Consider the following 57,639-nt stretch of genomic DNA (forward strand, 5'->3'; position numbering starts at 1 on the left):
TACTTGAATGTACCTGGTGCACCGGCTGATGATACTTGTTGAACGGCAGCTGTCGTTGTTGGTGCCAATGAATCCGGACGAACCTTTACCCCTTCTTTCGCTGGTGAAAGTATTTGAGCGGCGATTTTTCTTGCGGAAGTTTCACTTAATCGACAAGCAAATGCTTCAATAACCATTGGTAAATTCATACCTGCAACAATTGCCCACTGATCTTTGTGTTCTTCATACAAACTATTCGCTTGATTAAAAGGGGTCCCACCCCATAAATCAACTAAGAATAAGACTTCATCTTGGTTTTCAAAACCCGCAACAGCTTGAGTCATTTTTGCTTTTACGTCATCAGGACCTTCACTAGGCATTAACGTAACTGCGGTAACATCTTTTTGTTCGCCAAAAATCATCGTTGCTGATTGTAGTATTCCTTTGGCAAATTCGCCATGGCTAGCTAAGATAATTCCTACCATTCTTTTCCCTCCTATACATTTTTGTTTGCAACATTCTTTTCTTTCTCTAACAAGTCCATCAAGTTCACTTTGCGATCTGCTGGTACTTTACGCAATTCCAATTCAATTCCTCGATGGTTTAAATAATAAAAGGCCTGTCTGTCTTTTTCATCAATTGACACAAAGTTTGTCACCATGTGCTTGCCTGCTTGAAATCGCATCCCACCAATGTTCACAGAATGAATAAACATCCCTCCTTGTACCAAACGAACGACATCTTGCGGATTCGTAAATAAGAGCATAATCTGTTGTTGCATGAATAAATAATGCGTACAAACCCTTAAGAGCTGTTCAATCGAAACAACATTCGTCCGGATACCCGGCGGTGCTGCTTCATTAAGCAATACTTTTCGAAATGGATCTCTTGCTACTTCATCACCGACTACAATGATTCGCTCGATTCCAGTTGCTTTCGTCCAAGCTGTTGCCACCTGACCATGAATCAACCGGTCGTCGATGCGTGCCAAACGGATCGTCATGACTTGTTCCCTCCATTTCGTTTTTCTGACGAATGTCGCCACACTCCTTTCACCTTTATCATAAGCAATTTCTATGCCAACTTTTCATACACTAAAGAAGAGCGATATGACGCTTTTTTTTTAAAGAAATAAAAAAGCAATACACTAATTTTAGTGTATTGCTTAGTGTATAACCCCCTCTAACTTATACACTACCCCTATCTTCTCGACGGTAACGTATCATTTCACTTAAATAATATTCTTCAGCAATCGGAATGGTCAATTGAAATAAAGCCCCTAGTTGCTGCATAAATTCGTGAAGTGCTGGATATCCCTCCCAAGCCATCGCTTCAGCTTTTTCACTCTCACTGACATTTAGTGGCTGTCTAAGCAAAATACGTTCCAACATACTACTGCAATGGATTGAGACGTTTGTTTGAAATGAATAATCTGTATCTGGCAAAGAAAATTGTTTGATCATCTCCGCAGACATCTTCCATAATGCATCAATCACCTTATCAGGATTAAAAAAGGTGACGGTTTCAGAAATAAATTGTTTACATGCTTGTTTTCGTACAGACTCATTAGTAGTTTCATAGGAAAAATCTTGCTGAATCGCATCTTCTTCTTGTTCAAAGAAAAGATATTCTATTAGTTCATCGATGTCGGAATTGATAAAATGCTCTAATGAAATAAATGGTGTCCCGATATTCGGATTCACAACGCCAGTAGACGCCACGACATCATATTCTTTTAAGAGCTTTGGCAATTCATTCGTTAGATTAACAATCGACAGTGTTTCTACGACGACATCGTGAATATAGTGCTGGTTTAAAGCCTCTACAATAATTTCTTTTACTTGCTTAGCCGTCCCTTCACCAGAGGCACAGATTGCTAAAATAGCTTTAACTTTTATTTCTTTCGGTACCACAACACTTTTTTCTCCTAATTGACCGTAGCCTCTGAACTCTTTTAACGATTCGTAGATATTTTCCAAATCATTTCCAGGGACTGAAGCTTTTCTGGCTGCCTCTAATACACTTGGTGTAGTGACCATATCAAGCGACCGAATGGTGATACCTGTTTCTCGTTGGATACGGTCTTGGAATGTCGCAAGCGAACCCATATCGACTAATAATAAGACCCCACTGCGCTGGTTCACCTTTTGCACGGCTTGAACAACTTTTTCATACGCTATTTTGGGCGACATGTCTAGCGGCATATCTACGGCGGCAATGTGGTCTACCTCTAATAATTTTTTGACGACCTCGACCATGCTTGTCGCCGTACTGTCCCCATGCGCAGCAACTACGACCCCTATTTGGCCATGTATCGTAGCATTCTTTAATGAAATTAAGAGTACCGCCAAATAGTCCTCCTCTACTTGCGGAATATCCAACCGGAAGTATTCAGATAAATAGAGGCGAATTTCTCGCGCCATGGCCAATTCTTCCGGATAAGTAGCCACCATTTCACGAATATTGTCGTTGGAATATCTTAAGTCACCCAACTGTATTTTTTTCATAAATGAACTAATATGGAGACTCATTGCATATAAAAAGTTCTGTTGGAAAACGTCGCCAATTTTTTCAACCACCATTGTATAAATCTTATTGGTTACATCAATTACTTTTGCATCGACAAATTCACTTAACTTATTCTCTGATTGAAAGGAAAAACCATGATTTTTGTAAAACGACTTCAAATGAATATTAATGTCGGTCGAAATAAAATGGTGAATCGCCTCTTGGTCGACACCCTCCGCTTTTAATAACGCAGCTTTATCCCCGATAATATCGTACAAATTATAAGGTAATTCATACGAATCCGTCTGAATACTGCTTTTAGAATCACCCGGATGTACCACCATCTTAGGATTAAGTAGTTTAGCAAGTGACACTTGGGTCTGACGTTTGTTGGCAATTTGAACTAGTCCACTGCGCACCCCTTCTGGTATATCCTCAAGTGTGATATCAATTTGATCATGATACATGTGATTTAAAAATCCTCGAGCGCAAACCAGTTGGACATTTGATTTTAGTTGACCGATATTGCCAAAGGTAACGCCACCAATCAATGCTTTGACGACATCTTCAGTTAACGAAATGGTTCGTTCAATTCGGTTGGCTTCTTGCGCGACCATTACTTGGACTAAATCAATCTTTTCTGCGTCGGGTCGCTCTTCAAATGATGGAAGCTGAATTGTGATCGGAATCCTTCGCAAAAATGTCCCCAACAGTGCTGAAGTTGGATTTTCTGTCGTTGCGCCAATAATTCGCACATTCGCCTGACGATTTTTGCCACTTTCTCCGAGACGACTATATTTGCCATGATCCATAAAATAAAAAATCATTTCTTGTCCTTCTGGGGGCAAGCGATGGATTTCATCTAAAAAGAGCATACTTTGATCTGCTTCTTCGATAATCCCTGGCTTATCATGATCCGCCCCAGTAAAGGCACCCTTAGCATAGCCAAACAAATGACTCATCAATAATTCCGGATTATGAGCATAGTCTGCACAATTAAAAACAGTTAATTCTTTCGTTGCGCCGATGACTTCATTTTGACGGGCAAACTGAAACATCGCGTGAGCAAAAAAAGTCTTACCTGAACCAGTCGGACCAGTTATCAGACAATTTAAGCCTTTAGGTGGATACAAAATGGCCGCTTTTGCTTGTTCACCGGCATTTTTCATAGAACCATTAATCCCTATCACACTGGCAAACACATCTTGCTTAGAATGAAGCAAATGGTTTGTTGGTTTTTTGGGAGGATCTTCTTTGTAACTTTTTACGTATTTTTCTTGCTGAAAAAGGCGACCGACTTGAGCGTCAGAAGAAATATGCTGTGAATCTAGTAAGTGATACGTTACAGGACGGCCATCCGATTTTTTTAACTTTCCTTGCCGAACTAATTCATTTAAATCCTTACTGACATTGGAACGCTGCATAGCCAGTTTTTCTGCCAATTCTTTCGTTGTCCAACCGATTCCACCTTTTTTGTTTTCTCTGTCAGCAACCATAATTTGATAGATTGATTCCATACGATTTGACAATTTTTCTCACGCTCCTCTTTCTCACCGCGCTGACTAGCTATTCATACATACCATAAACAAAACTACTAAGTAACACAATTAAAACAACGACCGTTATGCCCACATAGAGCCAATCTTTTTCTTTGGCGAATGACCAGATAGATACAATGACACGTAGGACTGGTGTCAGAATCAATAAAAACAAGCCGGTATAAATAATTGCTTGTGCTTGCAAACCAAGCAACTGATTTAAATAAAAAGAAAACGACAATAATTGTTTAGCTTGTATGTCTGGTTGATTTGGGAAAAGAAGTGATAAGACAAAACCAAAAATAAGGACACAAGCTGAACCATATGTACCAATGGCCAGTATCTTCCCAATGAGTGCTTCAACTCGCGCTAACTCTGCCTCTTCTGAACTCAATTAAGCCACCCCATTCCTTTCACAACCATTTGGACACCCAAATACAATAAGACTGGCACAAACAACATTCGTAGTGTCCGGGCTTTAAGTCTAGGCATAACTCTTGTCCCAACACTAGCTCCTACTAACACCCCAATGGCAATTGGCCCAGCAATTAACGGCTGAATTGATCCATTAAACAAGTAAATCGTCGCACTTGCTGCAGCTGTTACCCCCATCATTAGATTACTTGTCGCACTTGAGGGCTTTAAGGGCATTTTCATAATCGTATCCATGGCTAGCACTTTAAAGGCACCACTACCAATACCTAATAACCCACTAGCAATCCCGGCACCAAACATCATAGAAAACCCGCCAGTCAAATGAGTCAGCTCATAAGAGATTTCTCGCTGCTCCTGTTTGTCGTAATAACGTCCATTTAAGTTTAACCGAGCGACTGTTTTACTCACTGGACCTTGATAGAGATGGTCTTTTTTTATAAAGAGAATTTTCTTCGCCATATTGTACGCTGAAAATAGCAACAATGCCCCAAAAAAGACATATAAAATCTGTGGGGCAAAGATGCCTGTCAATAACGCGCCGACAATGGCTCCGATAGTCGTCGCGATTTCTAAAAACATAGCTACTCTAAGATTCAATAAATCATCTTTAAGATACGCAATACTAGCACCTGAACTTGTAGCAATAACCGAAATGACACTTGCACCAATTGCATATTTGATATCTAAGCCAAAAGCTAACGTCAGCATAGGGGTAATAATAATGCCTCCCCCTAGTCCCAATAATGCTCCTAAAAAGCCGGCGACTATGCCACATGCCACATATAACAAACTCATTTCCTACCCTCCAACAAATTCATTTGGTATAAATGGATTTGGACTTCCCTGTATGGGTTGCAATTCTTTTTGCATCCATAATACATCTAACCATTCACCATTTTTATACCCTAAATTAGGAAAATATGCGACTTCACGATAGGCGAATTTTCCATGAAAACCGACACTTTCGGCATTACCAGCAGTGATACAAGCAAGCAAAACATAGACATTTTGCTTTTTGAGCTGTTCTTCAAGTGCATGATACAATACACTACCCCCACCTCGACCTTTCAATGATTGATCCATATAAATACTTGTCTCCACAGTCCAATCATACGCTGTCCGACCTTTATAGGTACTCGCATAGGCATAACCTACTATCTCACCTTCACTTGATTCGCAAACCAAATAAGGATATCTCTGCTGAATCGTTTTGACGCGTTGGGTAAATTCGTCTATAGACGGCACATCGTATTCAAATGTGATTGCGGTCTTCTCCACATAAGGTGTATAGATTCGAAGTAACTCCGCCACATCTGTCAGTTCAGCACTTCTTACAATCCATTGCTTATCTGCCATTCATTCTTCACTTCTCTTCTCCATAAAATACAGTCAAATGATTTTCTAATACTTCTACTTTAATTGGTAAATTCTCACCTGGATCGCCGTCGATATTGGTTTCCAATTCTCCATCTGAAAGCAAGGCAATTTCTCCTTTTTTAAATGTTTTGTACGTCACATTTTCAGAAGAAATTTCGACGCCTTTGATTAGCTCAGGTACACTTTTCACCATATCCAAAAAGGATTGATCATTCAAATACATCAGGTGCAAGTTGCCATCATCGACGTCTGCTTTTGGCAATAATGTTTCAAAGCCACCGATTGAATTCGTCAATCCAATTAATAGCAAGCTGCTTTTGACTTGCTCTGCTTCATCATCTAACACTAAATCAAATTCATAGCGATCGCTTTGCAACAAATACTTCACACCTGAAACGAAATAAGCCAATTTTCCCATCTTCGTTTTATCTTCTGAATCAACATCATTGATAGCCTCTGGAATTGTTCCAACCGCAATCACGTTCATAAAATAGGCATCGTTCACTTTACCAATGTCCAATTTTTTTAAACGATCCAATGACAATTGTTCGATGGCTTCTTTTGCATCCATTGAAAAGTTTAGCGCTCGTCCTAAATCATTCACAGTCCCTAATGGTACGAACCCGAAAAGAGGGCGGTGTTCTTTTTCTGCCAACCCATTAATGACTTCGTTGACCGTTCCATCGCCACCCATCGCAAACACTGCGTCATACGCTTGATCTGCTGCTAAGCTAGCAAATTCTTTTGCATCGCCTTCTTTTTCTGTTTCTTTTACCTCGACCTCTTCAAACATCGTCTTTAATTTTGCTTCAATCTGCTTACGGTACTCACCCGCTTGTTCTCCACCTGAGCTAGGATTGATAATAACCATTGCTTTCTTTTTCATAAGTTTTTCCTCCCTCATTAGTTAATCAAGAGCTTTTTTAAAATGATTTGATCCTTGACTGGCAACTGATTTTCAAAAATTGGCTGTTCGTAGTGCCTTAAGAAATAACTCGGTACAATTTCAATGCAACGAAACCCTAGCTTTTGATACAAGTATAATTGTTTCAAACTAGTCGTACTCGTTTTTATCACGATACTCTGTTTTGCTTGTTGTCTAGCAAATTGTTCAGCAAAGGAGAGTAAAAAAGATCCATATCCTTGATTTTCATAAGAAGGCTTGATAACAAGATTTACTATTTCTACTGAATCGGGCTGCTGATTTCCCAAAACAATCGCGCCTACAAGCTCATCGGCTACCGCTAAGACAAAATAGCTTACCTCACCATAATTGGCAATCTGCAAAGGATCAGGATCGGTCAATAATAACAGCTCCATTACCTCTTTGTTTGGTTGTTCAACGGGGTAAATGGTCTTGCTTGAATTTTTTTTAATCAAATATTGTTCCTTCGTGACACCATACATCACTTGATTGACAATGCCTTGGTTGTTTTTACTCCGTTGGGGGTGAACTCCTTCAAACTTCATACCCGCTTTAGCCATCACCATACCCGAAAATTGATTTTCTTCGTCATGAGTGGCCTCCACACGATTGGTATCCGTAGAATCAAATAAAAAGGAGATACCCGCGGTCAACGCTTCTGTCATATAGCCATGGTGCCACCAGTTCTTCCCTAAAACATAGCCAATTTCTTTGACTTTTACCTGCTCATCGCACGCAATGACATCCAGGCGACCAATCATCTTTTGGGACTGTTTCTCAACAATCGCCCAATGAAATAACCCATCTATCTGGTTTTCAGCAATCATCAGTCGCAAATGTTCCTCGACCGTCTCTATAGACCGATGTGGTGGCCAAGTGAGATACTTTGTCGCTTCCTCATCGCTTGCCCAGTGATCAAACATCTCTTTGGCATCTGATTGCTCAAATTTCCGTAAAAGTAAACGATCTGTTTCAATTTTTTGATCCATATACTCCCCACCTTTTTCTTTAGTATACCAAATAGATCATGAGATAGAAAAACAACTAGTAGCCGATCTCCAGAATTAATTGAGTGTCAACTACTAGTTGTTTTTTATTTTTGCTGTACTTTTGAAACCTGTTCAACAAACTCTTCTAACGTGAGATTGTTTTTAACCATGTACTCGGCATTCTCTTTACCGACATAACGAATATGCCACGGTTCATAATCAATTTTAGTAATTGCCATTTTCCCTTCAGGATAACGAATGATAAAACCATACTGCGCTACGTTTGCCGCTAACCACTTGCCACCGTCAGTTTGTCCAAAATTCGAATGCAATAACTCTGGTGAATAGTTCGTGTACCAACTTTGATCCACTACATCTAAAGCCAGGCCGGTGTGATGTTCACTGTACCCAGGTTCGGTCATTGTTTGTTTGGCATCGGCAAGCGCTTCGTCATACGTCATCCCACTCGCCATTTTTTGTTGAATCGCAGCATTTAATATCTTTTCTTGATAGGCGACTGAACGATACGCCGAAACGATCACTAAAGGATAGCCTGCCGCTTGGGCCGCTGCCTCTAACTCTTCAAAAGCTGGCACAATATTTTTGTTCATTTGAAATGCGCCAACTGTTGCTAATGTCGTAGCTTCATCAATGCTTGTCGTTAGCTTATGATCTGGACCGACTAACAGTATCTCCCACGACTGTAAATCAACATTTTTTAAAAATTTTTGCTCAGCTGTCTCGGTTTGCGAAGTTGTTGTGCTACTTATAGTAGATTGGGACGTGGCTTTTTCCGTTGTCCGCCCCATCCTTGCGACCCACATAATCCCAATAACAACGACCAAAAGAATCGTTGCTAGGGTAATTTTTTCTAGTTTTTTCTTTTTTTGTCAGTTTCTTTCTTTGTTGATTTCTACCCATTGATCTGACCACCTATTTTTTGTTCATCTTTAAAGGTTGCTAACCAAAAATCGCTGCCTGCTATTTTTTCTGGTAGTTGCTTGGTTACACGTTCAATAAATTGATTCGTCACATCCACACTTCTTAACCAGTGAATGCCATGAAAATCAATAGTTTGCTCTCTCTCAGATGGATTCACGAATAAGACCGTCCATTCATCTTCATAAATACGCAAGCAACCAAATAGTTCTCCTTGATAGAAAAAATTGGTATCGCCCCTTTGTAACGAACGATGTGCCTTTCTATAATTGATCCACCGTTGACAAAATTGCACAACTCGTTGGTTTTCATTATGCCAAGGAAAGAATGCTCGATTGTCCGGATCTGCCTCACCTTTCATCTGCCTCTCATCGCCATAATACAAACAAGGAACACCTGGAAGGACAAATAATAAGCTTAACGCTAATAAAAATTTGTGTTCATTTTCGTAAAGCTCAGAATAGATACGCTTGGTATCATGTGTTCCGACATTTGTTAACGACTGCAAAACAAACTGAAGCGGATAATTTTCAAGCAGACGAGTTAGTTTTAGGCATATCTGATCGACTGAAGAGCGATGCAACAATAAATCTAATACTGCTTCACGAAACGGATAATTCATAACGCCTTGCAGATTATCGCCAAAGACATAGTTTCTACGATTTCCATACGAGATCTTATTTGAGGCATCTTCCCAGACTTCCCCAATCAAAATTTTGTGTTCGTACTTAGCCAATGTGGCTCGGATGCCTTCAATGAACACGTCCGGTAGCTCATCTGCCACGTCTAAGCGCCATCCATCAACTCCCATCGACGTCCAATAGTCAATCACATTAGTTTCGCCAGCATAAATCATTTCTTGAAAAGACTGACACTCTTTATTGACTTCAGGCAAATCTTTAATCCCCCACCAAGATTGATAATCGGAAGGATAATCAGTGAAGGTAAACCATGGATAGTACTCACTCGCTTGAGTACGACTAGCACCTACATTATTCCCATAGCGTCCATCTTGATTGAAATATCTACTATTTTTCCCCACATGACTAAACACCCCGTCCAAAATCACTCGGATATTATTTTGATGTAGTGCTTGGATAAGCGACACGAAATCTTCCTTCGTGCCAAGCAATGAATCAATTTCAAAATAGTCGTTTGTGTCGTAGCGATGATTGCTATCAGCCAAAAAAATAGGATTTAAATAGACAATCGTGACACCTAAGTCTAGCAAGTAGGGAATTTTTTCTTCGATTCCTTTTAATGTTCCCCCGAAAAAATCCCACCGAACGACATCTCCCGCTTGATTTTTAATATACATCGGACTGTCTGATTGATTGCCGTAAATAAAGGTCTTCTTTCGATCAACTAGCAATTGATGATTCGCGAGATGACTGTGAAAGCGGTCTGGAAAAATTTGATAAGCCACGCCATCTACATACCAAGGAACATACTCCTCTTCGTCATAGCAAGTCAACTGAAATTCTTTTAGCTGATGCAATTGATCGACAGACTTGCCGATACCATCGGAATTGTCCTCTTCACCATAATAAACGGTCGTAAGCGATTGATCAAATGATTCTTGAATCATAAATGAGTAAAAATACAACCCTTTCTCCGTTAATGAGAAGCGGCACTCATACCAATGAGTGTCAATTTTTGCCATGGGAAGTTGCAAGATTTCCGAACCTTCTTTGCGATAACGACAATATACATATGGCTCAACACTAGAGGCCACATAAATTCGGATAGTCACTTCATGATGGGTAGCAATCGCACCAAATGGCTGTTTGTAATAATCCCCCCAAGGATTAAAGCGTATATGGGACATACTTCTCATCCTTTGCTTTGCGACTCTTTGGCTTCGCTTCGATTTGCCAAATATCTTCTGCATACTTCATCACCGTATAGTCAGCTGAAAAGCGACCAGCATTGGCGACATTGATTAAACTCATTTTTAACCAACGTTCTTGGTTCTGGTAGGCTTTTTCTATTTCTTTTTGCGCGTTAACATAGGCTTCGTAATCTCGCAATACAAAAAATTCATCGTTGTATGTCAAAAGAGAATCAAAAATTTCTTTCCCTTCTTGGTAAATATTGGCAATCGTGCCATCCACAAAAGAATCCACGACTCGTTTTAGTTTAGGTAAGGCTTCGTAGTAACTATACGCATGGTAGTTTGCTTGCTCATAATAGTCATAGACCTGTGATTCAGTCAGACCAAAAATAACAATATTTTCGTCTCCTACTGCATCTCTAATTTCGATATTCGCCCCATCAAGAGTAGCTATCGTAATCGCGCCATTTAACATTAATTTCATATTGCTCGTACCCGATGCTTCCTTAGATGCTAATGAAATTTGCTCACTTACATCGGCCGCGGGTATAATGACTTCCGCCAAACTCACACTGTAATCTTCTAAAAAGACAATGCTTAATTTATCAGATACTTCCGGATCTTCTTGAATCATTTTCCCTACTTCATTAATGACCTTAATAATCGATTTCGCATAATGGTAACTAGGAGCCGCCTTCGCACCAAAGATAAAGACGCGCGGCTGAATATCTGTAAACCCTTCTTCTTTGATTTCAAAATAAAGAGTGAGAATATGAAGTAAGTTTAATAATTGCCGCTTGTAGGCATGCAATCGTTTGATTTGAACATCAAAAATAGCATGTTCATTGATTCTAACCCCTGTCTCTTGCAAGATAAAGGCTGCCAACCGTTCTTTATTGGCTTGCTTTGCTTGTTGCAGTTGCTTATGCACAGCTTTATCCTCACTATAATTCATTAAGAGATGCAAGTCATTGGCCTCATAGCGCCATGTTTGACCAATTGTTTTATCAAGGACAGTTGAGAGAGAGGGATTAGCTAGTTGTAACCAACGACGCTCTGCAATGCCGTTTGTTTTATTGTTAAAGCGATCTGGATAAAGTCGGTAAAAGTCATGCAACACGACAGTTTTTAATAAATCAGAATGCAACTTGGCAACACCGTTTGTACTATGACTTCCGATAATTGCCAAATGTGCCATGTGAACCAAACCGTCAGAAATAATTCTGGTCCGCTGAATCAATTCCCAATCAACAACACCCGTCATTTCTTCTACGAAACGACGATCAATTTCTTCGATTATTTGATAAATACGAGGTTGCATGGATTGCAACATTTCCACAGACCACTTTTCTAGAGCTTCTGACATAATCGTATGGTTCGTGTAACTCATTACTTTGACAGTTAAATTCCACGCACGCTCCCAGCTCATTTTTTCCTCATCTAATAACAGACGCATGAACTCTGCCACACACATGGCAGGGTGCGTATCATTAATATGAATTGCAACAAATTCATCCAAATTTTGCATTTTTTGCTGCTTCGTTTTGAAATGGCGTAAAATACTTTGTACACCTGCAGAAACAAAGAAATATTCTTGCATCAAGCGTAAACGACGACCTTCTTCGTTGGAATCATCTGGATATAAGACAGAAGTCAAATCTTGGATAGCTCTTCGTTGCTCGATACTACGATAAAGGCTCTCTTCCGAAAGTGGAATCTCAGCATCCCACAGCCTTAACGTATTGACTGTTCCATTACGGAAACCAACCATTCCCGTATCATAAGGAACCGCACGAACAATCGTTGGATCCTCATGAACGGGAACGATGGTGCCATCATCAAGCTTATTTAGGCGGACATAGCCATTAAAATAGACATCCACCGACTTACTTTCACGACGAACTTCCCATAAATTCCCTCGTGCTAGCCATTCATTTGGTAGTTCCACTTGGTATCCATCGATAAATTTTTGTTTAAATAAACCATATTTGTAGCGGATGCCATTGCCATTACCCGGCAGTCCTTCAGAAGCAATCGAGTCCATAAAACATGATGCTAATCTTCCTAAACCACCATTTCCTAGCGCCATGTCTGGTTCTTGCGCTACGACATCGTCTAATTGAATCCCTAAATCAGCAAGAGCAGCTTGAACCGTGTCCAGCCACCCCATATTTAATAAATTACTTTTCATCATTCTTCCAGGTAAAAATTCAATCGAAAAATAATAAACCTGTTTTTGTTGCTCATGATCGTAGTTACTCCATGTATGGCGCCAATCTTTTGCGTAACTAGAGCGAATGAGCGTGCCAAGTGTCGTGTAGATTTCAAAAAGTGAGGCATCCTCAACGGAAATCGCAAATTTTTCCGTTAACAAATCCAAAAATTTCTTTTTAAAAGCCGTTTTATTCATCGTTGTCACACCCATCTTTTGATTTTAAAATATGAGCAAAGCTGGTCACAATGGATTCCCCTTGAGGCCAGCTTTACTCACTTTCAATTTGTAAAACGATTGTCGTTATAGTTTTTCATATAAATCCACATAATGTTTGGATGCCGTTTCCCAACTAAAATCTTTTGTCATTGCTCGAGTGACTAATGTTTGCCAAACTTCTGGTACGGCTTTAAAAATATGAAGTGCTAGATTCAAGCTTTCATTCATATGGTAGGAATCAAATGCTGAAAAACCAAAGCCATCCCCTTCATGTGTGACAGGATTAAATGGAAAAATCGTGTCTTTCAATCCACCTATTTCGTGTACAACAGGCAAGGTACCATAACGCATCGCCATCATTTGTGATAAGCCACAAGGTTCAAATGCAGATGGCATTAAGAAAATATCCGCTCCTGCATAGATTTTTTGGGCCAAATCAATATCAAACATGATACAAGAGCGAATCTTATCTGGAAATTCTGCTTCAAAATAGCGGAACCCTTGTTCAAAATCTGGATCACCTGTGCCGAGTACGATGATTTGCACTTGATTTTGTAAAATCTCCGCTAAACGCTCCAATACTAAATGAAATCCTTTTTGATACGTCAAGCGGCTGACAATCCCAATGAGTGGAATATCAGCAGAAATCGGTAAGCCAAGCTGCTTTTGCAACTGTGTTTTGTTCTCTACTTTACCACTTATATCCGATGCGTCAAATGCCGCGTATAGATGCGAATCAGTCGCCGGATTAAGCGAGTCATAATCAATGCCATTTAGGATGCCACTCACCTTGCTGGATTCTTGCCGCAAAATGCCATCTAGCCCTTTACCAAAGGCTTCTGTCTGGATTTCATTGGCATAGCTTGGTGATACAGTATTGACCCAGTCAGCAAAAACAATCGCCGACTTCAACCAATTCACTTGCCCATTTTGTTCGATTTTGCCATTGTCAAAATCTTCCAATCCCATCGAAAATAATTCACCCAGTGTCTCTTGATCGTAGTTACCTTGAAATTCAATATTATGGATTGTTAAAAGAGTTTTAATTGATTGGTATGCTTGAATCCATTGATATTTGGTCTTTAACAAATAGGGAATAAAGGCTGTATGATAATCATTGACATGCATCAAATCTGGAATAAAGTTAATTTTCTCCAAGGATTCGATGATGGCTTGTTGGAAGAACGCAAATCGTTCTCCATCATCAAAGTAACCATAGACATTTGGACGATTAAAGTAGTATTCATTATCAATGAAGTAATAGCGTACACCTTCAAATTCTAAGGTTTTAATCCCACAATATTGCTTTCTCCAACCAACGGATACCGTAAATGAAGTGACATCTTGTACTTGCTGTTTGTATTGTTCTGGTATTGAAGCCATATATGGCAAAAAGACAACAACTTGATGACCAGCTTTTTGAATATATTTTGGCAATGAACCCGCAACGTCTCCTAGTCCACCCGTTTTAAAAAACGGCGCGCATTCTGCCGAGGCAAATCCAATTTTCATTCCACATCACCCACTAATTTGTCTTCTGTCACGATAGTTCCTTTCTTTATGACGATTGGTTGAGCAGGTGTCCCCACAATCCGCACGCCTTCTTGAACCGTGACATTTTTATCTAGTATAGCATACCGGACTTCAGCATCTTTACTGACATGTCCATTCGCCATGACAATTGCTCCTTCAACTATAGCACCGGAATCAACAGTTGAGCGGCGCGAAACCAAACTTTTATGAACCGTACCTCGAATCGTACTACCGGTGGCAAATTGACTCGAATGCACATCTGATTCTTTCGAGAAATAGGTAGGTACTTCATTTTTAGCTTTGGTAATGATGTGTTGACTCGAGTAAAGTAATGCATTGAATTTTCTAGGATCCAGCATATCCATATTCGCATCATAAAAACTTTTCGTTGTATGGATATTGCTTAGATAGCCAGTATACTCATACGTCCCCACAGTTGTTTCGGTTGTTTCATTGGCAGTTTCCCAAAGAAGTTTTTCTAGACTAGTCGTTTCTCTGAGTTGTTGCGCTTTTTCTAGCAACTCAATCAACCACTCCGTTTTCACAACAAAGATATTCATTCCTAAATTGAATAATCCTTGATCAGCGATTGTATCAGAGAAGAGTTGGTTACCCATATAAGCTCCTTCTTCGTTAAATGACAACACATGATCTGTTTCATAAATCAACTTAGACGACACACGCTTAAATACAATCGTGCATTCCGCTTGTTGGGCTTCATGAACTTTGATTACCGAACGAAAATCTAGGCTACATAACATTTTATTGCCTACATAGACTGTGTAGGTCGATTTTGATTTCTTTAAAAAGTCAATCATCGCATCAAAATACGCTTCGTTGTTTTCTTTTTTGCGATCGATGTCTTCTTGAAATGCCATGAAATAGTGGCTCAAAATACTATTCAGGTGCCACTCTCGCCCTCCACCAATATGATCAAAAAGCGATTGCATTTTTGCTTCACTGAAAACCATATAGATGGATTGAATATTGGCATTTACTAAGTTGGATAAACTAAAGTCCATTAGGCGATATTTACAATCAAAATGTAGTGTTGCTAAAGGGCGATGTGCTGTAAGTTCACCTAATCCTCTTCCATCATACTCATTTCCCATTATGGCTGAAACTTTATTAGCTTTCATCAATCAACACCCCAATCCCTTCTCCATATCCTACAACTGCGATTTCATCAGTACCATCAATTTCCGCATTGTCACCGATAATGGCATTTTCTCCAACAATCACCCGATGCAAAATCGCATTTTTACCAATCGTCGCTCCCGCCATGATAACACTATCGCTAATTTTGGCTCCTTCTTTGATCTTCACATCATTTGATAACAAACTATGATCGACATTGCCCGCAACGTAGCAACCATCCACCACAAGAGAATCGGTAACAGAAGCTTGATGTGTTAAAAAATTTGGTGGTGAAATAGGGTTCTTTGAATAAATTCTCCATGAGCTGTCGCGCATATCTAGCTCGTTATCTAGCTCAATAAACTCCATGCTGGCTTGCCATAATGATTCAATCGTGCCGACATCCTTCCAGTATCCTTGGAAGCGATACGCGAAGACATTTTCACCACTATCGATGTAGGCCGGAATGACGTGTTGCCCAAAGTCGAGCATTTGATCGTCTTTATTGTAGCTATTTAATAGCACTTCTCGCAAACGCGACAAGGTGAAAATGTAGATTCCCATTGAAGCCAAATTATTTTTGGGATTGGCTGGTTTTTCTTCAAATTCGACAATTCGGTCATGCTCATCCGTATTCATAATGCCAAAGCGAGAGGCTTCATCTAAAGGTACTTCAATTACCGCAACGGTTAAAGCAGCATGATTTTTTTTGTGTGCATCCAACATTTTTTCGTAATCCATTTTATAAATATGGTCACCAGATAAGATCAATAAATATTCTGAATCCATTTGATCGATATAGTCCATATTTTGATAAATTGCGTGTGCGGTTCCTTCAAACCATTTGCTACCTTCATTGCTCGAGTATGGCTGTAAGATTGTTACACCTGAATGAATGCCATCCAATCCCCAACTCGAACCATTCCCAATATGATCATTTAAAGCTAGTGGTTGATATTGTGTGACCACACCGACATTTCGGATACCTGAGTTCACACAATTACTTAACGTAAAATCAATAATTCGGTAGCGTCCACCAAATGGGACTGCTGGTTTGGCAATTGTTTGAGTCAATTTACCTAGCCGGCTCCCTTTTCCTCCTGCTAAAATCATTGCTAGCATCTCTGTTTTCATACGTTTGATGGCAACTGCCATCTTCCCTCCCCTCATCTTTTGGTAGATAATGAAATCTTTTTAGGCTTAAGAATCACAGCCCCTAACGCTGGAACAACCAAATTAATTGCATGTTGATATTTTTTATTGTTGACCGGCTGACTCTGCAAGTCTTCTTGTATTTGTGTCCAAGTTCCGCCAAATTCGGCCAGTTCTGTATTGAAGATCTCTTCATACGTCCCAGCAAATGGTACCGGTAGTTCAAATGTCGGATACTCGACTGCTGAAAAATTAAATACAAAAATCAAAAAGTCTTTTTTTCGCTTACCTTTGCGGATAAAACTTAATACGACTTGTTCATGATTGTCGGCATCAATAAATTCAATACTCGCTTGGGGCGTTTCTTCTAGCTCCCACAATGCGGTCTCAGAACGATACACCTCATTGAGTTTTTTTGTATACTGTTGCATGGCATAGTTCATTGGATCTGCCAAATCATGCCATTCCAGTCCTTCATTGAATTTCCACTCAAGGAACTGTCCCCACTCTCCCCCCATGAAAAGTAATTTCTTTCCAGGATGAGCCATGAGATAAATCAGTAAGGTGCGCAATTGCGCAAATTGCTTGTAGCGATCCCCCCACATTTTATGCATGAGACTTTTTTTACCATGTACTACCTCGTCGTGTGAGAGCGGCAAAAGATAATGCTCATCTGACATATACATGAAAGAAAAAGTTAGTAAATTTAGTTTATTGCCCCGATCAATTGGATCCATTTCAAAAAATGCCAATGTATCGTTCATCCAACCTAAATCCCATTTAAAATCAAACCCTAAGGCATCGTCCTCTAGCCGTCCCGTTACTTTTGTAGCAGAGGTACTTTCTTCGGCAATCATGATGGCATTCGAATGGGCTAATTTAACCACAGCATTCAATTTTTGTAAGAAATAGATGCCATCTAAATTTTGATTGGTGCCTAGATGATTGGGTTGCCACTGCTTCTCATCATAATCGAGATAAATCATATTTGAGACGGCATCCACGCGTATCCCATCTACATGATAGAACTCTAGCCAAAAAAGCGCATTGGATATTAAGAAACTTTGGACTTGTGGTTTACTCAAATCGAAGTTTAAAGCCCCCCAACGAACATTTTCTGCTCGTTGCCGATCTGTGTATTCAAAAGTTGCCGTGCCATCATAATAGGCAATCGCATCCGAATTAACACAAAAATGTCCCGGAACCCAATCAATAATTACCCCGATATTAGCCAAATGACATTCTTCTACAAAAGACTGAAATTCTTCCGGCGTGCCATACGTATTGCAAAGTGCAAAATAGCCAGTTAATTGGTATCCCCATGACTGATCAAGCGGATGTTCCATAACTGGCATCAATTCAATATGCGTATAGCCCATTGTTTTGACATATGGAACTAACTCTTTTGATAAATCTTTAAATGTAAATGGCGTGCCATCCCAATGAAATCGCCAAGAACCCGCATGTAACTCATAAATATTTAGGGGACGCTTAAAATAATTGCTTCTTTTGGAACGACCTCGATAAAGGCCATCTTTCCATTTTTTTTCGGGGATTGTGTAGACGATTGCCGCAGTTCCAGGTCGCGGCTCGAGCCGAATCGCGAATGGATCCATTTTGTATTGTTTTTGTCCATCTTCTTGTTGGATTTTGTATTTATAAAGCTCTCCTTCTGATGGTAGATCCGTTTGAACTTCCCAGATACCAGTCTGCTCATCACGTTGCATAGGCAATGATTCCGACCACTCGTTGAATGTTCCGACCAACCACACTTGCATTGCATGTGGGGCCCATACTCGAAACACATAATAACTGCGTAACTTATGCACACCTAAAAGATGCTGAGCATAGAAGTTTTCTCCGGTTAAAAAAGAATTTTTAGCCTTTTTGATCTGTTCATTTTCCATCCTTTATCCCACCTTTTCTAGAAGAGAACACTCTATCTTTATCTGTATCATAACATATTAATAGACGCGAATTCTATTCAATTTTAAATAAAAACTCACTATTTTTTCATATTTATTTAATCATTTTATGTATGATTTAGACACAAAATGATAGTTATTTTAGATTATGGTTTTTCATTGAAATCAACTTAAAAATAGTTAAAAACCAACTCATTCACAGTTGCTTTTTTAACTAGAATTGGCTAGACTTTATACCAACTAACACCTGAAAGGAATCCACCATATGACACGCTCAGATATGCATTTTCAAAAAAAAAAACAATCGAAACCCAAGCACTCTGTTTTAGTACGGTTATTTATTTGCGCTTTACTTGGAATTATGATTGGGGCATCGATAGGAAAGAGTCTTGGTTCTTCCTTTATATTGATTGGGGCAGTTTTAGGGTTAAGCTTTGGACTACTAATCGGGACATATCTAACGAATTGAAATTAAAAAAGCTGACACCAAAGTTACTTTGGTGTCAGCTTACGACTAGCTTTGTTATTAAGCTTCTTGTGCTGCAGGGTAGACAGAAACTTGTTTTTTGTCGCGGCCTTTACGTTCGAAACGTACAACGCCATCAACTTTGGCAAATAATGTATCGTCGCCACCGATTCCAACGTTTACTCCAGGGTAAATTTTAGTTCCGCGTTGACGATAAAGAATAGAACCACCAGTAACAGTTTGACCATCAGCGCGTTTTGCACCTAGACGTTTTGACTGAGAGTCACGGCCGTTAGAAGTAGAACCGCCCCCTTTTTTGTGGGCGAATAATTGTAAATTCATATTCAACAACATGGGATGCACCTCCTATTTTTTAAGTGTTTGAATGCTTATATTTTCGGTATGTTCAGCCTGAATCGCTTGTAACCCAAGCAATAAATTTTCAAGTAAAACTTGTGAAATATTATTTTGCTCCTGCGTAATATAAAGAGGTAGTTCAACTGCTAAGTATCCTCCAGCTCTTTCATCGGTCTTTACAGTCGGTGTCACACCAGCAAGTGCATCAATACCATTCGTTGCACTGATTGCGAGCGCTGATACTGCAGCACAGACAATGTCTGAACCATATTCACCTGCATCTGCATGACCAGATAAGTCAAAAGAAGAAATATTTCCTGTTTCATCTCGTTGAAAGATTGCTTTAATCATGACGATTCATCCTACTTTTCTAGTAATTAAGCGTTGATTGCTTCGATTACTACTTTTGTATAAGGTTGACGATGACCTTGTTTGCGGTGAGAATGTTTTTTAGGTTTGTATTTAAACGTAACAACTTTCTTTTGTTTGCCATGTTTTTCTACAGTACCTTCAACAGTTGCACCTGCGATTGTTGGAGCGCCAACTTTTGTTGATTCGCCACCTACTAAGATCACTTCGTCAAATGTAACTTTTTGTCCTGCTTCTGCGTCTAATTTTTCAACGTAGATTGCTTGACCAACTTCAACTTTGACTTGTTTGCCACCAGTTTTAATAATTGCGTACATGCTATACAGCACCTCCTTCATTTAGACTTAGACTCGCCATCCCAAGTGACTTTCGTTCTTAAAACTTGTTCTGTGCGGTTGTAGCTGTGGAGTCCACAATTACAACAATACTACTTTAGCAAATCCTACGTAGATAGTCAATAAAAATCCTTTATTTTTACCAATAACTTGGAATAGTTTTTTCATAAGCCAAAATTGCTTCATCTTCTTGCATCGTAATAGAAATTTCATCCAAGCCATTGACCAGTTTGTACTTCCACGTGCTATCGATATCAAATGAATAACTTTGATCCCCGGCTTTTACCTTTTGGTGTGGCAAATCAATCGTAATTTCTTGCTCAGCTGGTAGTTCAGCTATTGCAGTACGGGCAGCGAGTGGCAATACAACAGGTAGTAAGCCATTTTTAGTCGCATTCATATAGAAGATATCACTAAAGCTCCCTGCGATAACCACGCGAAAGCCGTAATCTAGTAATGCCCAAGCAGCATGCTCACGTGAAGATCCTGAACCAAAGTTATCACCTGATAATAAGATTGTTGCTCCTTGATAGCGCGGTTCATTTAAAACAAATTCTGGATTAGGCTGACGATTACGTAAGTAACGCCAATCATCAAATAGAAATTCACCAAAGCCCGTTTTTTCAATTCGTTTCAAATAATTTTTCGGAATAATTTGGTCAGTATCAATATTGTCATTCATAAAGGGTACCGCACGCCCCTTGTATACTTTAAACGGCTCCATGTGTTTTTCCTCCTAGAATTTCTCTAACATCAATAAACTTTCCGTTGATTGCGGCAGCAGCTGCCATCGCTGGACTACATAGATGTGTTCGTGAATTTTTTCCTTGTCGACCGACAAAATTGCGATTTGATGTCGAAGCACAGTGGACGAACTCGGGTACTTTATCCGGATTCATCCCCAAGCACATTGAACAGCCTGGCTCACGCCATTCAAATCCAGCATCTTTAAAGACTTGATCAATTCCTAGCGCTTCTGCAGCGTGACGTACGGGTCTCGATCCCGGAACGACAATACCTGTTACTCCCTCTTTGATCTTTTTGCCTTTCACAATTTTGGCTGCTTCTTGCAAATCAGACAAACGACCATTCGTACAAGAACCAATAAAGACGTACTCAATCGGGATATCGGCTGCTTTTTGACCTGGTTTTAGATCCATATATTCATACGCTAACTCATCATTATGATCTCGGATTTCTGGGAAGGATTCGTGAATGGCCACACCCATCTCTGGATTGGTTCCCCAAGTGATATAAGGTTCAAGTGTTGACGCATCCAATTCTAAAACACGATCAAACTCGGCATCTTCATCTGTATAAAGCGTTGACCAATCTTTCACTGCTTCTTCAAAATCTTTTGGTGCATATTCTTTATCGCGAATAAATTCAACTGTTTTTTCATCTGGCGCCATCATGCCCATTTTCGCGCCACCTTCAATCGACATATTACAGATTGTCATCCGCTCTTCCATCGTCAAATTACGAATTGTGTCACCATAAAATTCAGCCGCATACCCCACACCAAAGTCGACGCCGTATCGTGCAATCAATGCTAAAATAATGTCTTTGGCATACACTCCTGGTTGCAACTGCCCCGAAACATGAATACCCATCCGTTTTGGTTTCTTTTGCCAAATTGTTTGTGTCGCTAGAACATGTTCGACTTCACTAGTACCAATACCAAAAGCAATAGCCCCAAATGCACCATGCGTTGCCGTATGGGAATCGCCACATACAATAATTTTACCCGGTTGAGTCAAGCCCACTTCTGGCCCTACCATGTGCACAATTCCTTGACGCAATGAACCATTATCACATAAGGTAATTCCAAATTCCTCACAGTTTTTTCGAAGTGTATCCATTTGCTTTTTTGAGACCAAATCCGTAATTGTAAAAATATCTTTCGTCGGTACATTGTGATCCATAGTTCCAAATGTTTTATCTGGACGTCTTACTGTCCGGTTGGCTTGACGCAAGCCTTCAAATGCCTGCGGTGAAGTCACTTCATGAATGAGTTGCAAATCCACATACAACAATTGTGCTTGCCCTTCTTCTCCAGTGACGACGTGACGTTCCCATACTTTATCAAATAGTGTTTTTCCCATTATTTTCACCTCTATGCGATAGTTGCTACGTTACTTACTTCATCAATAATTGCTTGTGTCATTTGTTGAGTTGTTGCTTTTCCTCCTAGGTCAGGAGTCAAAATTCCTTTTTCCATCGTGTTGTAACAAGCATCCTCAATGCGCTTGGCTATGCCTTCTTCTTGGAAAGACTGGCGCATCATCATCGCCACTGATAACACCATAGATACTGGATTGGCACAATTTTTACCCGCAATATCTGGTGCCGAGCCATGGATGGGTTCATACAATGAAGCCCCCGCGACACTATGACTTGCACTCGGTAGCACTCCTAAAGTCCCCGGTAATACTGACCCTTCATCACTTAAGATATCACCGAAAAGATTTTCCGTTACAATCACATCAAAAGCAGTAGGATTGGTTACTAATTTCATCGCTGCCGAATCAACATATTGATGCTCTAGCGTAATATCTGGATACTCTTTTGCTACTTGCTCAGCGACTTCGCGCCATAATTGACTTGTAGCTAAGACATTCGCTTTATCGACGGATGTGACTTGTTTTTTTCGACCACGAGCAATCACAAATGCTTGATGCATGATTCGTTCAATTTCTTCTACTGTATAGCGATTAGTATCGTAGGCTTGTTGTACTTCTTTCGCTCTCGGTTCACCAAAGTAGATACCACTTGTTAATTCTCTGACAACGACAAAGTCCGTTCCCAATACAATCTCTGGTTTTAATGGTGACAGATGAATCAAGCTATCAGCGACTTTAATCGGACGAATATTCGCATACAATTGCAGCGCTTTGCGTAACGCAAGTAGTCCTTTTTCTGGCGTTTGTTCGGCTTGAGTCCAACGCGGACCGCCAATCGCTGCTAATAGTATCGCATCCGCTTGTTTACAAGCAGTTAAAGTTTCACTTGGCAAAGGTGTCCCCGTCGCATCAATCGCTGACCCACCAAACAATTCATTTTCAACTTCATAGTCAAAGTCTGTTGATTGGGTAGCCGCTTTTAAGACTGCCAATGCACTTTCCATAATTTCTGGTCCAATCCCATCGCCAGCTAGGGCAACAATTCGCTTTGTCATTTTGAAACACTCCTATTTTTTAGTAGACTACTTGCTTGTACATATGCTTTGGCTGAAGCTTGTAAGACGTCAAAATCAACGCCAATACCACTTACAATTTCATGGGTTTCCGTACATTCAATCGTCACATGAACTTGTGCTTGTGCATCTTCACCTGCTGTCAATGAGGTAATTTCATAATTCGTTAAATACGGCTCTTGATCAAATACTTGGTTAATGGCATTGTAGATAGCTTGAATACTTCCTGAGCCAACAGATGAGGCACTCTTTTGTTGGCCATTTTCCTCAATCGCTACAACCGCACATTGATATCCATCTGATACATATTGCACTTGCAAGGCTGTCAGATGACAGTCCGGTTGCTGACGAGCTTCATCAGCAACGAGTGCCAACAAATCTTCATCGGTTACTTGTTTTTTCTTATCAGCTAATGCTTTGAAACGCTTGAACAAGGCTTTTAATTCCTCGCCTTCCACATCATAACCTAGATCTTTTAACTTTTCTTGGAATGCGTGACGCCCGGATAGCTTTCCTAGTGGCAAGGAATTCGTTGCTACTCCGACTAATTGGGGCGTGATGATTTCATAGGTTTCTGGATTTTTTAATACGCCATCTTGATGAATTCCTGATTCATGTGCATAGGCATTACCACCAATAACCGCTTTATTTCTCGGCACTCCGATACCAGAAAGACGAGCAACTAGATCACTGGTTCGTTTTGTTTCATTTAATACGATGTTGGTTTCGCATTGATAGAAGTCTTTACGAATGTGTAGGGCGACTGCGATTTCCTCTAATGCAGTATTGCCTGCTCTCTCACCAATGCCATTCACCGTTCCTTCCACGCGGTTTGCACCATTTTCGATTGCCGCTAACGCATTCGCTGACGCCATCCCCAAGTCATCATGACAATGAGAAGAATACGTGATTGGTTGATTCGAACGAACATTTTCGATTAAATACGCAAACATCGCACCGTACTCTGTCGGATTGGCATAACCAACCGTATCAGGAATATTAATAATCGTAGCGCCCGCATTGACAGCTGTTTGGACAGCTTTTAAAAGAAAGTCTTTGCTAGTTCTTGAAGCATCTTCTGGAGAAAATTGCACGATATCAAATAATGAACGCGCATAAGTCACATATTCATGGATAGAAGACAATACTTCTTCTGGTGTCATTTTTAGTTTGTCCCGCATATGAATTTCGCTAGTTGCTAGAAATACATGGATTTGAGGATGTGCACAATCCCCGATAGCATCATAGACACTATCAATATCCGCTTTTTGACAGCGAGCTAGTCCGGCTACCGTTGCTTTTTTTACAGCCTGGCCAATTGCTCTTACGGCTTCAAAATCACCTGGTGATGCGATGGGAAACCCAGCTTCAATGGTATCAATCCCCCATTTTTCTAATTGCAAAGCTAGTTGAACCTTTTCTTTTGTATTAAAGTTTACACCTGGTGTCTGCTCACCATCTCGCAATGTTGTGTCAAAAAATTGAACTTTTCTCATTTTCACTCGCTCCTTTTAATAGAAAATTTGTATAAAAAAAGCACTCCACAAAGGTAATTTCCTTCATGAAATGCGAATAGGACTCTTCTGATGTAGCTAAAAGAAAAGAGTCCTGATCTATAATAATAATAATGAAAATACGTCGCTATATTTTACTGTCTTTCTAATTTTTATTCTCATCATTTTCACCTTTTTCAATCGACTTGTTGTTAGCAGAATACGCCCTTTTTGGAAGCTTGTCAATTGTTTTTTTACAATTTTCTGAATATTTCGTAAAAAAGAATGCTTTCTTTCGTAAAAAACGAAAAAAATATTCCTTTTTTACTTGCATATGAAAAATTCAATCAAATACCAGACACTGTTTGCCACTTACTTGTTTAGTCTCAATCTCTTGTAAGACCGTTTTAAATGACTTGTAAGAAGAGACTCTCCCAAATGAAGAGATGTGTAATTGATGACTTAACACCAAATCAAATAACTGCTGAAAGGCTAGTTCTTTTTTGGCATAAGTTGCTTCATCCAGCCAATGACGAAGATGAAAAATCTTTGTATTTATTGGTAGTGCCGCAACATAGGACCAGTCAATTTGCTTACCTGATAGTAACCCCAGTAAGAAAAAGTGCCCATTATTTTTCACACAGGTTGCTAAAGTCGTCCCGTGCTCTCCGCCAATTGAATCGATGGCATAATCCACGCCGGTACCATTTGTTATTTTCTTGACAGCGACGGATACATCTTCATCACTGCTGTTAATCACATCCGTAGTTCCTAGATCAACTAACTCTTTTGCCGCCTGCTGATGACGAACGACTGCAATCAAGCGCGCGCCTTTTTTTGAGCCAACTGTAAAAATAATTTACCAATCGCAGAGTTCGCAGCATTAACTAGCAGTGTTTCCCCCGGGCTAAGTGACATCCATTCCATACATAAAACCCATGCAGTCAATGGGTTGATATACATTTGGCATGCCAATTCATCCGGCAGCGAATTTGGCACGAGTATGAGTTGCTCGCGCTTGCTTACAACATATCTTTGCCAAGTCCCCCCATCTAAAGACAATGCTCGCTGACCAATAAGTTCCTTTAATTCACTTGAACCCACTTCTACTATGGTCCCCACTCCTTCATAACCAACAACAGCTGGTAGCGGAGTCCGGTGAGCATAGGCACCAGTAATCGGAATTAAATCAGAGGGATTCACAGAAACATGTGAGATAGCTATGCGTACTTCATCGGCTTGTAATGGTTGGGGCTCTGATCGCACGAGCTGTACGACAGCACTCGGCTGACCAAATTCAGTATAAAGCAAGGATTCATTTTCCACTCGGTATTACTCCAATACTCAATTAGTAAGAGCTAAATAAACAAAAAAACCGCTTAGGAGTAATCCTAAGCGGTTATTAGCGTCACAGGAGGGATTCGAACCCCCGACCGTCCGCTTAGAAGGCGGATGCTCTATCCGGCTGAGCTACTATGACATTTCAGCAACAAACAATATTATAGGGAATTCACCTTCGAAAGTCAATGTATTTTTGTTATTTATTCCATCAATCATTGTTTCCCTAAGCTAAGTAAGAATGAAACTTATGATTGTCACTGTTTTTCTTATAAATCAAACTGAACGTCATCAGCTTCTTTGGTAATCAATGCAACGCCATCGCCCAAGGGTACCAAAGATGTCGTTAAGTCAGGATGCGTATTAATCACTTCTAAAAATTGATTTAATTTGCGATGAATGGCGCGTTTTCCTCTAGGGATTTCTTCAATCGGATCTAAAATGGTACCACCTTGGAAGATATCATCCACCATTAAGACGCCGCCTTTTTTAAGCAAGCGAATGCAGTCTGGTAAAAAAGTAATGTACTTGGACTTTGCGCTATCCATAAAAATAAAATCATATGGACCTGTCAATTCAGCTAAAATATCAGCTGCTTGACCTTCCAATAACGTTACTTTATCTTCTAAGTGCAGACGTTTGTACGTTTGCTTGGCCTTAGCAATCATCACATCATAACGATCAATCGTCGTCACATGACCTTCTCCTATTGTCTGAGCCATCAGACTTGAAGAAAAACCAATCGCTGCCCCGACTTCTAGTATTTGCTTGGGCTTTAATTGCCCTAATAGGAATTTTAAAAAGACCACTGTTTCATGAGGAATAATTGGAACACCTTGTTCATTCGCCTCGCGTTCAACTTGGCCCAACTCACCCGGTAACGCTTTTTGCTGCGTCCGTAGATAATCGACAAGTTCCGGCTTTACGACCGGCCGATGCATCATTTCGTTTCTCATTTCTCTTTTGTCTCCCCTTTAGATAGAATCATCCCATTATACGAATTTTCCTGTCAGACTGCAAATTTCTCTCCTTTTTAAGGAAAAGGACTTGCTTTTTAGAAAACAATTGAGTAGTCTTAAGACAGGATTTGGACAAGTAGCAAAAAACGATTGTCTTAGAGAATCGAAGCAAGGCTGGAACTTCGATACAACAACTTTTGTGAACCTACCAATGGTATTTATTGTGAAAGCAATAGGGATGGACTCCTTATCGTCTGGCAAGTGGGGTTGCAAAAGGCAACCAACTAAGGTGGTACCGCGAATGTTCAAGCATTTCGTCCTTTTTAAGGATGGGAGGCTTTTTCTTTTGCCTTCATTTATTAATTTTAAGGAGCTGATAGTATGTCAGAACAAACAAATGATTTTACACAATGGTATTTACAAACGGTCCAACAAGCTGAACTAATGTCTTATTCTCCCGTCCGTGGATCAATTATTTTCCGTCCCGATGGCTTTGAATTGTGGGAGCATATTCAAGAAGAATTCAACAAATTTCTTAAAACACAAGGGATTCGCAATGCATATTTCCCTATGCTCATTCCTAAAAGCTTTTTCATGAAAGAAGCCGATCATATTGAAGGCTTCGCCCCTGAGCTTCCTTGGGTTACTGAAGTCGGTGATGAAAAGTTAGAAGAACCATTAGCATTAAGACCAACGTCAGAAACGATGATTGGTTCAGCTTTTTCTGATTGGATTCATTCTTATCGTGACCTACCTTATGAAATCAATCAATGGGCAAATGTTTTCCGTTGGGAGAAAAAGACTTTACCATTTTTACGTACGTCTGAATTTCTGTGGCAAGAAGGCCATACTGCTCATGCGGATGAAGAAGATGCACGTCGCCGGACAATGAGTATCTTAGATGAATATGCACGGCTATGTGAAGAGTTTTTAGCTATCCCTGTCTATAAAGGACAAAAAACGCCTTCTGAACGCTTTGCGGGTGCCGTTGATACCTATTCGATCGAAGCCATGATGAAAGATGGTAAAGCTGTTCAAGCAGGTACGTCTCACTATATGGGTACCAAATTCGCTGAAGCTTTTGACATCACTTATTTGACGAAAGAAAACAAACACGTAGCCGCTCATACCACTTCATGGGGCGTATCGACTCGTTTACTTGGTTCATTAATTATGACACATGGCGATGAAAATGGTCTGGTATTCCCACCGACTGTCGCTCCGACACAAGTTGTTTTACTACCAGTCGGCCCTTGGAAAAAGAACCCCGCTATTTTGGAAAAACTGGATAAAATTTTCCAAGAACTAAAAGCGAAAGGCATTCGAGTACGTCTAGATGACTCTGAAAATTCACCAGGCTACAAATTCCATGAGTGGGAATTAAAAGGCGCATGTATTCGAATTGAATGTGGTCCTCGTGATTTAGAAAATGGTCATGTCATGGCTAAAGTCCGCGACGTAGATGGCAAAGTTACCGTAGCTTTTGACGAATTATTAGCTTATATCGATGAGCAATTAGCTATCATGCCAAAACGCTTATTAGAACAAGCTCGTCTACGCAACAAAGAAAACGAACACGTTCACATCAATACATTAGATGAGTTAAAAGAACACATTGAAGCATGCAAGAAAGACAATCGACCAACTGGCTTTGTCTTAATCGGATGGGATGGTTCAGAAGAAACCGAAGCAAAAATAAAAGAAGAAACTGGCTTTACAACGCGTAACATTCCTTTCCAAGCACCAATAGAAAAAGAAGTCGATCTTGTAAGTGGCAAACCAGCGAAACACACCGTCTGGATTGCTCGTGCCTACTAATAGGTTGGAACAAAAGCGCTCAGATCCGAGCGGTAAGGTCAGAAATCCCGAAAATTGTTCTGCAAATTTTTGAGGATTTTTGACTTACCGCCGAGGAATCGGCTTTTGTAACACCGATAACAGGTTGGCGCAAAAGCGCTCAGATCCGAGCAGCGAAAAGAACTAGCTAGTATAAAAAAAGCCCATAAAATCCAAAAGTTTACGCAATGACTTCTGGATTTTATGGACTTTGTGCTTTTAACTATTGTCTCAGCCTTTTTAATAAATTAATTCAAATAGATCTTCTGTTTCGATATTTCCGAAATATTTTTTCACATCAATCTGATCGACGACTTCTTTCAGTGCTGCTTTTTCATATTTCGTGCCGACAAGGGCTTCTTCGACATCTTTGATTTCACCTAGTCCAAAGAAGTCACCATAGATTTTCGCTGCTGTGATTTTTCCTTCTTTTACGTTCAAGCGTACTTCAATTGAACCGATTGGGAAGCGTTTGCGGCGCTCGATATCAAATTCCGGTGATTTCCCATAGTTCCAATCCCAGTTCGCATAGTACGTTTGAGAGATTTCTTTTACTTTTTGCCAGTCTTCATCTGTCAACTCATAGGTCTTCACATCCGCAACAGAATCAACACCAAAGATTTTCAATAATATTTCTTGACGGAATTCTTTGGTCGTCATTCCTTGCTTGTCCTCAGGTAAAAATGGTTTGATATTGGTCACCCGAGAGCGAATAGACTTAATTCCTTTTGATTCGATTTTATCTTTGCGGACCTTCAATGCATTAACGACTTCATTAATGTCACTATCAAACATAATGGTCCCATGAGCAAACATCCGGCCGTTTGTCGCATACATCGCATTACCTGAAAATTTCATATCATCAATAACTAAATCATTGCGTCCTTTTAAACGCGCGCCTTCCACACCCATTTCATTTAAGGCATCGACGATTGGTTTGGTTAATTTTTCAAAATCACGGAATGAATTGCCATCATCCGGCATAATGAAACTAAAATTTAAGTTCCCAAAATCATGATAAACTGCTCCACCGCCACTAAAGCGACGTACCACGTGAATTCCTTTTTCATCTACATAGTCTTTGTTGATTTCTTCAATCGTATTTTGATTGCGACCAATAATAATCGATGGCTCATTAATATAGAATAACAAGATTGGTTCATCGGTTTTCATTTCTTGTAATAAAAAAGTTTCAATCGCTAAGTTTATTCGTGGATCTGTCAATTCATTTGGTACAAAAATCATGTCCTTTTCCTCCTTAAATCGTATAAGTGTGATGAACTTTAGCAACCGTGACAGTCACGTCTTCTCCTGCTGCTTGTTGCGCTTGCTGTGCCAAAAGGTCTAAGTCGCCAATTTGCGGTAGATGTGTCAGCACAAGGTGTTGCACATTGGCCACTTTGGCAAGCTGACCAGCTTCTTTTGATGTTAGATGGGCATGATGATATTCATGTCCTTCAAACAGATACGTATCTGCCAAAAGCAAGTCTGCTGATAAAGCGAATTCATTTAATGTCTCAAGATAGCCTGAGTCGCCGGTGAATACAAACACTTTGCCCGTCCTATTCTCTACAAAACGCATCGCATAGCAAGTGACCGGATGGACTGTTTGTAAAAATGTCACTGTAAATGGTCCTAAATCCAACTGCTGCTCTTTTAAATAATCAAACCCTTGCGAAACATTTGGCATAGTCAATGCCTTAAAATGAATTTCATCTTGACCGTGGCCATAGATTGGTAATAGTGGCTGCTTTTTCTCACCTGGAGACAATTGCCAATAATACTGTAAGACACCCAAGTCCGCAATATGATCGAAATGATAATGGCTTAAAATAACCGCATCAAGCGCTAATGGATCTAAGTGTTTTTCTAACTCAACTAACGTAGTACTGCCGGCATCAATCAATAATTGAAATCCATCTGACTCCAATAAATAACTGGTCGTTCCCTCTCCTTTATAAGGGTAAGCGCCGAGACATCCTAGAACGGTTAATTTCATTTTTTCACACCCCTTTAAGAAATATGCTACCACATTTCTGAAAAAAGAAAACGGTGTTTCGCTTTTTTTCACAAAAAAACTTTTTCTCATCCACTCAAACTTTGAGTGGATAAGAAAAAGTCGTTTCTTAGTTAATTTATTTTGAATCAAGTGTTGCGGGATTTTGATCTTGCCACTGTGTAGAAAAATACTCGTTAGAAAGATGATACGTTACCTTGGTGTCATTTTTGTTTGTTAAAAATGGTCGAATGTACTGATCGGCAGAGAGCCACCCTAACCAACCTAGATGAATTGTATCTGACATAAAGTACGGTACAGAGGCATCCTTTGTAAAATCCGCAATATTGGTAAACCCTTGTTCTTTCAATTGATACGTAATTTTCTTACTGAATCCTTCCAGCATTTGTAATGATAAGCCGGTGTATTCACTCCATTTTTTATTGACTGGGGGAATAATAAATAATGGCTTAGCGTGGACAGATGCCAATTGTTCCAAAACCAATTGAAAATCTGAATACTCAGGCGAATATTGATAATCAAAATGAATTTGCGATTGCTTTAATGCGCCCACATGCTTTTTCAAACGTTGGTTAAAAAATTGATTGTCAATGTTGTAGGGATTATTCGTCGTCTGTTGCCTTCCATTTTTAGTAGCGAGCTGCGTTAATTCCTCTTGGTTGTATTCATTAGGTAATTCGTGCATCGCTTGGTTAATTTGATGATTCTTGCTCAAGATATCCAGTGGACTAAACAACTCATCTTCACGATTTAGCACCCGATAGATCATTTCAGCCCAGTATTTTTCCTGTTTTGTTGGTAGCTGCCCGTTAGCGATGTGTGCTAACATCGCCGATAAATTTTTCCGTTGTTTTACTTTCCCATAGCTCGTCAGGCGAGAAGCAAAGTACTGATCAGCTGGTGTTATTTTTTTTAGAGATAACGCCCACTGATACGTCTGAATTTCGGAAAAATAGGCATCAAAATACTGCTTGTTTACCCCATCTTTGACAAACCACTGTGGAGAGATAATAAATACAAGTTTTTTTCCAGCTAATTCCTGGCCCATTGACCGAATCATCATGTATTGGGTTAACGACTGTGTCCCTGGAGCACCTAATAAAAATGGAGTATACCCACGGCGGTACTTTTTGGCCAATACTGACGGATGAAACGCATCAATTCTACTTAATTCAGAAGAGCCGAAAAATGGTACATATTTACCAGATGCAATTGCCTCGTTTTTAATGGCATTTCCTCGAATGACATTGGCGGACATAGAACTAGATGCCTTTGACCAGAGCGTTTTATTTTTATCCGAAAACTGAATCGGTGAGAAAAAAACGGCTAGCACCATAATGACAGCTAATAAAACGGGGCCAAAGATGGTAAAGAGACGCTTTTTCATGCGTTTTGGAATAATGGTACTTGTTGTATGATTTTACGTGGTGTTGCCCACGCATCACGGTCAAATTCTGACACTGGTACTTGAATTCCCAATTGTCCTTCTAGTTCAACTAATAATTGCACACTACCTAAAGAATCCAGTAGCCCTTCACTAAATAAATCCAAATCCAAATTGTTAGATACTTCATCTGTTCCAGTTACTTCTTCTAAAATTGCTAAGATTTTTTCTTCCATTTTTATTACCGTCCTTTGTGATTATTTTAAGAAAAATAGTGTATTTAAAAATCCTGAAAAAAGTAAAAAGCTAAGACATACACCATGAAAGGTCCCAATTACCGCCAATGAGTGAGTAAGCCGATTGGATGGTAATGACGGGTGTCTTTTTTTATAGCGAATCCACGCATCATTCAGACAAATCCACGTCGCATGATAAATACCATAAGCGATGTAGTACCACGTTAACCCATGCCAGATTCCCATTAATAGAAATAAAGCGAAGTAGCCGACATTCGATGACACCACCCGACTTTTAAACACTTTTTTCTTCATTAACGTAAACATCAAGCGCATGTACACATAATCTCGAAACCAAAATGATAGTGACATGTGCCATCGGTTCCAAAATTCTTTGATATTGGGAGCCAAAAATGGTTTGTTAAAGTTGATTGGTACGTCATACCCCATGAAATTACTCGTAGCGATGGCGAATAAACTATACCCCGCAAAATCAAAAAAGAGATACATACTGTACACATACATATAGCCAACAAGGGCCCAAGATACCCCTCCGCTCATCATCGCTTCCTTCGCGACGACTGGTAACAATACTTGGCCGAAAAAATAGCCTAGCATAAACTTATAGAGAAAGCCTAGAAACAGGCGTTTGACACCTTTTTCTAAGTAATCAAGATAGTCTGCAGGGGCTTGATTGGCCTCTTTTTCAAAACGACGATACCGATCGATTGGCCCCGATGAGATTGTCGGGAAAAAGAGTAAGAAGCGAATAAAATGCAACCACTGATACTCTTTGATCATACCATCGCGCATTTCCATCACCATTTGGACTGAACGAAAGGTCAAATAGGAGATTCCTAAAAACCCTAACAATGACGGCTGATTATCATGAAAAAACGGAACAACCTTGGTAATTGCTAATGGGAAAATAGCCAATAAGACAAAGAGATAAAAAACACTCGTCTGATTCTTCTTAGAACGTAAGTGAAAATAAGTACCTACGACCCCACTTTGCCATAAGACATAGCCAACAAGTGCGAGTCCTTGGTGCCACTGCTCACCACCAAAACTCATCCAAAGAAACAATAGTGTGACGCAGGATTCGTACCACTTCACTCGCTTGCCAAAATACAACCCAATCGCCAATGGACACAAGGCCAGTAGCAAATAGAAAAAATAAATCGGTTCAGCATATGGAATCATATGAGGGAACATCATGTTGGGTTCACCTCTTGAATTAGTCGCTTGCGATCAAGTTTGCCATTTGCCGTTCGCGGTAACTGCTCACAAAATACGTATTTTTGAGGAATCATGTACGGCATCACTGTTTTCTTTAATTCTTGTCGAATCATCTTCGCTCGTTCATAATCCTTTGTTTCCGTCGTTTCCATCACGACATAGGCAAGTAGTTGTTGGACTTTATGCTGGTTGTACTTTGGCACGACGATTGCTTGCTTTATACCCTCGATAGCCATCAAATGATGATCAATCTCTTCTAATTCAATGCGATAGCCGTGGAGTTTCACCTGAAAGTCAATCCGTCCCTCATAGTACAACAGACCATCAATCACCTTACCCGCATCACCTGTTCGATAAGCAGGCTCGCCGTTCAACGTAAAAAATGCAGCCGCTGTTTTGCTTGGATTATTTACATACCCTTTTGAGATACTCGGACCAGATAGGACAATTTCTCCAGTCTCACCAACAACAACTTGATTGCCATGCATGATGGTGACCTTCGTATCTTCTTTGACATAACCAATTGGGAGTCGGTTCACTGCTTCTAATAACTCAGTTGTTACTTGAATTTGTGATACAGCTACGGTCGCTTCTGTCGGACCGTATGTGTTATAAATCATTGCTTCTGGGAATTTTTGCAACAATTTCTTTGCTGTTTCCTTAGTTAATTCTTCTCCACAAAATAAAAATACTCGTAAACTAGGAAGCTCATTGTGAGAAAAAGCTGGCTCCATCAAACAAATATCGATAAAAGAGGGGGTCGATACCCAGACATCAATCGGCAACTTGGGTAGGACCGAAAAAAGTTCCTTAAAATCGTCCACAGTCTCCTTAGCAAGTGGTACCAATGCACCGCCAATCAGGAGCGCTGGGTAGACACTCATTACAGATAAATCAAATGAAAATGGTGCTTGCGATAAAAAGCGATCTTCTTTATGAATCCCTAAGTCCTGCAATGCCCACTGGACAAATGACCATAAATTCTGTTGGCTTATTTGAACGCCCTTTGGTACTCCTGTAGTTCCTGAAGTAAAAATAATATAGACCGTTTCATCTAACGCCAATCCTTTTGGGACCACCGCTTCCTGTTTTAGACTCTCGGTCATTAGTTGCTCCAGAGATACTGTGGAACAAGGCAACTCCATCGGGCATTCACTAGTCCAGACGCAAAGTGCCGGTTTAGCAATATCAACAATATATGCCAATCGTTCTGGTGGCGTATGGGTTTCAATTGGAATATAGGGATGACCAGATTTCATGGCAGCTAAGAACGCCACAATCATGCCAAACTCTTGCCCACCATAGACAACAATCGGCTCACTTTGGGCTACGTTCGCGGCAAAATATCGCGCCAGCTGATCGGATTGTTTTTTTAATTCACAATACGTATGCGTGGTTTTTCCAATATAAACTTTCGCGTTTGGCTGTTTTGTAGCAATTTTGTCAATTTCTTCATAAATATAGCGCATCTGCTTTCACCTCATTAAAACTCATTGTAAATGAAGGTCCCACCTTGAATCGTACGATAATGATACAAATAGATGAGTCCCATTAGTATGAGAAAATAAAAAAGCGTCCTAGCCACAAATTGAACCCACTCTTTTGACCAAACAATATGCAACTTCTCTTTCATTTTTCTTCCCTCCATTCCAACTCTAGTCTTTATTTTAATCACAAGTGTCGTTTCCTGACATTGATTTAGGTGTCATTTTCTTCAATGAACTAACAATTTTGTTAGATAAAAAAACCGATAACCCCTGAGCTATCGGAAATGTGATTATGAGGATTGTTCGGTAATTCGAATTGAAATCACAGCGGAAAGAACGTAAAACAAACTAAAGCTAACTATCGCCAGTAAACCAAATAAGTACACGAGCCAATAACTCGCACCCGGTAATAATTGAACAACAGTATAAACTGCGACCGACCCATGTGTGGTGGCCAACAAAATGACTGGAAAAAAAATGCCTGCATTTGAAAAATAAATGGCACGACGTCTCTCTTTTTCCGAAACACCTAAGTTTTTTAACAATCGAAAGTTTGCTTGTTCCTCTTCCGCTCGACTAAACTGCCGTACAATCAAAGAAGAAGCTGTACTAACCAGGATAATCCCACCGACAAAGACTGACACGAAGATAAACAAGCCACCTTCTCTTCGTGCCAAACGCATCCTTGGGTAGCGATTGGTACTACTTAGTCGTAATGCCTCACCACTATAATAATTATATGTATTATCATTCGTAGTGGTCAATTTTTCAGATTGAATGGTACCAGTGAGTGCTTGGTTTTTGTAGTCAATTGCATAATAGAGCGGCTCTATCCATTCTTCCTTTAGTTGCTTTTCGTAGGCGGTTTGAAAAGTTGCTTGATTGAGACCTGATGCATTTAGATAGATGAGTTGATGCGTATAGCCTGTGATCCGCTGACAGACTGCATCCGTCACGACCAACAAATTTTCACTGTAACGCAACATGTTATTACCAAAGTAATCCCCGTACATGGCAGTCATCGTAAGCGTTTCTCCTTGAAACAATTGAACTGTTCGATCATATGTAGATAGCTTGCGGCTTATCAGAAAATCTTGATTGAAAAAGACTGTCTCCTGATTAGATAATTGGTCAATTCTTGGTGCATCAGGAAATAGCCGTTGCACTTGCTGATATTCCGAAAGCGACACCAGATTGACGAGATTGGCCTGCCCGACAAACTTTTTATCGATTGCCGCTAATTTTTGCTTCAAATATACACCCGTTAACTTGAAAGTGACTTTTTCTTCTGCACTAATTACACCATCTTCATCAGCAATTAATTGCGTTAGTTTTGCTTCTTTTTGGGGAGTGACTTGAAACATGGTCGGATTTTCCATTGCATTCAAGCGATAGCTTAAAGCAAACAATCCCGAAGCCGTACCGATAAACAGTATCGCAAAACCAACAATGACCGTCACAAAGGAAAGAATTCGCCAACTTTTATGCACTTGAAAGCGAATGGAACCTAACATAAAGCCATAAAGAGACCGATACTTCATTCTTTTTCGTCTTGCAATCAAATCAAATACTCGTGGTAACGTATAGGCATAAAATAAAAATGTTCCCGCGATACATAAAGCAAATATCAGAATGGGCAGCCAAAAAATTGCACTAAAATCTTCAGTTTCCTTAATATAGCCTTCTAATATAGCTAGAAAATGAATGGAAACATAATACCCGATACTAATAAATATCACACCTAAACAGGCCATCATGCGCCGACTAAATCCCCAATACTTAGACGAATAAAATCCTTCTTTTTCCGCTTGTAACAACGGCGTCAATGTCTTACCACGAAGAAGCCAGATATTTTGCATCGAGGTGACGAATAAAGCAAATAAAAAGACCAGTATCGTATTGCGAACTGATACCCACGAAATAAAAAAAACACTGGCAATATTTAATCCCATCGCCTTAATCAAAATCATCGTAAATAATTTTGAAAAGAGTAGCCCCATGAGCATCCCCGTTACTAAAGAAAACACATTCAACAAAATTGTCTCGAGTAGAAACATCGTCACAATCTGTACTTTTTTCATTCCAAAGAGCTGATAGATGCCTAATTCATTTTTCCTTTGTTGGAAAAAGAAATGATTAGCACTTAACATAAAGGCTAAAACCACCATCGCAACGACAATATTGCCAAAGCTTAAGACCCCGGCTAATTGCACATCTTGTTTCACGCTTCGCACAATAGGCTGATCATAGGTCATCGCACCAAAAGAATAAAAAATCATCACCGCAGTTAAAATACACAAAAAATAGACCATATATGCCCGCAATTGTTTGGAGAAGCTACGCAACAATATCTTAGTGAGCATTCATTCTACCTCCCCCACCAATGGTTGCTTGCATATCAATCACTTGATCAAAAAATTCTTTTCGTGAGCCACGTTTGACTACCTCAGAAAAAAAGACACCATCTTTAATAAATAAAATTCGATTGCAATAACTAGCGGTAAAAGGATCATGGGTAACCATCAAGATTGTCGTATCCTCTTGGCGATTGACATCTGATAGGTAGCGCAGCAGCTCAGTGGCTGCTTTGGAATCAAGTGCCCCAGTCGGCTCATCAGCAAATACCACACTTGGTCGCTTAATAATCGCTCTGGCAGCTGTCACGCGCTGTTTTTGTCCATTGGATAATTCACTTGGGTAGCGATCCAGTAAATGCGCCAGACCCAATAATTCACTAATTTCATTGATCCGCTGCTCACTCTCTTGAACAGATGTCCGATCAATCGCTAATGGCAACAAAATATTGTCTTTCACCGTAATCGTCTCTAGCAAATTATAATCTTGAAAAATAAAGCCGATTTCTTTTCGCCGAAAGTCGCTTCGCTCTTTTTCATCCAACTTTGTCACTTCTTGATTGGCAATCGTAATCGAACCAAGAGTCGGGGCATCAATCGTTGCTAAGAGATTCATTAAGGTCGTCTTACCCGCACCACTCGGCCCCATGATGCCCACAAACTCACCCTTATCAACACTAAATGATAAGTTTTCAAGAACTTTCGTGCGATTAAAGCGCGTTCCGTATGATTTGGACACATAAGAAACTTGAATCATTTTTGGCATAATCGTTTCCCCCTTTTCATTCATTGTACTATATCTTATCCATCAACGATACGGTTGCTGTTCTCTTGTTTGTTCCTCAAAACCGACCTAACTGAGGCGAATTAGACTCATTTTGATTGGTTATTCACATTAATATTCATGATTCATACAAACGAACAGTCACAACGAAAAAACACTATATATAGTGTTTTATAAATATTTTTTTCAATATATAGTTGTATTTATCATGTTATTATTCTATCATGGATACTAGTACAAAAGGAGCTGAATCTCAATGATTGTTTTAAAAAGAAAAGATGAGCAATCTTCTATCGTCCACAATCAGTTAAAAAAAATGAAAGTTGTTAAACGTGATGGACGCTTTGTTGTCTTTGATGATCAAAAAATTTATGATGCCTTGCTCAAAGCCACACAACAAGTCAATGGACCGTTACAAGCTAGCGACCATCAAGTCATTCATCAAATTGTTACTCAAATCAACCAAGAAATCGCTGCTCGCTTTAAAAAAAATGTCAAAATTTATGAAATCCAAAACATCGTGGAGCATACGTTAATTCAAAATCACTTGTATCAATTGGCAGAGCATTATATGCACTATCGTTCTCAACGTGACTTAGAGCGTGAACAAGCTCTAGATATTAATGTCACGATTGATAAGTTACGCAATCGCGATCAGACAGTCGTCAATGAAAATGCCAATAAAGATAGCAATGTGTTTAATACCCAACGCGATTTAACAGCTGGGATTGTTGGCAAATCAATTGGGCTAAAGATGTTGCCACCGCATGTCGCAAATGCACATCAAAAAGGGGACATTCATTACCATGATTTGGATTATCATCCCTATGCACCCATGACTAACTGTTGCTTGATAGATTTTCAAAGCATGCTTAATGAAGGGTTTAAGATGGGCAATGCTGATGTTGAATCACCAAAGTCCATTCAAACCGCGACTGCTCAAATATCGCAAATTATTGCCAATGTCGCTTCGAGTCAATATGGTGGCTGCTCAGCTGATCGTATTGATGAACTCCTCGCTCCTTTTGCGAAATTGAATTACGACAAGCACTTGGCCGATGCACGAGAATGGATTGATGGCGAGAAAAAGCAACATGCCTTCGCAAAAAAGAAAACGAAAAAAGATATTTTTGATGCCATGCAAAGTCTGGAGTACGAAATCAATACGCTATTTACTTCAAATGGCCAGACGCCATTCACTTCGCTTGGCTTTGGCTTAGGCTTAAATTGGTATGAGCGAGAAATTCAAAAAGCCATTTTGCAAATCCGCATTAACGGTCTAGGAAGCGAACATCGCACGGCGATTTTTCCGAAGCTCATTTTTAGCTTAAAGTCAGGTGTAAACCTAAACCCACAAGATCCAAACTACGACATCAAACAACTCGCATTAACTTGTGCCACAAAGCGCATGTATCCAGACGTCTTGAATTACGATAAGCTGGTCGAGCTGACTGGGAGCTTTAAAGTGCCGATGGGTTGTCGTTCATTTCTTCAAGGATGGCAAGATGAAACAGGCAAAGAAGTCAATGTTGGCCGTATGAATCTAGGGGTCGTGACAGTGAATTTACCTCGCATCGCACTAGAAGCCCATGGTGATCGCGAGCGTTTTTGGATGTTATTTGAAGAACGGATGAGCATTGTGAAAGATGCCTTGGTCTATCGTGTCCAACGATGCAAAGAAGCCACACCTGCAAATGCGCCGATTTTATATATGTATGGCGCGTTTGGCAAGCGACTTCAAAAAAATCAATCGGTCGATGAGCTTTTCCGCCACCGCAGAGCCACTGTCTCTTTGGGCTACATTGGCTTATATGAAACAGCTGCAGCCTTTTTTGGCGGCGATTGGGAACACACGTCTGCTGCCAAAGCGTTCACATTAGACATAGTGAAGGCCTTAAAAGCTCATGCAGATGCGTGGTCAGATGAGTATGACTACCATTTTAGCGTCTACTCCACGCCAAGTGAAAGCTTAACCGACCGCTTCTGCCGCTTGGACACGGAAAAATTTGGTCGAGTGAAAGATATTACCGATAAAGAATATTACACAAACAGTTTTCACTTTGATGTACGGAAAAATCCGACACCGTTTGAAAAAATTGCCTTTGAAATGGACTATCCTGCTTATTGTTCAGGTGGATTCATTCACTATTGTGAGTACCCAGTCTTGCAACAAAATAAAAAAGCCCTTGAGGCAGTTTGGGACTATGCCTACTCAAGAGTTGGCTATTTAGGAACCAATACGCCAATTGATCATTGCTATCAATGTGGCTTTGAAGGAGACTTCCATCCAACTGAGCGAGGTTTTGAATGCCCTCAATGTGGCAATCATGATCCAAAAAGTTGTGACGTGGTCAAGCGTACGTGTGGCTATCTAGGGAATCCCCAAGCCCGCCCGATGGTTCACGGTCGACACAAAGAAATCTCTGCTCGTGTAAAAAATATGTAAAAAGGGGCGCTCACGATGCGAAATCCACAACCAAAAGAATGGCTTGCAAGCCAATACAGTCAACACTATGTTGCTGATTACAAACCATTTAACTTTGTTGACGGCCAAGGCGTCCGAAATAGCCTCTATGTCAGTGGCTGCCTCTTTGCTTGCGAAGGGTGCTTTAATAAAGCAGTCCAAAATTTTCGCTATGGGCAACCATTTACGCCAGCTTTATTGGAGCAAATCATTGCTGATTTAAGCCATGATTATGTGCAAGGTCTCACACTTCTAGGTGGGGAACCATTTTTAAATACCGCTGTTTGCCTACAAGTCGTTCGATCAGTCCGAGCTACCTATGGCCCAAAAAAAGATATCTGGTCATGGAGTGGCTATACTTTTGAAGAATTATTGCTTGAGTCACAAGACAAACTTGATTTATTAGCCGAACTTGATGTGCTAGTCGATGGGCGCTTTGAGCTAACTAAGCGAGACTTATCCTTGCAATTTCGCGGCAGCAGCAATCAACGAATACTCGACGTCCCAGCTTCCTTAAAGCAAAAAAAGGCCATCATTTGGTCCGAATGCATCGACGCTGATCGACACTAATGAAAGAGAATGAGCAAATGACTGATGGGTCGAGAGCGTTGCTTTTAAAACACCGTTTGTTCATATATAAAGACATGAGAGGTTACTAAATTTGTCCTGAAAATTTCAAGACTCACTATGATGACAAAAAGACAGAAGTCCCAAAGTTTGAGAGATAACTTTCAGATTTTCTGTCTTTTTTCTAGCTATTGCTAACCATTTTTTTCTAATCTGAAACATTCGTTTGCCATAGCGGTAGCTCAATATTTTCATACGTCAAAGGATTCAGTCCCGTCACCGTAACGCCTAAAAGACGTATTCCTCGATCGACTTGATTCTCCTCCTCAAATAATACGCTCGCAACGGAAAAAATCTCTTCTTTGCGATGCGTGGCTCGATTCAGCGTCATCCGTTTGGTTTTTGTGACAAAGTCGGCAGTCCTCATCTTTAAAACGACAATATTGCCATGACGCTCTAGCTTCTTCAGCAGGTCAGCTACTTCTTCTGAAAGCTGTCGCAATTGCGTCAAGCAACTTTCTTCTGTCGTTAACAGCGTCCCATATGTGCGCTCTTTCCCGACTGACTTACGCTCTCTTGTCGTTACGACTGGCGAAAGATGGATACCTCTCACTTTTCGAAACAAGGAATAGCCCATCTTGCCAAACTGCTGAATCAAAAAAAATTCATCCTTCTCATATAAATCAGCACCAGTATGTATCCCTAGTTCATGCATTTTAGGGACAGTCTTTTTCCCTACGCCGTGAAATTTTTCAATCGGCAATTTCTTTAGAAAAGCCACCGCATCTTCTGGCATCACGACTGTCAAACCGCGCGGCTTTTGATAGTCAGACGCCAATTTAGCTAAAAACTTATTATAGCTGACACCCGCTGAACAGGTTAACTGCAACTCATGCCAAATATCATACTGAATACATTTGGCGACTTTGATGGCCGATTTCGCTTGAATCTTATTTTCTGTGACATCAAGATAGGCCTCGTCAATCGACATTGGCTCGACAAGATCTGTATAGCGCTGAAATATCTCTCTAACTTGTTTCGAGACTGCGCGATACTTCTCGTAATTGCCAGGTAGAAATACCGCTTGCGGGCAAAGTTCATAGGCTTTTTGGGCACTCATCGCCGAGTGAATGCCATATTGGCGTGCCAAATAATTTGCTGTCGTCACGACCCCGCGACCACCTGTATCTTTCGGATGACGCGCAATGACTAGTGGGCTTTTGGCCAATGAAGGTGCATCTCTTTCTTCGACAGAGGCAAAGAATGCGTCCATATCAATATGAATAATTTTTCTTGAAAGATCATTTTTTAACGGAAATGATAATTCACTCATCTAGCCTCACCTCACATATAGTATATACCAAACGAACGTTCGCTATCAACAAAAGCACTTTTGCTAAAAGCATTTTGGTTTGCTTCATCCATTCAAAAATCGCAACTCAACTTGTATTAAATCTATATACAAGTTGTCTTTTTTTTGCTATAGTTCACTTATTGAGGTGAAGAGAATGAATCAGGAAAAATACTATGGTTTATTGAAAGAAACGTTTGCAAGTAGAGAGAGAGTTGCGACTGAATTAATTAACTTAGAAGCAATACTCCATCTTCCCAAAGGTACTGAGCACTTTTTAAGCGATGTCCATGGTGAATTTGAAGCTTTTGATCACGTCTTGAGAAATGGCTCTGGCAGTGTCAAAGAAAAGCTACAAGAGTATCTCGCGTTAGAACCGATTGAAGAAAATGAATTAGCTACCTTAATCTATTATCCCCAACAAAAACTCACACAAATCAAAACGATCCATTCGACAAGCGACCTACCTACTTGGTATGAGCAAAAAATTATTTTATTGGTAAAAATGATTACCTTTTCGAGCAAAAAATACACGCGCTCCAAAGTTCGCAAAGCATTGCCTGAGCGCTTTCGCTATATTATCGAAGAATTACTGACCGAAACTCAAAAAGACCAAGAAAAGGCCTTTTATGTCCATGATATCATCAAAAAAATCATTCAGCTTGGACAGGCCGATGAGCTCATCGAAGACTTGGCAACGACGATTCAACGGCTTGTCGTCGATCATCTACACGTGGTCGGCGATATCTATGACCGTGGTCCGGCACCCGATGCTATCATGGACCGATTGTTGACGTATCACTCAGTCGACATCCAGTGGGGCAATCATGATATTGTTTGGATGGCAGCTATGGCTGGTTCCAAATTATCATTGATGAATTTGATTCGCATTTGTGCCCGTTACGGGAATTTAGACATTTTAGAAGAGCGCTATGGTGTATCTATTCGCTCATTGGTTGACTATAGTCGTAAGCATTATACCGTGTCAGATCCATTTTTACCCAAATTAACTGGCAATGAGACGTGCAACGTGTCTGAAAAAGAAACACTGGCACTCGTTCAAGAAGCGACTGCCATTTTACAATTCAAGCTGGAAGGGCAACTCATTCATCGCCGGCCTGAATTTAAGATGAATCATCGCAAAGTGCTTGAAGCAATCGATGCAGATGAAATGACGATTGTCCTTGATGGGAAGACTCATCCACTCCAAGATTTCCAAGCACCAACTGTCGATTGGAACGACCCCACTGCCTTGACTGCTGAAGAAGAGCAATTGATTACACAGCTAATGCATAACTTTCAATCTTCTGAGCGCTTAAAACGACACATGGATTTCTTAATTGAAAAAGGGAGCATGTATTTGTGCTACAATCATAATCTGCTCATCCACGGGTGCATCCCGCTCCATGAAAATGGCGATTTTAAGTCACTCCGTATCGACCAATGCCATTATTCTGGTAAAGAGCTACTGGACTTTTTCGACCGTCAAGTCCGAGCTAGCTATACTCAACCACACGTACATGAGGATTTAGCAACGGATATTTTATGGTACTTGTGGACTGGTGAATGCTCCTCACTCTTTGGTAAAAATGCCATGACAACCTTTGAACGCTATTATATTAAAGACAAGAAGACCCATGTGGAAAAGAAGAATGCTTACTATCATCTCCGTGATCAAGAACAAATTTGTCAGGAGATTTTACAGGCCTTTCATCTTCCTATCGATGGCCATATTATTAATGGACATACACCTGTCAAAGAAAAAAATGGTGAGAACCCAGTGAAAGCCAATGGACGGATGCTAGTAATTGACGGTGGCTTTGCCAAAAGCTATCAAAAAGAGACCGGCATCGCTGGCTATACATTACTGTCTAATAGCTACGGCTTACAATTAGTCGCTCATCAGCCATTTACTTCGGTGACCGAAGCCGTGCAGACAGGAACAGATATCATCTCGACTCGTCGACTTGTCGAAAAAGTCACCCATCGCAAAACCGTCAAAGAAACAAATATTGGCCGAGAAATCGTCGATGAAATAGCCGATTTGACCTATCTTTATGATCATTTTGATCGCATAAACTAAAAAAAACCAGAAAATCCACAAGACATTTCTCAAACTTGTGGATTTTCTGGTTTTTTACTTGTCGTTCGTCTCGCCATTTTAGTCGGATTATCAGCAAACCACTGATGCCTTGTCTGCTACTCCTCTTGATGATAGGCGCTATATAATTCTTGTCTAGATAGCCCTGTTTCCTTAGCAACTTCTTTGATTGCTTTTGTGGCTTTTGTACCAGCTGCGACCCGTGTGGCAATCATTTCAAGACCGTCTTCAAGTGAATACTCAGCTAGGATTGGTTCTTCTTCAAGTTTCCCTGCAACTAGCAAGCAGCATTCCCCTTTTAACACTGTCTCTTGCAAATACTCACAAAGTTCATCAATCGATCCGCGTATGTATTCCTCATGAATCTTGGTCAACTCGCGACAAATAACTACTTGGCGCTCACCGCCAAACACCATCCGCATCGCTTCGAGCGTAGCAGCGACCCGATATGGGGACTCATAAAAAATCAGCGTCGCAACTTGATCGGCTAATTTTTGTAATTCTTCGACTTGTTTTTTCTTTTTCCTTGGTAAAAAACCATAAAAATAATGAGGCTGCGGTGTCAATCCTGAAGCAATCAAAGCTGTAAGACCAGCAGTCGGCCCTGGTACGGCAACGACAGGAATCTGCTCTTGAATACACGCGACTACTAATTCATGACCTGGGTCACTAATCGATGGCATCCCAGCATCACTCACTTGCGCTATCGTCTTACCATCTTTTAATAGCTTAATTAACTGCGGCACACGCTCACGATAGTTGTGCTCATGGAGACTCATCTGTGGGACTTGACTATCAATATGATTTAATAATTTTTGTGTATTACGTGTATCCTCACTGGCAATTAGATCACATTCTTTTAACAACTTGCAACTGCGTAACGTCATGTCGTCTAGATTGCCAATCGGCGTAGGAACCAAATACAACGTCCCAGAAACTTGGGTTTGATAACTCTTTTGTTGAAACACGAAATTTCTCCTCTACTATTTAGAAAAAGAGAGAGTAAGCTACCCTCTCTTTTTTATTTGCCAATTTCTCGATAGATTACTTCCAAACAAAATGCACACGGCTCATCGCGTTCCCTCCTAGAACCATAAAGGTCATAGCAGACATGAAAGCCTTCTTCATATATCTTCTCTAAGTTCATACGTGACTTGGATAGCTCTTGCTTGACCTTTTCGGCTGGTGTTTCAGCAATATGATTCAACTCACGAATATGATCTCTCAGTCGTTGATTTTCGAGTTCAAGTTGGGTATTTTTTTCAACAATATCTTGTAATGTCGTCTTCATTGAGCCTAGATTAGCTAATAGTGCTTGTAATTCCTCTTCAAAATCATTTAATCCATCGTAGACAGTGCGCTTATCCATTTTCATGCGTTTCACCTGCTTTGACGAATTCCTGTAGCTCTTCACTATCGTATTCGACAGTAGTCTGATCATGTCCAAATAATCTTACTTGAACAACCCGTGAGAGCATATTTAAGCCCGTCACTCTTCCTTTGCCATCAGGTGTAAGTATTTCTTGACCATAGTCAGGCATCTCTTTTTTGGCTTCTGCATAAGTATCATTTTCATAGGCCAAACAACACATCAAGCGACCACACAGGCCAGAAATCTTGGTCGGATTTAATGATAGGCCTTGGTCTTTTGCCATCTTAATCGATACTGGAACAAAATCACCTAAAAACGTCGAACAACACAACTGCCGTCCACAAGGCCCTATACCGCCTATTAATTTGGCTTCATCCCGGACACCAATCTGACGTAATTCAATCCGTGTACGGAACACACTTGCTAAGTCTTTGACCAATTCCCGAAAATCGATGCGCCCATCGGCTGTAAATTGAAAAATCATTTTAGAGCGATCAAATGAATATTCGACATGCACTAATTTCATTTCTAATTCGCGTTGGCGAATCTTTTTCTTTGCTATTTGTAAGGCTTCTGCGGCCTCTTTTAGATTTTTTTGGTGCTTTGTTTCATCGTCGCCTGTTGCTCTTCGAATAATCGTTTTTAACTGTTGTGGCACATCATCTTTATGGACCGACTTGTTCGGAATAACGACCTTTGTATAATAGACTGATTCTTGTGAATGTACTAAAACTGCATCACCATATTGAAAGACTTCTTTTCCAGGAGAAAAATAGTATATTTGGCCAGCTTCTTTATAGCGTATACCAATCACTTCAACCATGGGAATCCCCCTCTACCTTACTTATACTTCTTATTGAGTAATCGCAACGCTAACTGCTCCGCAACATTTTGAAACGAAACATTGGCTGCTAATTTTTTCTTTGCATCTAAGATAGCTTCCAACGCGTTCGAATCAGCCAGTTGTCCTTGCTTTAATTCTTGCTGATACAATAGTTGCAACAGCTGCAAAAGGCGCTCTTGCTGAGACCGTTCTTTGGCTTTAGGCACTAGCTTTCGTTGCACGAATAAATACGCATTGGGACTTTGATTTTTCAGCAGTTGAAACCATTTGTTTACGCTATCCTTAGCATCATTAAACCATTCATCCGTAGAGATTTCAACTGCTTTCTCAAAACTATTGGTCAGTTGTACCAATAGTTTTGCAGTCAAAAGAGGAATTTCTATTTCTTGTAATCGTTCAAACAATCGGTCTTTTGATAATGGTGAAAAGTGTAGCACTTGACACCTTGATTGAATCGTCGGCAAGATTTTTCCTAAGGCATTGGTCTCTAGCATCGCCACAAACGTTCCTTCAGGTTCTTCCAAAAATTTCAATAAACTATTGGCAGCTTGAACGCTCATCTTATCTGCTTCTTGAATAATAAAACATTGCAACTTTTGTTCAAATCCAGACTTGGTGAATTCACTTTGAAGTTGGCGGATTTGCTCGACTTTAATTGTCAGTCCATCCGGTTTTACGACGCGGACGTTTGGGTGCTCGCCTTGGTCAATTCTGACGCATTGCATGCAGTGATTGCATGGATTGCCTGCTTGTGGCTCTTCACAAAAAAGACGTTTGGCAATCCAAAGACTTGCTTCATGCTTGCCAGTCCCTTGGTCGCCTTCAAAAAGATAAGCATGAGCCAAATGCCCATGCTCAATCATTTTTTTTATTTGCTTGAAAAGCCGCGGCTGGTGTGTAGCTAAAAAAGTAGTTTCTTCCATCGCTTGCTTCTCCTTTAATATTGATGGAATCCTTCCATTGGTAAGACGAACACTGTCGCACCACCAACTTCTACTTCTACAGGATAAGGTACTTGTCCATCTAACGAAATATCTAATGACATCGGGGTCGATACGTATTGACGACGAGACTGGCATGCTTTTTTGATGAGCTCTAATGTTTCGTCTACGCGTTCGTCTTCAATCCCGATAATAAATGTGCTGTTACCGGCTTTTAAAAACCCACCAGTTGATGAGAGCTTGGTCGCACGAATATTGGCATCGATAAATTCATTTGCTAAACGGTTACTATCTTTGTCTTGAACAATTGCTATAATTAATTTCATGTTTCTCACTCCTCAAAAAATGTTGGGTACTTTATCTTAATTATAGTATAACACTCATTGACCACTTCTTGCACGTCTTGGTTCGCATGAATTAATGAAAAACGCTCAGGTTCTTTTTCCACCAACTTTAAATAGGCATGGCGGACACGCTGATGAAACTCTAACCCTTCTGTCTCTAAGCGATCAATACCAGCTTTTCGGCTGGTTTGAATTCTTCTTAGCCCTTCATCTGAATCAATATCCAAATACAAGGTGAAATCAGGTTGCAAGCCTTCTGTCGCAAACTCATTGATTTGAGCAACGCTCTCGATACCGATACGGCGGCCTGCTCCTTGATATGCGAGTGAGCTATCCACAAAACGATCACACAAAACAATATGACCCGCTGCTAAAGCTGGCATAATCACTTCAATTAAGTGTTGGCGACGAGCAGCTGCATAGAGCAAAGCCTCCGTTCGCACATCCATCTCTTCGTTGTTTGGATCCAGTATTAAGTCACGGATCTTCTCAGAAATGCGCACACCACCAGGCTCTCTAGTTGCGATGACTTTTCTATTTGTTTCTTTCTCCAATCGAGGAAATAACTCATTTAGTGCTGTCGTTTTCCCTGCACCGTCTGGCCCTTCAATGGTGATAAATAATCCGCTCACACGCTCTCCTCCAATATCTTTTCCATACTTATAGCTCTCTTCGTCCTTCTACGGCCTTTAGCAAAGTCACTTCATCGGCGTATTCTATATCACTACCGACTGCTAAGCCATGCGCCAAACGAGTCACTTTGATCCCAGCTGGTTTGATTAAACGCGACAAATACATCGCAGTCGCTTCACCTTCTGTCGTCGCATTGGTGGCAAGAATGACTTCTTTTACCTCTTCATTATGTAGCCGCTGAATCAGGGCAGCGATGTTGATATCATCTGGTCCTGTCCCTTCCATCGGGGACAATACGCCATGCAATACATGATACAGGCCATGATATTCTCGCATTTTTTCCATTGCCATGACGTCTTTTGGCTCTTCTACCACGAGTATCGTGCTCCGATCGCGCGTCTTATCTGCACAAATCTCACACGGATCTTCTTCTGTAATATTGCCACAGATTGAACAAAACTGTAAATCACGCTTTACACTCAGCAATGACTTGGCAAACTCATTTACCACTTCGTCTTTCATATCAATCGTATGGAAGGCTAATCTTGTGGCTGTTTTTTGACCAATCCCAGGCAAGTTCATATAACTTGCGATGAGACGAGCGATTGGTTCAGGATATTGCATCGTTGTCTCCTATCTTAGAACCCTGGGATACCTTTTGTATATTTACCCATGGTTGCTTCAATTTCTTTTTCGACTTTTTGAATCACGTCGTTCATTGCCATTGCTACTAAATCTTCCATCATTTCAACATCTTCAGGATCGACAATCGCTGGATCAATCGCTACTTGTTTCACTTTCCGATCACCAGTAATTGTGATTTTTACATAGCCATTGGTCGACTCACCTGTAAATTCACGCTCATTCAATGCTTCTTGCGCTTTCACCATTTCTTTTTGCATTTTTTGTACTTGTTTCATCATACCTTGCATATTTCCCATTCCACGCATCATTTGCTATTCCTCATTTCTTAGTTTTTTTCGATTGTTGTTAGTTCGCCAAATAATTCTTGGGCTTTTGCGACCAGCTGATCGTCTTGAGTTGAAAGTAATTCCACTTCGCCTACTGCTTCAGGTTCTTCCTCCAGTGTATCATTTTCATGGTTTCCCGCAAGAAAATCTTTCCGCAAATTGGGCCAATCTTCCTTCGTAATAAAAACAGGGCTTGGTGCGTAATCACTGACAAATCGGCTAATGTGGTTGTGCAACGCGAGCGAGAATTCTTGATCCGTTGTCGCCCGTTGACAAATAATTTCATAATCAAAAGCAATCACGAGTCCTTCTTCACTTGCTGCTTTTAACTCACTAGCTTTTAGCATTGCTTTTTGCGTCGGTGTCATCGAATCCAACACATCTTCCCAGACCGTTTGTAGTTGTTGCATGCGTTGTTTGGTAGCTGCTTTTAAGACTTGGTTGACGCGTTCTCTTGGGACTCGGTATTTACTGTGGCTCGGGCGGACAGCATTCACTGACTTACGGTCTGGTGCTTGCTGATTGACTTGTCGCAGCTGCTGTCGCAACTCATTCACTTCTTTTTGCAACGATTGGACTTGCTGGGTCAATTCACCAGCTACTTCTGGGGCTTGTGGGCTTGACTGCACAGTTATCGTCGAGCCTTCTGCGGCTAATTTGACCATGGCGACCTCTAGGTATACCGTTGGACTGGTCGTCAGACGAATATCGTTTTGAGTCGTATTTAAGATTGTAATCCATTCGTACAAGCGCTCAGTCGGTAGTTGTTGCGCCAATTGCAAGAAATCATCTGTAAGGCGCTTGTTTTCTTTCGTTAACAAAGCAGGAGCTTGCTGCTGTACGAGAACATCGCGACAATAAAACAATAGATTCTCAATTAAGCGTCGGGCTTCTTTCCCTGACTCTAATAAGCCATCCAATTGTTCCAAAGCCCCTGTGGCATCATGAGTCAGACAAGCGAGTAACAAGCGGTCCATTAATTCAGACGTCAGACTGCCCGTCACATCAAAGGCATCTTGGGTGGTGATTGTGCCATCTGAAAAGGCAATCGCCTGATCTAAAATACTCAGCGCATCCCGCATTCCGCCCTCTGCCGCACGTGCAATGACAGCCAATGCATCTTCCTCATAAGATAGATTCATCTCTTGCAAAATCTCTTCTAAGTGCTGCACGATGTCTTGGGGCAAGATGCGCTTGAAATCAAATCGTTGTGTTCGTGAAATAATGGTCGCAGGAATCTTATGTGGTTCCGTCGTCGCCAAAATAAAGATAACATTCTTTTTCGGCTCTTCTAATGTTTTCAACAAAGCATTAAACGCCCCCGTCGATAACATATGGACTTCGTCGATAATATAGACTTTGTATTTTGCTTGCGTCGGTGCGTAATTGGCACGATCACGAATAAAGCGAATTTCTTCCACACCATTGTTGCTCGCAGCATCGATTTCAATGACATCTTCTTGACTACCTTTTGTAATCGACAGACACATGTCACACTCGTTACAAGGCTCCCCATCCACGCTGTGTGGACAGTTGATAGCTTTGGCAAATATTTTGGCTGCGCTGGTCTTCCCTGTTCCTCTCGGCCCGGTGAAAAGATAAGCATGAGAAATTTGTTGCTGTACAATTGCATTTTTTAATGTCTGAGTAATTGCTTGTTGTCCGACAATTTCATCAAATCGTTGCGAACGCCATACTCGATACAATGCTTGATAGGCCATCTACTCTTTCACCTCATTCTAAAAAAATCACTATCTATAATTATACGAAATTTTTCCTAAAAAAGAAAGCTAAGACCCAGTACACAACTCAGACTTGCGGCGGATGCCTGTAATAATTGCGTCTATGGTATAATAAAAAAAATGAAAATTTGAGGAGGAACTCTCATGGGACTAATCAAAGCAGCAACAAGTACAATCGGCGGTGGCTTAGCAGATCAATGGCTAGAAGTTATCGAACCTGACGATATGGGTGATACGATCGTTTTTACTAAAGGTGTGAAAGTGCGCCAAAATAGCAAGCGCGGATCAAATAAAAAAGGCACAGATGATGTCATTACAGACGGTTCTGTCGTTCACGTCTATCCAAATATGATGATGCTAGTCGTCGATGGTGGCAAGATCATTGACTATACTGCCGAAGAAGGCTACTACACAATTAAAAATGATCTCGCTCCTTCAATGTTTAATGGTTCGTTGAAAGAGGCGATTTCAGAAACGTTTAATCGCTTTAAATTTGGTGGCGTGACACCGCAAAAGCAACAAATTTTTTATATTAACTTACAAGAAATTAAAGGCATTCGCTTTGGCACCTCTTCACCAATCAATTATTTTGATAATTTTTACAATGCAGAATTATTTTTACGTGCACACGGTACGTATTCAATTCAAATCACAGATCCTATTTTATTTTATAAAAATGCGATTCCACACAATCAATCAAAAGTCGATATCAATGATATCAACGAGCAATACTTAGCTGAGTTCTTAACTGCCTTGCAAGCATCCATCAATCAAATGTCAGCAGACGGTCAACGTATTTCTTACGTGCCATCAAAGAGTATGGAACTAAGCAAATACATGGACGATGTCTTAGATGATCAATGGAAACAAACCCGCGGCATGGAGATTGTTTCAGTAGCTGTTGCGAGCATTTCGTATACAGATGATTCGACAAAACTCATCAATATGCGTAATCAAGGTGCGATGTTAGGCGATGCCAACATTCGTGAAGGATTTGTTCAAGGATCTGTCGCTGAAGGCATCAAAAATGCCGGCAGCAATCCCAATGGTGCAACCAATAGTTTTGTCGGTATGGGTATGGGCATGAATGCTGGTGGTAACTTCTTAAACCAAGCATCGCAAACTAATCTCAATCAAATGCAACAAAATCAACAGAACCAACAAAACAATAGCTGGACATGCAGCAAATGCGGTACTGAAAATACAGGGAAATTCTGTAGCAACTGTGGCGAGCCCAAACCACAAGCCACTGACGCAAGCATCAAAATGAAATGTGCTGCTTGTAGCGCAGTTATCGACTTAGCAGATGGTGTCCCTAAGTTTTGTCCAGAATGTGGCAAGCCATTTCAAGGTGTCCCTGTTGACTAAGCAAATCACAAGGAGGAATTGAAATGGATGTCATTACCCATAAATGTCCGAACTGCGGTGGCGCATTAACATTCGAGCCATCTGACCAAAAGTTTCACTGTCCATTTTGTTTAAGTATTTTCACGACTGACGAGTTGTCTGCCTTTGAAGAGAGACAAAAGGCAGCGCAACTTGTCGATGAAACAACCAGTGACCAAGCTTCAGATACCCAAAAGACCGATAGCGAGCAACAAGAGCCAGATGCCAATCAGATGGAACTATACACTTGTCCAAGCTGTGGCGCAGAAATTGTGACCGATGCCACGACGGCTGCGACGTATTGTTACTTTTGCCATAATCCTGTCGTTTTAACCGGACGACTGAGTGGGAAGTTTTTACCGAGTCGCGTTCTACCATTTGCCATTAACAAAGAAAAAGCAACCCAGACCTTCTTGCAGTGGGCGCAAAAAAAATGGTTCGTACCAAAAGATTTCTTTAATCAAGCACAAGTCGAAAAATTAACTGGCGTTTATTTCCCTTACTGGGCAGTATCGGCTGATGCCAAAGGACAATTAAACGGTGTAGGTACTAGCTTACGTGTCTGGGTATTGGGCGACATTGAGTACACAGAGACCAAAGAATACGCGGTTAGACGCGTGGGGAACTTACATTTTCGGGACTTCATCCAAAATGCGCTTTCTAAAAACGCACAAAAAAAAATGGTCGAAGGCGTTCAGCCCTTCCCGCTTGAAAAAGCCGTGGCCTTTGAAAATCAATACCTTTCTGGCTTTCAAGCCGAAAAACGTGACATTGAGTACCTAGATATCCAATCAAGCGTCCATCAAGAACTAACGGACTACGGTCAATCGTTATTAAGTGATACAGTCAATGGCTATACGACTTTTCGGACGACGAACAAACAACTGTCTATCACCAAGGAGGACAACCAATATGTGCTCTTACCAGTATGGTTAGTGACCTATCAAGCCAATGACGACAAGAAAAAAACCTTTTACTATGCCATGAACGGTCAGACCGGCAAGACAAGCGGTATCCTACCACTAAGCTATGGCAAGTTGGCCGCTTTTTGTGGCAGTATTTTTGCTGTTATCGCCATCATTTTAATGATTGGAGGGTATTTCCTATGAAATGGATGCAAAGATTAGGACTGGTCAGTTTGTTCGTATGTTTATTTGTTGTATTTCCTACTCAAGGAAAGGCACAAGCCGTTGATGATCAAGCTTCTTTATTTACAGCAGAACAAATAAAAACGTTGAATCAGCTAGCTGAAACGTTAAACGAAAAAATCAAAGGAGAAGTATTCGTTGTCACAACAACAACGAATGACGACTCTGAAGAAACGTATGCCGATGAGTTCTTACGAGACAAAGTCGGCAATAATCAAAATGGCTCAGTCTTTTTAATCGATATGGGGCAACGGGGATATCACATCTCCACTTCAGGAAATATGATTGATTACTTAACCGATAGTCGCTTAGAAAGTCTCTTAAGTGATATTAAAGACCAACTAAGTGCCGGCTCTTATTATGAAGCAGCCAAGACTTACTTAGAAGGCGCCACTTCCTATGTCGAGGCGGGCGTTCCGGGAGGCCATTACCGCGTAGATCGTGACACGGGGAAAATTACTTATTACAAAGTGCTCACGCCCTTAGAAATTACGATTGCCTTGTCCGTAGCGGCAGTCATCAGCCTGATTGTTTTCATTTGGGTTAAATCAACGTATCAATTAAAACGCAAAACCTATCATTATGCGTATCGTCAAAATGGAACAGTCGATTTAACAGACCGCAGTGACCAGTTAACCAGATCCTTTGTGACAACACGGCGAATACCAAAACCATCCAATAACAATGGTGGCGGCCTCGGTGGCGGTGGTAGTACCACCCATTCAAGCGGCGGCGGATCGTTTGGCGGCGGTGGTGGAAAATTTTAGTTTCCCGTTGATAAAAAAAATGGCAAAGAACAGAAAGTCTAAAAGTTGTTTCGTAAACTTTCGGACTTTCTGTTTTTTTGCTACTAGCTATCTCTTCTTTTTTTTGGATTGAGCAGCACAAAATTATTTATTCCCAAATTTTTTCTATTTTTTTTATTTCGCCTCTTTTTCATTATCTTCTTCGGGAAAAAAGGTTATTTTTGCCGATAGTTTTCAGAAAATAATGACAATAAGAAAAACTAGTGGTATACTTTGGAAAATAAAAGGAGTGGTTATGATGACACAAGCTATCGACTGGAAAAGCTTAGGGTTTGAGTATATCAAAACACCTTATCGCTTTTTAGCCAAATGGAAAGACGGGCAATGGAACGAAGGAAAATTAACGGAAGATAACGTTCTACATATTTCAGAAGCCTCTGCTGCCTTACATTATGGGCAACAATGTTTTGAAGGATTAAAAGCTTACGGACGTAAAGACGGTGGAATAAACTTATTCCGTCCCGATGAAAATAGTAAGCGACTAAATAGAAGTGCTGAGCGCTTACGTATGCCGGAAGTTCCAGAAGCATTATTTATGAAAGCAGTAAAAAGCGTAGTGCAAGCGAACCGTGACTTTGTGCCTCCGTATGGAACAGGCGCAACGTTATATATCCGCCCACTATTAATTGGTGTTGGGGACACAATCGGTGTGAAACCAGCTCCAGAATTTATCTTTACTGTCTTTTGCATGCCAGTTGGTCCGTACTTTAAAGGTGGCTTAACGCCAACGAACTTTATCGTTTCTGATTATGACCGCGCAGCACCAAAAGGAACAGGAGCAGCAAAAGTCGGTGGGAACTATGCAGCAAGTATGTTACCAGGTGAAGAAGCACATAAACATAATTTTTCCGACTGTATCTACCTTGATCCAGAAACCCATACAAAAATTGAAGAAGTTGGTTCAGCAAACTTCTTTGGTATTACGAAAGACAATGAATTCATTACACCAAAATCACCATCAATCTTGCCAAGTATCACCAAGTATTCTCTACTGTACTTAGCAGAGCATGCATTGGGATTAAAAGCAATTGAAGGTGACGTCTATGTAAATGAATTGGATCATTTTGTCGAAGCAGGTGCTTGTGGGACTGCAGCGGTGATTTCACCGATTGGCGCGATCCAAACCAAAGACGCGTTCCATGTCTTTTATAGCGAAACAGAAGTCGGACCTGTCACCAAATCTCTATATGAGAACTTAACAGGTATCCAATGCGGCGATCTTCCTGACCCAGACAGCTGGATAGTCGACGTACCAGTAGAAGATTAATTAAAAAACATGATTCACTAGCTAAGGCTCTAAAAAAGACTTTGCTAGGAATCATGTTTTTTTATGCTTTTGTATATACTGAAATTCTTGCTTGATCAACAGTAGGATGCACAACTTCTTCGACTAAGGCAGCGGCATAATCTGCGTAACTAATAAATGTTTCACCTTTTTCATTCGTCATCAGTTGTTCGCCGGCAAACGCATAGTTCCCTATTTTTTTTCCTTCTGCTTGGAAATCAGCTGCAGGACTCACATAGACCCAGTGGATATCAGATTTGCGCAAACTATCTAGCCCTTTACTCATATTCACAGCGACTGGCTTATAGGCATCAGGAAAGTCTGGTGTCTCAAACAATTGTGTTGTTTTTGTATCATCCACATACAAGCTACCTGCTCCACCTATCACATATAATTTTGTTTCCGTACCAGAAAGAATGCTGATTAAATGTTCGATGGACGTTTGATGTTCTGATAGTTTTTCAGGATCCCAAACCCCAAATGCATCGACTACCACATCAAACGTCTCTATATCTTCTTTGGTTAAATCATATAGATCTTTTGCCAAAACATGTTGTGCGACTGTCTGATTTGTATGACGGACAATTGCCGTAACATCCAAGCCCTTGTCAACAGCCTCTTCTACAATCAATCGTCCTGTTTTTCCATTTGCTGCTATTACTGCTACTTTCATCTACAATTCTTCCTTCATGTTTGTATATTTCTCTTTACCATTCTATACTATACCCAGTGGTTACTTTTGAAAAGTAACTACTTTTTTGTAATCTAGTTTCTTAAAGGAAACTATTGAAAGGAGTACAGATGAATCAATTACCTAATTGTCCTGTAGAGACGACCTTATTATTTTTAACAAATCGCTGGCGCGTGCTGATTATAAGAGATCTGATGTCTGGTAAAAAGCGATTTGGCGAATTGAAAAAATCAGTGGGATCCATTTCGCAAAAAGTCTTAACTGAAAATTTGAAAGCGATGGAACAATATCAGCTGCTTACAAGAACGGCTTATCCTGAAGTCCCCCCACGCGTCGAATATGAATTAACTGAGATTGGGTATAGCTTAGCTCCTGTTTTAGAAAGTCTCTCTGATTGGGGTCATACTTACCAAACAAAAAATAAAAGAGTGTGACAATAGT

55 protein-coding genes, 1 tRNA gene and 2 other annotated features (1 of these 58 running past the window's edge) are annotated in these 57,639 nt (G+C 40.5%); of the genes, 10 read left to right on the top strand and 46 right to left on the bottom strand.

What is annotated here, in order from left to right:
* The 15 genes from HMPREF9088_RS00510 to glgB form a co-directional block, all read right to left on the bottom strand.
* Positions 1-464: the 5' portion of a mannose/fructose/sorbose PTS transporter subunit IIA gene (locus tag HMPREF9088_RS00510; protein ID WP_007207128.1), read on the bottom strand. It extends 502 nt beyond the left edge of the window; the window shows 464 of its 966 coding nt (coding positions 1-464); the start codon lies at positions 462-464; its stop codon lies off the left edge, out of view.
* A gap of 11 nt (positions 465-475) precedes the next feature.
* The gene (locus HMPREF9088_RS00515) at positions 476-982 is read right to left on the bottom strand and encodes a mannose/fructose/sorbose PTS transporter subunit IIB (RefSeq protein ID WP_040365989.1); all 507 of its coding nucleotides are present in this window, start codon (positions 980-982) and stop codon (positions 476-478) included.
* A 184-nt stretch (positions 983-1,166) separates the two neighbouring features.
* Positions 1,167-4,016 carry a sigma-54-dependent transcriptional regulator gene (locus HMPREF9088_RS00520; protein WP_007207130.1) on the bottom strand — a complete coding sequence of 950 codons (2,850 nt, stop codon included), beginning with the start codon at positions 4,014-4,016 and terminating at the stop codon, positions 1,167-1,169.
* A 37-nt stretch (positions 4,017-4,053) separates the two neighbouring features.
* Complete coding sequence (locus HMPREF9088_RS00525; RefSeq protein ID WP_007207131.1) at positions 4,054-4,419, bottom strand: DUF1634 domain-containing protein; 366 nt, start codon at positions 4,417-4,419, stop codon at positions 4,054-4,056.
* The gene (locus tag HMPREF9088_RS00530) at positions 4,416-5,255 is read right to left on the bottom strand and encodes a sulfite exporter TauE/SafE family protein (RefSeq protein ID WP_007207132.1); all 840 of its coding nucleotides are present in this window, start codon (positions 5,253-5,255) and stop codon (positions 4,416-4,418) included. Before HMPREF9088_RS00530 ends, HMPREF9088_RS00525 begins: the two co-directional genes overlap by 4 nt.
* A 3-nt stretch (positions 5,256-5,258) precedes the next feature.
* The gene (locus HMPREF9088_RS00535; RefSeq protein WP_007207133.1) at positions 5,259-5,816 is read right to left on the bottom strand and encodes a GNAT family N-acetyltransferase; all 558 of its coding nucleotides are present in this window, start codon (positions 5,814-5,816) and stop codon (positions 5,259-5,261) included.
* A gap of 7 nt (positions 5,817-5,823) precedes the next feature.
* Positions 5,824-6,723: a diacylglycerol/lipid kinase family protein gene (locus HMPREF9088_RS00540; protein ID WP_040365990.1), complete on the bottom strand. Its 900-nt coding sequence runs from the start codon at positions 6,721-6,723 to the stop codon at positions 5,824-5,826.
* A gap of 17 nt (positions 6,724-6,740) precedes the next feature.
* A complete protein-coding gene (locus HMPREF9088_RS11350; RefSeq protein WP_007207135.1) occupies positions 6,741-7,751 on the bottom strand; it encodes a GNAT family N-acetyltransferase in 1,011 nt (336 codons plus the stop codon).
* A 104-nt stretch (positions 7,752-7,855) separates the two neighbouring features.
* Positions 7,856-8,560, bottom strand: a complete 705-nt coding sequence (locus HMPREF9088_RS00550) for a M15 family metallopeptidase (protein ID WP_248632118.1) — start codon at positions 8,558-8,560, stop codon at positions 7,856-7,858.
* Between the two features lie 104 nt (positions 8,561-8,664).
* Positions 8,665-10,518 carry a glycoside hydrolase family 13 protein gene (locus HMPREF9088_RS00555; RefSeq protein ID WP_007207137.1) on the bottom strand — a complete coding sequence of 618 codons (1,854 nt, stop codon included), beginning with the start codon at positions 10,516-10,518 and terminating at the stop codon, positions 8,665-8,667.
* The gene (locus HMPREF9088_RS00560) at positions 10,499-12,934 is read right to left on the bottom strand and encodes a glycogen/starch/alpha-glucan phosphorylase (protein WP_040365992.1); all 2,436 of its coding nucleotides are present in this window, start codon (positions 12,932-12,934) and stop codon (positions 10,499-10,501) included. The genes HMPREF9088_RS00555 and HMPREF9088_RS00560 overlap by 20 nt, the downstream gene beginning before the upstream one ends.
* A 105-nt stretch (positions 12,935-13,039) precedes the next feature.
* A complete protein-coding gene (glgA, locus tag HMPREF9088_RS00565) occupies positions 13,040-14,467 on the bottom strand; it encodes a glycogen synthase GlgA (protein ID WP_007207139.1) in 1,428 nt (475 codons plus the stop codon).
* Positions 14,464-15,627: a glucose-1-phosphate adenylyltransferase subunit GlgD gene (glgD, locus tag HMPREF9088_RS00570; RefSeq protein WP_007207140.1), complete on the bottom strand. Its 1,164-nt coding sequence runs from the start codon at positions 15,625-15,627 to the stop codon at positions 14,464-14,466. Before glgD ends, glgA begins: the two co-directional genes overlap by 4 nt.
* On the bottom strand, positions 15,617-16,759 hold the full coding sequence (locus HMPREF9088_RS00575) for a glucose-1-phosphate adenylyltransferase (RefSeq protein ID WP_040367074.1): 1,143 nt from the start codon (positions 16,757-16,759) through the stop codon (positions 15,617-15,619). Before HMPREF9088_RS00575 ends, glgD begins: the two co-directional genes overlap by 11 nt.
* Positions 16,760-16,791: 32 nt before the next feature.
* Complete coding sequence (gene glgB / locus HMPREF9088_RS00580; RefSeq protein ID WP_007207142.1) at positions 16,792-18,684, bottom strand: 1,4-alpha-glucan branching protein GlgB; 1,893 nt, start codon at positions 18,682-18,684, stop codon at positions 16,792-16,794.
* Positions 18,685-18,967: 283 nt separating this feature from the next.
* On the opposite strand from glgB, the gene HMPREF9088_RS00585 reads away from it, so the two are divergent.
* Complete coding sequence (locus HMPREF9088_RS00585; RefSeq protein WP_040365993.1) at positions 18,968-19,171, top strand: hypothetical protein; 204 nt, start codon at positions 18,968-18,970, stop codon at positions 19,169-19,171.
* A gap of 57 nt (positions 19,172-19,228) precedes the next feature.
* Here HMPREF9088_RS00585 and rpmA read toward each other — a convergent pair whose 3' ends face one another.
* The 11 genes from rpmA to HMPREF9088_RS00635 form a co-directional block, all read right to left on the bottom strand.
* Positions 19,229-19,522 (bottom strand): 50S ribosomal protein L27, encoded by a 294-nt coding sequence (gene rpmA / locus HMPREF9088_RS00590; RefSeq protein ID WP_007207143.1) that lies wholly within the window; start codon positions 19,520-19,522, stop codon positions 19,229-19,231.
* 12 nt (positions 19,523-19,534) lie between these two features.
* Entirely contained in the window at positions 19,535-19,876 is a 342-nt protein-coding gene (locus tag HMPREF9088_RS00595; protein WP_007207144.1) for a ribosomal-processing cysteine protease Prp, read from the bottom strand.
* A 26-nt stretch (positions 19,877-19,902) separates the two neighbouring features.
* Entirely contained in the window at positions 19,903-20,211 is a 309-nt protein-coding gene (gene rplU, locus HMPREF9088_RS00600) for a 50S ribosomal protein L21 (protein WP_040365994.1), read from the bottom strand.
* A 19-nt stretch (positions 20,212-20,230) separates the two neighbouring features.
* Positions 20,231-20,301: a sequence feature (ribosomal protein L21 leader region), on the bottom strand.
* A gap of 67 nt (positions 20,302-20,368) precedes the next feature.
* Positions 20,369-20,953, bottom strand: a complete 585-nt coding sequence (gene leuD / locus HMPREF9088_RS00605) for a 3-isopropylmalate dehydratase small subunit (protein WP_007207146.1) — start codon at positions 20,951-20,953, stop codon at positions 20,369-20,371.
* On the bottom strand, positions 20,940-22,334 hold the full coding sequence (gene leuC / locus HMPREF9088_RS00610; protein WP_007207147.1) for a 3-isopropylmalate dehydratase large subunit: 1,395 nt from the start codon (positions 22,332-22,334) through the stop codon (positions 20,940-20,942). The genes leuD and leuC overlap by 14 nt, the downstream gene beginning before the upstream one ends.
* Positions 22,335-22,345: 11 nt before the next feature.
* Positions 22,346-23,407, bottom strand: a complete 1,062-nt coding sequence (leuB, locus tag HMPREF9088_RS00615) for a 3-isopropylmalate dehydrogenase (protein WP_007207148.1) — start codon at positions 23,405-23,407, stop codon at positions 22,346-22,348.
* Complete coding sequence (locus HMPREF9088_RS00620) at positions 23,404-24,921, bottom strand: 2-isopropylmalate synthase (RefSeq protein WP_007207149.1); 1,518 nt, start codon at positions 24,919-24,921, stop codon at positions 23,404-23,406. The genes leuB and HMPREF9088_RS00620 overlap by 4 nt, the downstream gene beginning before the upstream one ends.
* Positions 24,922-25,261: 340 nt before the next feature.
* The gene (locus HMPREF9088_RS12190; protein WP_007207151.1) at positions 25,262-25,741 is read right to left on the bottom strand and encodes a zinc-binding dehydrogenase; all 480 of its coding nucleotides are present in this window, start codon (positions 25,739-25,741) and stop codon (positions 25,262-25,264) included.
* Positions 25,738-26,244, bottom strand: coding sequence for an alcohol dehydrogenase catalytic domain-containing protein (locus HMPREF9088_RS12195; protein WP_007207152.1), 507 nt, complete (start codon positions 26,242-26,244; stop codon positions 25,738-25,740). The genes HMPREF9088_RS12190 and HMPREF9088_RS12195 overlap by 4 nt, the downstream gene beginning before the upstream one ends.
* 80 nt (positions 26,245-26,324) lie before the next feature.
* Positions 26,325-26,398, bottom strand: a tRNA-Arg gene (locus tag HMPREF9088_RS00630).
* 127 nt (positions 26,399-26,525) lie between these two features.
* Positions 26,526-27,212, bottom strand: a complete 687-nt coding sequence (locus HMPREF9088_RS00635) for an O-methyltransferase (RefSeq protein ID WP_007207153.1) — start codon at positions 27,210-27,212, stop codon at positions 26,526-26,528.
* Between the two features lie 117 nt (positions 27,213-27,329).
* Positions 27,330-27,540 (top strand) — a binding site (T-box leader).
* A 56-nt stretch (positions 27,541-27,596) separates the two neighbouring features.
* Here HMPREF9088_RS00635 and proS point away from each other — a divergent pair.
* Positions 27,597-29,033, top strand: coding sequence for a proline--tRNA ligase (gene proS / locus HMPREF9088_RS00640; RefSeq protein WP_007207154.1), 1,437 nt, complete (start codon positions 27,597-27,599; stop codon positions 29,031-29,033).
* A 258-nt stretch (positions 29,034-29,291) separates the two neighbouring features.
* On the opposite strand, the gene lplA is transcribed toward proS, so the two are convergent.
* The 9 genes from lplA to HMPREF9088_RS00680 all read right to left on the bottom strand — a co-directional run bounded on the left by lplA (position 29,292) and on the right by HMPREF9088_RS00680 (position 38,534).
* Positions 29,292-30,296 carry a lipoate--protein ligase gene (gene lplA / locus HMPREF9088_RS00645; protein ID WP_040365995.1) on the bottom strand — a complete coding sequence of 335 codons (1,005 nt, stop codon included), beginning with the start codon at positions 30,294-30,296 and terminating at the stop codon, positions 29,292-29,294.
* 13 nt (positions 30,297-30,309) lie between these two features.
* Positions 30,310-31,050, bottom strand: coding sequence for an MBL fold metallo-hydrolase (locus HMPREF9088_RS00650; RefSeq protein WP_040365996.1), 741 nt, complete (start codon positions 31,048-31,050; stop codon positions 30,310-30,312).
* A gap of 136 nt (positions 31,051-31,186) precedes the next feature.
* Positions 31,187-32,455: a D-alanyl-lipoteichoic acid biosynthesis protein DltD gene (gene dltD, locus HMPREF9088_RS00655; protein WP_007207157.1), complete on the bottom strand. Its 1,269-nt coding sequence runs from the start codon at positions 32,453-32,455 to the stop codon at positions 31,187-31,189.
* Positions 32,452-32,688, bottom strand: coding sequence for a D-alanine--poly(phosphoribitol) ligase subunit DltC (gene dltC / locus HMPREF9088_RS00660; RefSeq protein WP_007207158.1), 237 nt, complete (start codon positions 32,686-32,688; stop codon positions 32,452-32,454). The genes dltD and dltC overlap by 4 nt, the downstream gene beginning before the upstream one ends.
* A gap of 21 nt (positions 32,689-32,709) precedes the next feature.
* Entirely contained in the window at positions 32,710-33,906 is a 1,197-nt protein-coding gene (gene dltB / locus HMPREF9088_RS00665; RefSeq protein ID WP_007207159.1) for a D-alanyl-lipoteichoic acid biosynthesis protein DltB, read from the bottom strand.
* Positions 33,903-35,396, bottom strand: a complete 1,494-nt coding sequence (gene dltA / locus HMPREF9088_RS00670) for a D-alanine--poly(phosphoribitol) ligase subunit DltA (RefSeq protein ID WP_007207160.1) — start codon at positions 35,394-35,396, stop codon at positions 33,903-33,905. Before dltA ends, dltB begins: the two co-directional genes overlap by 4 nt.
* Before the next feature lie 14 nt (positions 35,397-35,410).
* Positions 35,411-35,560 carry a teichoic acid D-Ala incorporation-associated protein DltX gene (locus HMPREF9088_RS11525; protein WP_071859019.1) on the bottom strand — a complete coding sequence of 50 codons (150 nt, stop codon included), beginning with the start codon at positions 35,558-35,560 and terminating at the stop codon, positions 35,411-35,413.
* 144 nt (positions 35,561-35,704) lie between these two features.
* Positions 35,705-37,777, bottom strand: a complete 2,073-nt coding sequence (locus tag HMPREF9088_RS00675; protein WP_007207162.1) for an FtsX-like permease family protein — start codon at positions 37,775-37,777, stop codon at positions 35,705-35,707.
* Positions 37,767-38,534 (bottom strand): ABC transporter ATP-binding protein, encoded by a 768-nt coding sequence (locus tag HMPREF9088_RS00680; protein WP_040365997.1) that lies wholly within the window; start codon positions 38,532-38,534, stop codon positions 37,767-37,769. The genes HMPREF9088_RS00675 and HMPREF9088_RS00680 overlap by 11 nt, the downstream gene beginning before the upstream one ends.
* Positions 38,535-38,808: 274 nt before the next feature.
* Between HMPREF9088_RS00680 and nrdD the strand changes: the two genes are divergently transcribed.
* A complete protein-coding gene (gene nrdD / locus HMPREF9088_RS00685; protein ID WP_007207164.1) occupies positions 38,809-40,998 on the top strand; it encodes an anaerobic ribonucleoside-triphosphate reductase in 2,190 nt (729 codons plus the stop codon).
* Positions 40,999-41,013: 15 nt separating this feature from the next.
* On the top strand, positions 41,014-41,586 hold the full coding sequence (nrdG, locus tag HMPREF9088_RS00690; protein WP_007207165.1) for an anaerobic ribonucleoside-triphosphate reductase activating protein: 573 nt from the start codon (positions 41,014-41,016) through the stop codon (positions 41,584-41,586).
* 205 nt (positions 41,587-41,791) lie between these two features.
* On the opposite strand, the gene dinB is transcribed toward nrdG, so the two are convergent.
* Positions 41,792-42,916: a DNA polymerase IV gene (gene dinB / locus HMPREF9088_RS00695; RefSeq protein ID WP_007207166.1), complete on the bottom strand. Its 1,125-nt coding sequence runs from the start codon at positions 42,914-42,916 to the stop codon at positions 41,792-41,794.
* A 175-nt stretch (positions 42,917-43,091) separates the two neighbouring features.
* Between dinB and HMPREF9088_RS00700 the strand changes: the two genes are divergently transcribed.
* On the top strand, positions 43,092-45,017 hold the full coding sequence (locus HMPREF9088_RS00700) for a fructose-bisphosphatase class III (RefSeq protein ID WP_007207167.1): 1,926 nt from the start codon (positions 43,092-43,094) through the stop codon (positions 45,015-45,017).
* 116 nt (positions 45,018-45,133) lie between these two features.
* On the opposite strand, the gene rsmI is transcribed toward HMPREF9088_RS00700, so the two are convergent.
* Genes rsmI through dnaX form a run of 9 tightly spaced genes read right to left on the bottom strand, consistent with a single transcriptional unit; the run spans position 45,134 to position 51,861 of the window.
* Entirely contained in the window at positions 45,134-46,003 is an 870-nt protein-coding gene (gene rsmI, locus HMPREF9088_RS00705; RefSeq protein ID WP_007207168.1) for a 16S rRNA (cytidine(1402)-2'-O)-methyltransferase, read from the bottom strand.
* 53 nt (positions 46,004-46,056) lie between these two features.
* Positions 46,057-46,404 carry a DNA replication initiation control protein YabA gene (locus HMPREF9088_RS00710; RefSeq protein ID WP_211205542.1) on the bottom strand — a complete coding sequence of 116 codons (348 nt, stop codon included), beginning with the start codon at positions 46,402-46,404 and terminating at the stop codon, positions 46,057-46,059.
* Positions 46,397-47,230, bottom strand: coding sequence for a PSP1 domain-containing protein (locus HMPREF9088_RS00715; RefSeq protein WP_007207170.1), 834 nt, complete (start codon positions 47,228-47,230; stop codon positions 46,397-46,399). The genes HMPREF9088_RS00710 and HMPREF9088_RS00715 overlap by 8 nt, the downstream gene beginning before the upstream one ends.
* A 17-nt stretch (positions 47,231-47,247) precedes the next feature.
* Positions 47,248-48,174 carry a DNA polymerase III subunit delta' gene (gene holB, locus HMPREF9088_RS00720; RefSeq protein WP_007207171.1) on the bottom strand — a complete coding sequence of 309 codons (927 nt, stop codon included), beginning with the start codon at positions 48,172-48,174 and terminating at the stop codon, positions 47,248-47,250.
* 14 nt (positions 48,175-48,188) lie between these two features.
* Positions 48,189-48,518, bottom strand: a complete 330-nt coding sequence (locus tag HMPREF9088_RS00725; protein ID WP_007207172.1) for a cyclic-di-AMP receptor — start codon at positions 48,516-48,518, stop codon at positions 48,189-48,191.
* 5 nt (positions 48,519-48,523) lie between these two features.
* Positions 48,524-49,168 (bottom strand): dTMP kinase, encoded by a 645-nt coding sequence (gene tmk / locus HMPREF9088_RS00730; RefSeq protein ID WP_007207173.1) that lies wholly within the window; start codon positions 49,166-49,168, stop codon positions 48,524-48,526.
* A gap of 28 nt (positions 49,169-49,196) precedes the next feature.
* The gene (gene recR / locus HMPREF9088_RS00735; protein WP_007207174.1) at positions 49,197-49,793 is read right to left on the bottom strand and encodes a recombination mediator RecR; all 597 of its coding nucleotides are present in this window, start codon (positions 49,791-49,793) and stop codon (positions 49,197-49,199) included.
* Positions 49,794-49,807: 14 nt separating this feature from the next.
* Entirely contained in the window at positions 49,808-50,122 is a 315-nt protein-coding gene (locus HMPREF9088_RS00740; RefSeq protein WP_007207175.1) for a YbaB/EbfC family nucleoid-associated protein, read from the bottom strand.
* A gap of 17 nt (positions 50,123-50,139) precedes the next feature.
* Positions 50,140-51,861 carry a DNA polymerase III subunit gamma/tau gene (gene dnaX / locus HMPREF9088_RS00745; RefSeq protein ID WP_007207176.1) on the bottom strand — a complete coding sequence of 574 codons (1,722 nt, stop codon included), beginning with the start codon at positions 51,859-51,861 and terminating at the stop codon, positions 50,140-50,142.
* Between the two features lie 165 nt (positions 51,862-52,026).
* Between dnaX and HMPREF9088_RS00750 the strand changes: the two genes are divergently transcribed.
* From HMPREF9088_RS00750 to HMPREF9088_RS00765, 4 genes are all read left to right on the top strand, one after another.
* Positions 52,027-53,250, top strand: coding sequence for an SPFH domain-containing protein (locus tag HMPREF9088_RS00750; RefSeq protein WP_007207177.1), 1,224 nt, complete (start codon positions 52,027-52,029; stop codon positions 53,248-53,250).
* A 23-nt stretch (positions 53,251-53,273) separates the two neighbouring features.
* A complete protein-coding gene (locus HMPREF9088_RS00755) occupies positions 53,274-54,377 on the top strand; it encodes a TFIIB-type zinc ribbon-containing protein (RefSeq protein ID WP_007207178.1) in 1,104 nt (367 codons plus the stop codon).
* A gap of 5 nt (positions 54,378-54,382) precedes the next feature.
* Complete coding sequence (locus tag HMPREF9088_RS00760) at positions 54,383-55,183, top strand: TPM domain-containing protein (protein ID WP_040367076.1); 801 nt, start codon at positions 54,383-54,385, stop codon at positions 55,181-55,183.
* 277 nt (positions 55,184-55,460) lie between these two features.
* Complete coding sequence (locus tag HMPREF9088_RS00765) at positions 55,461-56,489, top strand: branched-chain amino acid aminotransferase (RefSeq protein ID WP_040365999.1); 1,029 nt, start codon at positions 55,461-55,463, stop codon at positions 56,487-56,489.
* Positions 56,490-56,550: 61 nt separating this feature from the next.
* Here HMPREF9088_RS00765 and HMPREF9088_RS00770 read toward each other — a convergent pair whose 3' ends face one another.
* The gene (locus HMPREF9088_RS00770) at positions 56,551-57,180 is read right to left on the bottom strand and encodes an NAD(P)-dependent oxidoreductase (RefSeq protein WP_007207181.1); all 630 of its coding nucleotides are present in this window, start codon (positions 57,178-57,180) and stop codon (positions 56,551-56,553) included.
* A 128-nt stretch (positions 57,181-57,308) separates the two neighbouring features.
* Between HMPREF9088_RS00770 and HMPREF9088_RS00775 the strand changes: the two genes are divergently transcribed.
* Entirely contained in the window at positions 57,309-57,632 is a 324-nt protein-coding gene (locus tag HMPREF9088_RS00775) for a winged helix-turn-helix transcriptional regulator (RefSeq protein WP_007207182.1), read from the top strand.
* Positions 57,633-57,639: the final 7 nt, after the last annotated feature.

This window comes from Enterococcus italicus DSM 15952, from assembly GCF_000185365.1.
In the GTDB taxonomy this organism is placed as follows: Bacteria; Bacillota; Bacilli; order Lactobacillales; family Enterococcaceae; genus Enterococcus_G; species Enterococcus_G italicus.

Coding starts and splice junctions, on each gene's coding strand:
- HMPREF9088_RS00540 (WP_040365990.1), bottom strand. CDS start 6,723: ATGAAAAAGAAAGCAATGGTTATTATCAATCCTAGCTCAGGTGGAGAA.
- HMPREF9088_RS00595 (WP_007207144.1), bottom strand. CDS start 19,876: ATGATTAAAGCAATCTTTCAACGAGATGAAACAGGAAATATTTCTTCT.
- HMPREF9088_RS00770 (WP_007207181.1), bottom strand. CDS start 57,180: ATGAAAGTAGCAGTAATAGCAGCAAATGGAAAAACAGGACGATTGATT.
- dnaX (WP_007207176.1), bottom strand. CDS start 51,861: ATGGCCTATCAAGCATTGTATCGAGTATGGCGTTCGCAACGATTTGAT.
- lplA (WP_040365995.1), bottom strand. CDS start 30,296: ATGATTTTTGTACCAAATGAATTGACAGATCCACGAATAAACTTAGCG.
- HMPREF9088_RS00550 (WP_248632118.1), bottom strand. CDS start 8,560: ATGGGGCGGACAACGGAAAAAGCCACGTCCCAATCTACTATAAGTAGC.
- HMPREF9088_RS00740 (WP_007207175.1), bottom strand. CDS start 50,122: ATGATGCGTGGAATGGGAAATATGCAAGGTATGATGAAACAAGTACAA.
- HMPREF9088_RS00765 (WP_040365999.1), top strand. CDS start 55,461: ATGACACAAGCTATCGACTGGAAAAGCTTAGGGTTTGAGTATATCAAA.
- HMPREF9088_RS00750 (WP_007207177.1), top strand. CDS start 52,027: ATGGGACTAATCAAAGCAGCAACAAGTACAATCGGCGGTGGCTTAGCA.
- HMPREF9088_RS00715 (WP_007207170.1), bottom strand. CDS start 47,230: ATGGTTGAAGTGATTGGTATACGCTATAAAGAAGCTGGCCAAATATAC.
- HMPREF9088_RS00760 (WP_040367076.1), top strand. CDS start 54,383: ATGCAAAGATTAGGACTGGTCAGTTTGTTCGTATGTTTATTTGTTGTA.
- nrdD (WP_007207164.1), top strand. CDS start 38,809: ATGATTGTTTTAAAAAGAAAAGATGAGCAATCTTCTATCGTCCACAAT.
- dinB (WP_007207166.1), bottom strand. CDS start 42,916: ATGAGTGAATTATCATTTCCGTTAAAAAATGATCTTTCAAGAAAAATT.
- HMPREF9088_RS11350 (WP_007207135.1), bottom strand. CDS start 7,751: ATGGATCAAAAAATTGAAACAGATCGTTTACTTTTACGGAAATTTGAG.
- glgA (WP_007207139.1), bottom strand. CDS start 14,467: ATGAAAATTGGATTTGCCTCGGCAGAATGCGCGCCGTTTTTTAAAACG.
- HMPREF9088_RS00555 (WP_007207137.1), bottom strand. CDS start 10,518: ATGTCCCATATACGCTTTAATCCTTGGGGGGATTATTACAAACAGCCA.
- proS (WP_007207154.1), top strand. CDS start 27,597: ATGTCAGAACAAACAAATGATTTTACACAATGGTATTTACAAACGGTC.
- HMPREF9088_RS00725 (WP_007207172.1), bottom strand. CDS start 48,518: ATGAAATTAATTATAGCAATTGTTCAAGACAAAGATAGTAACCGTTTA.
- HMPREF9088_RS00710 (WP_211205542.1), bottom strand. CDS start 46,404: ATGGATAAGCGCACTGTCTACGATGGATTAAATGATTTTGAAGAGGAA.
- HMPREF9088_RS00775 (WP_007207182.1), top strand. CDS start 57,309: ATGAATCAATTACCTAATTGTCCTGTAGAGACGACCTTATTATTTTTA.
- HMPREF9088_RS00575 (WP_040367074.1), bottom strand. CDS start 16,759: ATGAAAACAGAGATGCTAGCAATGATTTTAGCAGGAGGAAAAGGGAGC.
- nrdG (WP_007207165.1), top strand. CDS start 41,014: ATGCGAAATCCACAACCAAAAGAATGGCTTGCAAGCCAATACAGTCAA.
- HMPREF9088_RS00675 (WP_007207162.1), bottom strand. CDS start 37,777: ATGCTCACTAAGATATTGTTGCGTAGCTTCTCCAAACAATTGCGGGCA.
- leuC (WP_007207147.1), bottom strand. CDS start 22,334: ATGGGAAAAACACTATTTGATAAAGTATGGGAACGTCACGTCGTCACT.
- HMPREF9088_RS00700 (WP_007207167.1), top strand. CDS start 43,092: ATGAATCAGGAAAAATACTATGGTTTATTGAAAGAAACGTTTGCAAGT.
- dltC (WP_007207158.1), bottom strand. CDS start 32,688: ATGGAAGAAAAAATCTTAGCAATTTTAGAAGAAGTAACTGGAACAGAT.
- HMPREF9088_RS11525 (WP_071859019.1), bottom strand. CDS start 35,560: ATGAAAGAGAAGTTGCATATTGTTTGGTCAAAAGAGTGGGTTCAATTT.
- dltB (WP_007207159.1), bottom strand. CDS start 33,906: ATGATGTTCCCTCATATGATTCCATATGCTGAACCGATTTATTTTTTC.
- HMPREF9088_RS00680 (WP_040365997.1), bottom strand. CDS start 38,534: ATGCCAAAAATGATTCAAGTTTCTTATGTGTCCAAATCATACGGAACG.
- HMPREF9088_RS00530 (WP_007207132.1), bottom strand. CDS start 5,255: ATGAGTTTGTTATATGTGGCATGTGGCATAGTCGCCGGCTTTTTAGGA.
- leuD (WP_007207146.1), bottom strand. CDS start 20,953: ATGGAGCCGTTTAAAGTATACAAGGGGCGTGCGGTACCCTTTATGAAT.
- dltD (WP_007207157.1), bottom strand. CDS start 32,455: ATGAAAAAGCGTCTCTTTACCATCTTTGGCCCCGTTTTATTAGCTGTC.
- HMPREF9088_RS00560 (WP_040365992.1), bottom strand. CDS start 12,934: ATGAATAAAACGGCTTTTAAAAAGAAATTTTTGGATTTGTTAACGGAA.
- HMPREF9088_RS00535 (WP_007207133.1), bottom strand. CDS start 5,816: ATGGCAGATAAGCAATGGATTGTAAGAAGTGCTGAACTGACAGATGTG.
- dltA (WP_007207160.1), bottom strand. CDS start 35,396: ATGCGCTATATTTATGAAGAAATTGACAAAATTGCTACAAAACAGCCA.
- HMPREF9088_RS00585 (WP_040365993.1), top strand. CDS start 18,968: ATGACACGCTCAGATATGCATTTTCAAAAAAAAAAACAATCGAAACCC.
- glgB (WP_007207142.1), bottom strand. CDS start 18,684: ATGGAAAATGAACAGATCAAAAAGGCTAAAAATTCTTTTTTAACCGGA.
- recR (WP_007207174.1), bottom strand. CDS start 49,793: ATGCAATATCCTGAACCAATCGCTCGTCTCATCGCAAGTTATATGAAC.
- rplU (WP_040365994.1), bottom strand. CDS start 20,211: ATGTACGCAATTATTAAAACTGGTGGCAAACAAGTCAAAGTTGAAGTT.
- HMPREF9088_RS00635 (WP_007207153.1), bottom strand. CDS start 27,212: ATGAGAAACGAAATGATGCATCGGCCGGTCGTAAAGCCGGAACTTGTC.
- holB (WP_007207171.1), bottom strand. CDS start 48,174: ATGGAAGAAACTACTTTTTTAGCTACACACCAGCCGCGGCTTTTCAAG.
- glgD (WP_007207140.1), bottom strand. CDS start 15,627: ATGAAAGCTAATAAAGTTTCAGCCATAATGGGAAATGAGTATGATGGA.
- HMPREF9088_RS00755 (WP_007207178.1), top strand. CDS start 53,274: ATGGATGTCATTACCCATAAATGTCCGAACTGCGGTGGCGCATTAACA.
- rpmA (WP_007207143.1), bottom strand. CDS start 19,522: ATGTTGTTGAATATGAATTTACAATTATTCGCCCACAAAAAAGGGGGC.
- HMPREF9088_RS00620 (WP_007207149.1), bottom strand. CDS start 24,921: ATGAGAAAAGTTCAATTTTTTGACACAACATTGCGAGATGGTGAGCAG.
- HMPREF9088_RS00650 (WP_040365996.1), bottom strand. CDS start 31,050: ATGAAATTAACCGTTCTAGGATGTCTCGGCGCTTACCCTTATAAAGGA.
- HMPREF9088_RS00515 (WP_040365989.1), bottom strand. CDS start 982: ATGACGATCCGTTTGGCACGCATCGACGACCGGTTGATTCATGGTCAG.
- leuB (WP_007207148.1), bottom strand. CDS start 23,407: ATGACAAAGCGAATTGTTGCCCTAGCTGGCGATGGGATTGGACCAGAA.